The organism is Amycolatopsis sp. cmx-11-32 (genome assembly GCF_047608695.1).
GTDB lineage: Bacteria > Actinomycetota > Actinomycetes > Mycobacteriales > Pseudonocardiaceae > Amycolatopsis.
The window spans coordinates 1-56,499 of record NZ_JADNQN010000006.1 but is presented as its reverse complement, the minus strand read 5'-3'; the positions used below and the strand labels follow the sequence as shown (position 1 = coordinate 56,499).

Here is a 56,499-nt window from a genome sequence, read left to right as displayed (position 1 = left end):
CCTGTTTTTCGCCTGACACTTACATACAGACAGCATGTATGTTGTTGGTATGACAACCAGTGAACTCCTCGGCGAGGTGCACGAGGTGGACCTCGCCGGCGCCCGTATCCGCTACCGGGACCGCGGCGAAGGCCCTCCCGTGGTCTTCGTGCACGGGCTGCTGACCAACGGGCTGCTATGGCGCAAGGTGGTCCCTTCCGTCGCCGAAGCGGGCTTCCGCTGCCTGACCCCGGACTGGCCGCTGGGCTCGCACGAGATCCCGGTCCCCGGGGCCGACCTGAGCCCGCCCGGGGTCGCCGCGCTGATCGCGCGATTCCTCGACGAACTCGACCTGACCGACGTCACCGTGGTCGCGAACGACACCGGCGGCGCGCTGACCCAGCTGCTCATGACCACCTCCCCCGAGCGGGTCGGCCGGGTCGTGCTGACGCCGTCGGACTGCTTCGAGCGGTTCCTGCCGCCGATGTTCGCGGCGCTGAGCCCGCTGGCGCGGATCCCCGGCGGCACCTGGACGGCGATCCAGGCCCTGCGCTGGCGCTGGCCGCTGAAGGCGACGGACTTCCTCTGGCTGGCCAAACGTCCGGTGCCGGACCACATCCTGGACGCCTACCTGCTGCCCAGCAGGCGGAGCACGGAAATCCGCGACGACCTGCGCCGGTTCATGGCGGGGATCAGCAACCGGTACACGCTGACGGCGGCCGGGCGGCTGCCCGCGTTCGGGAAACCGGTGCTGCTGGTGTGGGCGCCCGAGGACCGGCATTTCCCGCTGTGGCTGGGCCGCAAGCTCGCCGGGATCCTGCCGAACGCCGAGCTGAAGACGATCGAGGACTCCTTCACCTTCGTGCCGGAGGACCAGCCGGAGCGGCTGAGCGGCCTGGTGGTGGAATTCCTGCGTGCCCACGCCACGACGTAGCCAGACCGAGCGATCGCGGTCGACGCGGACCGCCCTGATCACGGCGGCCCGGACACTGTTCGCCGACCAGGGTTACGCCGCCGTGCCCGCCGACGAGATCGTCCGGGCGGCAGGCGTCACCCGCGGCGCGCTGTATCACCACTTCGGGGACAAACAGGGATTGTTCCGCGCCGTGGTCGAGCAGATCGAAACGGAGATCACCGACGAGCTCAAGGCCGTCCTCCGGGCCGAGGAAGACCCCTGGACGGCCGCGTTCGCCGCGCTGGCCCGCTTCCTGGACGTCTGTGTGCGGCCCGAGGTGGTGCGGATCTCGTTCACCGACGCGGTCGGCGTCCTCGGCTGGCAGGAGTGGCGCGAACTCGAGTACCGCTACGGGCTCGGGATGATCACCGAGATCCTGGAGGCCACCGCCGCGGACGGGCGGCTGGTCGAGGCGCCGGTCCCGGAACTGGCGCAACTGGTGCTGAGCGCCTGCACCGAAGCCGCGCTGATGATCGCGCACGCGGAAGACCCCGAGGCGGCCAAGGCGAAGGCGATGCAGGCCCTGGCGGCGCTCCTGTCCGGTCTCGTTCGCGCTTAGGTACCTACGGGATCGCGGTCCGTGAAGGACTCCTTGAGGGACCCAGAGTCCCTCAAGGAGTCCTTCACGGACTCAGAACACTCGGCAGGTCGCCCCAGTGGCCCCACAGTCACCACGGGTGGGCCCGCCCCGGCGTACCTGAAGAACCGTCCCTGCCACTCACGAGTCCTAGACCGTATCCAAGATCATCTCGAACGCCGCTTCGGCCGCGCCCAGCAGCTTCACGTCGGCACCCAGCGCGGAGCTCACGATCTGCGTCCCGCCGACCGCCCGGCTCACCAGGCTCCGCCGCCGGACCTCGGCCGCCACCGACCGCACGACCGAATCGGGCAGCACGGTGAGCAGATCGCCCAGCACGACCAGCTGCGGGCCGAGCAGGTTGACCACGTTCACCAGGCCCAGCGTCAGCCATTCCGCGAACTCCGAGAGCCGTTCCTCGGCCGCGTGCGGATCGCGGCCCAGTTCGCGTAGTTCGAACAGGATCGCCCCACGCGGGGTGTCCTCGGGCAGGTCGAGCGCGCGGCACAGGGCCGCCTCGCCGACCTCGGTCTCCCAGCAGCCGCTGGACCCGCAGTAGCAGGGACGGCCGCCGGGCCGGATCGCCATGTGCCCGATCTCGCCGACGTAGCCGGCGCCGCCGCGCAGCGACGAGCCGTCCGCGATGATCCCTCCCCCGACACCGACGTCGGCGGAGACGTATACGGCGTCGGACGAGCCCCGCGCGGCGCCGCGCAGGTGTTCGGCGATGGCGCCGAGTTCGGCGTCGTTGCCGACGAGGATGGGGATGCGCAGCACACCGCCGAGCCGTTCCCCGAGCGCCACGTCGGTCCAGCGCAGGTTGGGCGCTTCGTGGACGTGCCCGTCCATCCGGCGGACGACGCCGGGCACGGACACCCCCGCGGCGATCGGCTGCACGCCGAGGTCGCCCGCCAGCATGGTGGTCGACTCGATCACGTGCGTGATCACCTCGTCGGCCTCCCGCGTCCGGCCGTGGAGGTTCCAGCTGTTGCGCCCGAGGATCTGGCCGCCGAACCCGACCAGCGCGATCGCGACGTGTTCGACCTGGAGGTCGACCGCGAGCACCACCGCCGCGTGCGGCTGCGGCAGGACCAGGAGCGAGGGGCGGCCCGCCCCTCGTCCCGGCCTGGGGACCCTCTCCTCGACGACGCCCGCTTCCGCGAGCCCGTCGACGAGGGTCTTGATGGTGCTGCGGTTGAGCCCCAGCTCGGTGGCCAAGGTCGCCCTGGTGCTCGGGCCGCTGACGTGCAGCAACCGGAGCAAGGTCGTGCGGTTGTGCCTGCGCACCTCGTCTGGTCGTGCAACGGGTGTGCTGGTCACGGGCTTCATCATTCCATGCGGACTCAGCGCGGCGACGCAGCCGCGCGGCGCCGGGACAGCGCGTCCACCGTCGCCGCGAGCAGCAGCACGAGACCGGTGACGATGTTGACCACCGCCGCCGACTGCTTGAGCAGGCCGAGCGCGTTTTCGACGACCGCGAGCACGAGACCACCGATGACCGCGTCGACGACCCGGCCCTTGCCGCCGAACAGCGACGTGCCACCGATGACCGCGGCACCGACCGCGAACAGCAGCGTGTTGAGGCCACCGGCCTGCGGGTCGACCGAACCGACTTTCGACGAGTAGACGATCGCGCCGATCGCCGCCACCGCCGAGCAGATGACGAACACCGACGCCCGGATCTTCTCGACGTTGATACCGGCACGGCGGGCCGCTTCACGGTTGCCGCCGACGGCGTAGATGTGGCGCCCGTACTGCGTGCGGTTGAGCACGTAGGTACCGAGCACCAGCAGCGCGAGCACGATCGGCACGACGTACGGGACACCGGAGATCACGATGTTCGGGTTGGGCGCGCGGTTGATCGTGAGCAGGTAGGTCGCGATGGCCGCGACGACCGCGATCGCGCCGACCTTGAACAGCACCATCGGCGTCGGCTGGGTGACCAGGCCCCGTTTGAGCCGGGAGAAGTGCTGTCCCAAGGACACCGCGGCGAACCCACCGGCGGCGACCACGAACAGGATCCAACTGCCCACTGTGGACAGATTGCCGTTGGCGACCTTGAACAGCACGTCCGAGGTGCTGATGCCGAGCGTGCCGCCTTCACCGATGAACTGGAGGATGACACCTTGCCAGGCAAGGAAAAGCGCCAGCGTCACGACGAACGAGGGCATCCCGATCTTCGAGACCAGGAACCCGGTGAGGACACCGATCGCGCCGCCGACACTGATCGCGAGCACGATCTCGATCCACGGGTTGGCGGCCGCTCCGGACAGCACCAGCGCGATGGCGAGCACGGCGAAACCGACACCGGCCCAGATCCGCAGAATCACCCCGAGCAGACCGGCGATCGCGAGCACGACGAGGAACGTGATGAACACGCCGTTCCCCATACCGCCCAACAGGTTTCCGTTACGCACGTAGTGCATCGCCAGCACGGCGGCGGTGACGCCGGACGCGGTACCCGCGGACAGGTCGATCTCGCCGAGCAGCAGCACGAACACGATGCCCATCGCGATGATCGCCTTGCCGGCGCCTTGGGCCATCAGGTTCGCGATGTTGTTCATCGTCAGGAAGGTGTCCGACAGCAAGGCGAACACGATCACCAGCACGAGCAGGCCGAGCAGCGCCGGGAGCGAACCCAGCTGCCCCGCCTTGAGCCGGGAGAAGTAGTCGCCGAGCGCCTCGCCCGTTGACATCGATGTCGTGTCGATGCCGAAGTCCGTGATGGCCGCCGACGGGTTGAGCGCGGCGGCCACCGGCTTGCCCCCCTCCGGCGAGGCGGGCTTTGCAGTCTCAGTCATTTCCGGTTCTTTCTCGCCATTGTGTCTTTGGAGGGCCCGCTATCGCTCGGCCGCTCAGAGGATGGCGGCTTCGGGGCGGGCAAGGCCGAGATCGCCGGAACGGCCGGCGGTGATCAGTTCCACGACCTGGCCGTGGGTCACGTCCTTGGTGTGCACCTCGGCGACGAGACGGCCAAGGTAGAGCACCGCGATGCGGTCGGCGACCTCGAAGACGTCGGCCATGTTGTGGCTGATCAGCACCACTCCGAGGCCCTGTTCCGCGAGGCGGCGGACGAGGTCGAGCACCTGGCGGGTCTGCGCGACACCGAGCGCGGCGGTCGGCTCGTCGAGCAGCACCACCTTCGAGTCCCACAGCACGGACTTGGCGATCGCGACGGTCTGCCGCTGCCCACCCGAGAGGGCCGAAACCGGCGTGCGGACGGACTTCACGGTGCGGACCGAGAGCGACGCGAGTGTCTCGCGGGCCGCCTTCTCCATGCTGGCCTCGTCGAGCAGCCATCTACTGCCGCGTTCCCGGCCGAGGAACATGTTCTGCACGATGTCGAGGTTCTCCGCCAGCGCGAGGTCCTGGTAGACGACCTCGATGCCCAGATCCGCGGCGTCGCGCGGGCCCTGGATGTGCACCGGCTCGCCCTGGAACTTCACCGTGCCCGAGTCGTAGCCGTGGATCCCGGCGATCGACTTGACCAGCGTGGACTTGCCGGCACCGTTGTCGCCGACCAGCGCGGTGACCTCACCGGCGCGCACGTTGAAGTCCACGTCGTGGAGGACGTGGACCGGTCCGAAGCTCTTGTTCAGCTGCTTCAGTTCGAGGATGGGTTCACTCATGGGGGTTCTCGAATTCTCCCGGCTGGGAACCGGGCCGGGGCGCTGTCTGGCGAGCACGCCCCGGCCCGGTCGTCTGGATTAACGGGTCAGGAGATACCGAGCTGCGTACAGGCCGAGGCCAGGTCGCCGCCGCAGATCTCGGCCGCCTTGACGTAGCCCTGCGTCACGACCTCCTTGACACCGTCCTTGGTGGTCAGCTTCGGCTCGAGGAGCACGGACTTGACCTCGCGGTTGCCCTTCGGGTCCTTCGCCTTGCTGGTGGCCAGCGCGTCGGCGCCCGCCTTGTCGCCCTTGGCCAGCAGGACGGCGAGCTTCGCCGCGGCCTCGGCCTCTTCCTTGATCGGCTTGAAGACGGTCATGTACTGGTCGCCGCGCAGGATGGCCATGAGGCCGTCCGCGGTGGCGTCCTGGCCGGTGACCGGGACCTTGCCGTTGAGACCGTTCTTCTTCAGCACGGTGATGACCGCGCCCGCGAGACCGTCGTTCGCGGCGACGACGCCGTCGACCTTGCCCTTGTTGTCGGTCAGGATCTGCTCGAAGGTCTGGCCACCCTTCTGGTTGTCCCAGTTGTCGATGGCCTGTTCACGGACGAGCTTCAGCTCGTTGCTGGCGAATTTCGGCTGCAGCACGGACTTCTGCCCGTTGGCGAACAGCGTCGCGTTGTTGTCGGTCGGGGCGCCCTCGATCATGACGACCTCGGCGCCCTTCTTGTCCTTCAGCGCGTCGGCGAGGCCCTGGCCCTGCAGCTGGCCGACCTTCTCGTTGTCGAACGAGACGTAGTAATCGGAGCTGCCGCCGAGGTTCAGGCGGTCGTAGTCGATCGTCGGGATGCCCGCGGCCTGCGCCTTCTTGGCGACCGCCGAGCCGACCTCGCCGTTGATGGCGGCGATGATCAGGACCTTGACGTTCTGCGCGATCATGCCGTCGGCCAGCGTGGTGAACTTCTGGACGTCGCCCTGCGCGTTCTGGACGTCGGCGTCGAAGCCCGCGTCCTTGAGCGCCTTGGTCAGGAACGGCTTGTCGAAGGACTCCCAGCGCGCGGAGGTCGCGGTCTCCGGGAGGATGACGCCGACCTTGCCGCCGGCGGCGGCACCACCCGGGGCGGGGGCGGACTGCGAGGAGTTGCCGCTGCCCGAGTCGGCGGAGTTGGCGCCACAGGCGGAGAGCACCAGGCCGGCGCCCACCGTCGCGGCGAGGAGGGTAAGGGTTCTGCTGCGCATCCTCGAACCTTTCCGAATCTTGCTCGCGGGCGGCGATCCTGGCGGACCGGTCGCACCATCGCGCATATGTTGTGGCCGACAACATATGCCGCCGAACGGGTTCGCGGAAGACGGCTGGATCGATTAAGCCTCGTCGAATGGACACGGTTTGGCAACGTGCCCGTAGCAAGACGTACGCAGTCTAGGTCCGCTTACAGTGTGACCGCCACCACTTACACAGCGTGCTCTCCGCCGCTCCGCGCCTCCACTCCCGAACGCTATGAACGGTCCGTTCCTTGCAAAATTTGCAAGGAACGGACCGTTCATAGCGTTCGGTACGGGGCGCTACCAAGTGCGCAGGGTGACGATCCGCTCTTCGAGCTGTTCGACCGTCGCCATCGCGGTCGGCGGTCCGCCGCAGATCCGGCGGAGTTCGTTGTGGATCGCGCCGTGCGGCTTCCTCGTCCGGTGGTGGTGCACGCCGACCAGGGCGTTCAGCTCCTTGCGCAGGGCGCCGAGCCGCTCGCTGACCGACTGCGGCCGCGCCACCGGGGCCTGCTGCTCGGCCTTGGGCTTGCGCCGCTTCTCGTCCGAAAGCTGCTCTTCCTGCCGCTTCCGCAGCAGGGCGCGGACCTGGTCCGGTTCCAGCAAACCCGGCAGGCCGAGGTACTCCTGCTCCTCGTCGGAACCGGAGAACACCGCGGTGCCGAAGGAGTTGCCGTCGTAGATGACCTGGTCGAGCTCGGCGGAGGCGCCCAGCGAAGTGAACGCCTTCTCCTCTTCGCCCGGCTCGTCCTCGGTGCGGTTGGCCTGGGCGAGGAGTTCGTCCTCCCAGCCTTCCTTCTCGCGGTGCGGCTTGCCGAGGACGTGGTCGCGCTGGGCCTCCAGCTCACTGGCCAGTTCCAGCAGCACCGGCACGCTCGGCAGGAACACCGACGCCGTCTCACCGGGTTTGCGCGAACGCACATACCGGCCGATGGCCTGCGCGAAGAACAGCGGGGTCGACGCGCTCGTGGCGTAGACGCCGACCGCGAGACGCGGCACGTCGACGCCCTCGGACACCATCCGGACCGCGACCAGCCACCGGTCGGTCGAATCGGAGAACTCCTTGATCCGCCCGGACGCCTTGGGGTCGTCGGAAAGGACGACCGTCGGGGTCTGACCGGAGAGACGTGCCAGGATCTTTGCGTAGGCACGTGCGGAGTCCTGGTCGGTGGCGATCACCAGGCCGCCGGCGTCCGGGATGCCGTTGGCGCGCAGCTGCGCGAGACGCGTGTCCGCGGCCTGCAGTACCGCCGGGACCCACTCGCCCGCCGGGTCGAGCGCGGTGCGCCAGGCCCGTGCGTTCTGCTCGGCGGTCAGCGGCTCGCCTAGCCGCGCGGTGAACTCCTCCCCCGCGCTCGTGCGCCAGGAAGCCTCACCGGAGTAGGCGAGGAAGACGACAGGCCGGACGACGCCGTCGGCGAGCGCGTCGGCGTAGCCGTAGGAGTGATCGGATTTGCTGCGTTGGAAGCCCGAGCCGTCGGGCTCGTAGGTGACGAACGGGATCTGCGAGTCGTCACTGCGGAACGGGGTCCCGGTCAGCGCGAGACGGCGGACGGCGGGTGTGAACGCCTCACGGATCGCGTCGCCCCAGGACTTCGCGTCACCGCCGTGGTGGATCTCGTCGAGGATGACCAGCGTCTTGCGGTTCTCGGTGCGCACGCGGTGCAGCGTCGGATGCGCCGCGACCTGCGCGTAGGTCAGCGCGACACCTTGGTAGTCGCGCGACGTGGCACCGGCGCCGTTACGGAAGTTCGAGTCGATCGCGATCCCCGCCGCCGCCGCCGAGGCGGCCCACTGGTGCTTCAGGTGCTCGGTCGGCGCGACGATGGTGATCGCCTCGATGGTCCGGTCACTCAGCAGCTCGGCGGCGATCCGGAGACCGAACACCGTCTTCCCCGCGCCAGGCGTCGCGACCGCGAGGAAGTCCTTCGGCCCGGTCGTCAGGTACTTCGTCAGCGCGCGGCGCTGCCAGGCACGCAGCGGGCGGGCGGTGCTGTCCTTCGCCGCCGGAGGCGCGCCCAGCCCGCCCCGATTTCGCTCAACCGTTTCCGACATGCCGGTCACCTCCTCTTTACCGCTCACGTGACGAGCCACTCATCTGCAAAGCGCCTGTTCACCGCTGTCTGACAAGCGAAAACCCCCACTTTGGTATCCGGCCGCGACGCCGGCGCCTGAGGTGAGGGCACTCCAGTGAGCCTACCTGCCGGGCCCGTGGAACGCCGGAAGCGCCACCCCCGTTGTCGGGTTACTCACCCGAAAACCCAGGGGTGGCGAGCCGAACACCCGGACATGGACCATGCTGGACCCCGTCAAGGGCGCTCGGCGCTGGCGGAGGAGCTGCATGAGCGAGGAGAACGGCCGGAACGAGACGGCCGCCGAGGTCGCGAAGGTCCGTAGGGGCCCGTTGCGTCTGCTCAGCCGCACGCTCAACAAGGCGTGGGAAGGCAACATCTTCTCCGAGGCCGCCGAAGCCGCGTTCTGGCAGACGCTGTCGCTGCCGCCGCTCCTGCTCGGCCTCCTCGGTTGCCTCGGGTTCGTCGGCGACTGGTTCGGCCAGGAGGTCGTGACCGCGGTCCACGACCGGATCATCACCTTCAGCAAGACGATCTTCAGCGACAACGCCGTCCACGACATCATCGAACCGACGGTCAACAGCATCCTGTTCGTCGGCAAGGGTGAGATCGTCTCGATCGGCTTCCTGATCTCCCTGTGGGCGGGTTCGTCGGCGATGTCGTCGTTCGTCGACGCGATCACCGTGGCGCACGACCAGTACGGCGTCCGCAACGACGTCTGGCAGCGGATCTTCGCGCTGCTGCTCTACCTGGCCGGGCTGGTCATCCTGGTGGTCGGGCTGCCGCTGCTGGCGATCGGGCCGGACCTGCTCCCGCAGTTCTTCCCGAACGAGTGGCGCGACACGGTGTCGTACTGGGTCGGCACGCTGTACTACCCGGTGCTGGCCGTGATGATCGTGCTGGCGCTGACGACGCTGTACAAGCTGTCCCTGCCGCGCAGGCTGCCGTGGCACCGCGGGCTGCCGGGCGCGATGCTCGCCATGGTCTTCTTCCTGCTCTCCAGCATCGGCCTGCGGATCTACCTGAACTGGATCACCAAGACCGGCTACACCTACGGCGCGCTCGCCGCGCCGATCGCGTTCCTGCTGCTGATGTTCTTCATCGGGCTCGCGGTCGTCTTCGGCGCGTACTTCAACAGCGCGATCCAGGAACTGTGGCCCGCCAAGGCGACCAAACGCCAGCGCCGGAAATGGCGGCGGCTGGAGATGGAACGCGCCAGCGAACGGCTCCGCGCCGAGGAGGGCCGCAAACTGTGGGAACGGACGACCGTTCCGCTGCGGCGTCCCCGCCCGGACGGCGAGGAACCCGACAGTGAGCCCGAACACGATGCGGAACAACTAGTGAACGAAGAGTCGCCCAGCGAAGCCGATCAGGTGACAGAACGGCGAACTTGACGCCGGGTGGCGGATAACCTCCTCCCGAAGTCGTAGCCCAATTCCACCCGTGGTGTGAATCCACTCCACCCCCCGCCATGAAAAGCTCGCGGTAATCCACACGTTCCCGAGCACTACCTGGGGGATCCCGCCATGTCCACGCTGGCCAGACTGAGCCTGCGCAACCGAAGTCTCATCGGGCTGCTCGCCTTGGTGGTCGTCGGCTTCGGTGCCTTCGCACTGCCGCAGCTCAAGCAGCAGCTGTTCCCCTCACTGCAGTTCCCGCAGGCGCAGATCATCACGCCGTACACGGGCGCGTCGCCGGACGCGGTCGACCGCCAGGTCACCGAGCCACTCGAAGGTGGCTTGCAGGGCCTGAAAGGGCTCGAAGAACTGAACTCGACGTCGTCGGAGGGCTTGTCGCAGATCACCGCGCAGTTCGAATTCGGCACGGACATCGACGCCGCCGTCGGGCAGATCCAGCGCGTCATCGACGGGGTCAAGGCGCGACTGCCGCAGAACACCGAACCGACGGTGTCCGCGGGATCCACCGACGACCTCCCGGTCGTGCTGCTCGCCGCCGGGACCACCGGTGACCCACAGGCGCTCGCACCCGCGCTGACCGGGGAGGTCGCGCCGGAACTGCGCAAGATCGACGGTGTGCGCGAGGTCGAGGTGACCGGCGCGCGGCAGCCGCGGGTCACGATCGCGCTGGACTACGCGAAGCTGGCCGCGGCGGGCGTCGACCCGTCGTCGATCGCCACCACCCTGCAGACCGCCGGTGCCGCCGTCCCGGCCGGGACGCTGACCGAAGGCGACAAAACGCTCACCGTCCAGGTCGGCGGCGGACCGACCACAGTGGACACGATCAAGGACCTCTACCTGACACCGTCGGCCACGCCGTCGTCGCGTCCCGGTGCACAGGCGCCGAAGCCGGTACCGGTCAAACTCGGTGACGTCGCGGACGTCCAGGCCGGGTTCGCCCCGGCGACGTCGATCACGCGCACCAACGGCAAGCCGAGCCTCGGGCTCTCGGTCACCATGGTGGAGAACGGGAACGCGGTCGCGATCTCGGAATCGGTGCGGGACAAGCTGCCCGGGCTGTCGAAGAAGATCGGCGCCGAGATGAGCGTCGTGTTCGACCAGGGCACCCCGGTCAAGGACGCGATCAGCGGCCTGACCACCGAGGGCCTGCTGGGACTGGCGTTCGCGGTCATCGTGATCCTGTTGTTCCTGATGTCACTGCGGTCCACGCTCGTGACGGCGGTGTCGATCCCGCTCTCGGTCGTCGTGGCGCTACTGGCGTTGTGGACCGGTGAGCTGTCGCTGAACCTGCTCACCCTCGGCGCGCTCACCATCGCGATCGGCCGGGTGGTCGACGACTCGATCGTGGTGCTGGAGAACATCAAACGACATCTGGCGTACGGCGAGGCGAAGGATCGCGCGGTCCTCGACGGCGTGCGCGAGGTGGCGGGTGCCGTGACCTCGTCCACCCTCACCACCGTCGCGGTGTTCCTGCCGATCGCCTTCGTCGGCGGGTTCGTCGGCGAGCTGTTCTCGCCGTTCGCGATCACGGTCACCGTGGCGCTGCTGGCTTCGCTGCTGGTGTCGCTGACGATCGTGCCGGTGCTCGCGTACTGGTTCCTCAAGCCGGCCGAGACTCCCGCGAACGAGCACGAGGCCGAGCTCACGCGGCAGGCCGCGGAAGACAAGGAACGCCGCGGGCTGCTGCAGCGCGGGTACGTGCCGGTGATCCGGTTCGCCACCCAGCGCCGCGTCATCGTTGTCCTGCTGGCGCTGATCATCTTCGGCGGCACGGTCGGGCTCGCGTCGCAGCTGAACACGAACTTCCTCGACCAGTCCGGCTCGACGACGCTGAGCCTTTCGCAGAAACTGCCGCCCGGCACCAGTCCCGAAGCCAAGGAGAAGGCCGCCGGCGCGGTGGAGCGGGCACTCGCCGCCGAACCGGCTGTCGAGACCTACCAGGTGAGCATCGGCGGAGGCGGTTTCTTCGGCGGTGGCGGGACGGCGACCAACATCCAGGTCACCGTCGCCAAGGACACCGACGTCAACGCGCTCTCGGATCGCTTGCGGGGCAAGCTGAGCGGGCCGGAACTCGGTGAGGTCAAGATCGGCGCCGAAGCCGGCGGCTTCAACTCCGATGAGGTCTCGATCACCGTCACCGCACCCGACGAAGCCTCGCTGAAGCCCGCCGCCGAGCAGGTCCGCCAGGCCCTGTCCGGAGTGCCGGAGCTGACCGAGGTGACCAGTGACCTCGCGCAGGGCTCGCCGCGCGTGCAGGTCGAGGTCGACGCCGCCAAGGCCGCCGCGAGCGGGCTTTCGGCGACGACGATCGGCCAGATCGCGAACCAGGCCATCGCCGGCCGCACGGTGACCCAGTTGCCGGTGGACGGGCAACGCACCGACATCGTGCTGCGCGCGGGCACGGCCCCGGTGTCGGTGGACGCGATCAAGGCGCTGCCGATCCCGGGCGCCACCGGCGTCGTCCGGCTGGACACCGTCGCGACGGTGTCCACTGTGGACGGACCGGCCGCGGTGCACCGCACCTCGGGTGAGCTGAGCACCACGGTCACCGCCAAGAACACCGGCGCGGACCTCGCCGCCACCACCAAGGCCATCCAGGCCAAACTGGACGGTCTGACGTTCGGCGGTGGCGCGGCGTACAAGCTCGGCGGGGTCAGCGAGGACCAGCAGGAGGCGTTCGGGAACCTGTTCCTCGCGCTGCTGGCCGCGATCGCGATCGTGTACCTGATCATGGTGGCGACGTTCCGCAGCCTGCTCCAGCCGCTGATCCTGCTGGTGTCGATCCCGTTCGCCGCGACCGGCGCGATCGGGCTGCTGCTGGCCACCGGGACCGCGCTGGGCCTGCCCGCGCTGATCGGCATGCTGATGCTCGTCGGCATCGTGGTGACCAACGCGATCGTGCTGATCGACCTGATCAACCAGTACCGGGCTTCGGGGATGAGCGTCGCCGAAGCGGTGGTCGAAGGCGGCAGGCGACGGCTGCGGCCGATTCTGATGACCGCGGCGGCGACCATCTTCGCGCTGGTCCCGATGGCGCTCGGCCTGACCGGCCAGGGCGGGTTCATCGGGCAGCCGCTGGCGATCGTGGTGATCGGCGGACTCGTCAGCTCGACGCTGCTGACGCTGATCCTGGTGCCGACGCTGTACACGATGGTCGAGACACGGAAAGAGAAGCGCCGCGCGAAGAAGGACACTCGACGGTCTTCGACGACTCCGGCCACCGAGACACTGACACCCGAGCCGACTTCGTAACGGCGAACTCGCGTGATTGAACGGCGATCTCGCGTGATCGGCGGGGCAACTCGTGTGTTGCCCGTCTAGTCACGCGAGTTCGCCGTCTGGTCACGCGAGTTCGCCGTCTGGTCAGGACTTTCGGAACCGCCAGGTCTTGCTGTCGAAGGCCACGCACCACGAAGGTGACAGCACGACGACCCGCAGGGTCCCATCGGCGGCGACGTCGATGCCTTCGGTTTCGAAATTCCCGCTACAGGTGCTCTTCAGCGGCAGCTGCCCCAGCGAAGTCACCCGGCCGGTGACGTCCGAACCGGAAAGCGCACCGGAGAGATCCACCTGCAGCAGCGGCTTCGTGGTCCCGAACAGTGAGCCTTCGGGGTCGTCGGAGGAGCACAGCAGCCGTGTCGCGGTGACGAAGTCGCAGCCCTGGATGTCCCGCACCGGCCGGTCGAGCCGGATCGCGGCCGAGTACGGCAGGTTCGCTGACGGGTTCGTATGCGCGACGCCGGGCATCGGGTGCACGAGCAGCCGGTCCATCGTGCCCCACTCGCCCGCCACCATCCAGCGCGCGTCGGGTGTCACGGCGGCGAACGAGTTGTTGTTCGCTTCCCAGGATTCCAGCGTGTGCGTGTAGTTCGCCCAGGTCCCGTCGGGCGACTCGACGCGGAAGAGCTTCGCGCCCCGGTCGTCGCGCTGGTACGGCTCGACGTACCAGCCTCGCGCCGAACCCGGGTCGCCGACGTGGTTCCAGCCCTGCGACGACAGGTTCACCGGAACGGTCGTGATCCCGGTGTAGCGGTAGACGGTCCCGGACGGCCGTTCGATGGTGGCCAGGCCCTGCCCCTCGTCGAGCGGGCGGGCGTTGTCCGAACCGACCGTGGTCCAGCCGGTCACGGCCTGGGCGGCGGCGGCGGGTGAGAACACCGCGACCAACGCGGCGATGGCGAGCACGATCCCGGTTCTACGCATGAAGACTCCGTCCCGGTGGGGTTTCGCTGGCGGGTACTGATTACCAGCGATCACCGGGACGGACAGCCGCCATGTGAAGGATTTTCAGATCTTGTCCGGTTTCGGACACCGGACGGCCAGGTGTCAGTCGCCCGGCTTGAGACCGTCGTAGATCTTCTTGCAGTCCGGGCAAACCGGCGAACCGGGCTTCGCCGACTTCGTCACCGGGAAGACCTCGCCGCACAGCGCCACCACGTGCGTGCCCATGACCGCGCTTTCGGCGATCTTGTTCTTGCGCACGTAGTGGAACATCTTCGGCGCGTCGTCATCGGTGCCGTCGGTGCCCTCGGGGCGGGTATCCGGCTTCGGAAGGGTCTGTGTACTCACCCCTCCATAATGCCCCAAAACCTCCTGCGCACACCGGGGACCTGGCAGGATCTCGCCCATGTTCCAGAAGGTGCTCGCGACATTCGGTTCGGGCGGGGCGAAGATCGACGCCCGGCTGCTCGACCGTTCGGTCTCCCCCGGCCGCCCCCTGCGGGGCGAGGTCCTGCTGCTCGGCGGCGAAGTCGATCAAGAGATCAACGGTCTCTCGGTGAAGCTGCTCGCTCGTGTCCAGACCCCGGACGAGCAGAGCCCCAAGGTCGAGGACCTCGAATTCGGCACCCAGCAGCTGGCAGGCCGCGAGCGCGTCACGCCCGGCCAGCAGGTCCGGATCCCGTTCGAGGTCGCCCTGCCATGGGAGACGCCGATCTCCAGCGTCTTCGGCAAACCACTGCCCGGTATGGCCATCGGCCTGCAGACCAGCCTCGACATCGCGAACTCCGTCACCGACCCGGCCGACGTCGACGGCGTCGCGATCGAGCCGCTGCCCGCGCAGAAACGGATACTGGACGCCTTCAGCCGGATCGGCTTCGTCTTCCGCGAAGCCGTGCTGGAACGCGGCCGGGTCAACGGCGCGACCCAGCAGCTCCCGTTCTTTCAGGAGATCCGCTTCACCCCCTCGCCGCGGTTCGCGAACGTCTTCACCTCGGTGGCGGTGACGTTCCTGTCCTCGGCGGCGGAGACGCAGGTCGTGCTGGAGGTGACCAAGCGGGTCCGGGTGTCCAAGAGCGGCGGGTTCGGTGGTCGCGGGCAGGAGTTCCTCGGCTTGTTCAAGGTCGACCACGCCGCGCTGGAGCGGGTCAAGTGGGAGCCGCAGCTCGAGGGCTGGCTGCACGAAGTGGCCAAGTCACGCGGAATCTTCGACTGATGGACTGGCTGCCCGCGGTCACCCGGCTCGGCGGCGATCACCAGGTCGCCGCGGTCGCGTGGAACGACCTCGAGACCCGCTACGCCGAGCCTCACCGCCACTATCACGATCTCCGGCACGTCACCGCCGTCGCCCACGACAGCGGTGACCTGGCCGTCGCGTTCGGCCTGGGTGCCCGGCACCGGGCGATCGTCGCCGTGGCCGCCTGGACTCACGACGTCGTCTACGACGCCCGTCCCGGCGACGACGAACGGGCCAGCGCGGCCTGGACCCGCGACGAACTCACCAACGCCGGGGTCCCCGCGGCCGACATCACCCGCGCGGAGGAACTGGTCCTCGCCACGATCGAGCACTCGGCGCCCCCGGAAGACCTCCTCGCCACGGCACTGCTCGATGCCGACCTCGCGATTCTCGGCGCCACGCCCGAGGTGTACGAGGGATACGCGAGCGGTGTCCGGGCCGAGTACTCGATCTACCCCGACGAAGACTGGCGGGCGGGACGCGCGGCCGTGCTGGAGAACCTGCTGGCCCGGCCGCGGCTGTACCGCAGCGAGATCGCGCGGGCACGCTGGGAGAGCAAGGCTCGGGAGAACCTCACGAACGAACTGACCCGATGGCGTGACGCGGACCCACATCACCGATGATGTTCGTTCGTGACTCCGCAACTGTCCCTTCACGAAGAGGTCGCCTCCGCCCTCGCCGCCGGTGATCCCGTCGTCGCACTGGAGAGCACCATCCTTTCCCACGGTCTCCCGCCCGGCCGCAACCTCGACGTCGCCCGGCGGCTGGAGAAGGTCGTCCGGGACGGCGGCGCCGTCCCCGCGACGATCGCCGTGCTCGACGGCGTCCCCCTGGTCGGGCTCACCGGCGAGCAACTGGAGCGCGTCTGCGCGCCCGGCGCGGACCTGGACAAACTCTCCCTGCGCGACCTCGGCCCGGCCGTCGGGCTCGGCCGCTCCGGGGCGACGACGGTCGCGAGCACCGCGGCACTCGCCGCCGCGGCCGGGATCGGCGTGTTCGCCACCGGCGGGCTCGGCGGAGTGCACCAGGGCTCGGCACAGAGCTGGGACGTCTCGGCGGATCTGGGCGTGCTCGCGAAGGTGCCGACCACGGTCGTCTGCTCCGGCGTGAAGTCGGTACTCGACATCGCGGCGACCCTCGAAGTGCTGGAGACCAATTCGGTGCCCGTGCTGGGTTACCGCACCAGCGAGTTCCCCGCTTTTTACCTCCGCTCGTCCGGTTTCGAGGTGCCGTGGCGGGTCGACGACGCCGCGCGGGCCGCCGCGGTCATCGCCGCGCATCGCGCGCACGCCGAATCCGGTGTGCTGCTGGCGAACCCGATTCCGGAATCGTCCGAAATGGACAAAGAGCTGCACGACCGCTTGCTCGCCGAGGGGCTGGAACTCCTGCGCTCGCGAGGAGTGCACGGCAAGGACGTGACGCCCGTGCTGCTGGAGCACTTCCACACCGCCAGCGGCGGCGTGAGCCTCGACGCGAACGAGGCACTGGTGCTGTCCAACGCGGAACTGGCCACCGAGGTCGCCGTCGAGCTCGCCGGGAACGCGGCATGAGCGGGATCGTGGTCGTCGGCGATGTCGGCCTCGACGTGGTCGCGCGGCACGAGGGCCCCATCCCGCACGGCGGTGACATCCGCGCGAAGGTCCACTTCACCAGTGGCGGCGCGGGCGCGAACACCGCGCTCTGGCTGCGCGCCGAGGACGCGGAGACCACGCTGATCGCGCGGATCGGCGACGATTCCGGCGGCCGCATGGTGAAGAGCGAACTGGAAGCGGCGGGCGTCCGCTGCGAGTTCGCGGTGGACCCCGAAGAGCCGACGTTCTGTGTAGTGGTGCTCGTCGACGGCACCGGTGAGCGGAGCATGCTCGCCGACCGCGGCGCGAACTCCCAGTTCAGTCCCGAGGACATCACCCAGGAGGCGCTGACCGGGGCGAGCCACCTGCACCTGTCGGGCTACGTCCTGTTGCAGCCGTCGTCACGGCCCGCGGCGCTCGCCTCGCTGGCGGCGGCGAAGAAGGCCGGGCTGACGACGTCGGTCGATCCGCAGGCGGCGACGCTGATCACCGATCCGGCGGCCTTCCTCGACGACGTGCGCGGCGTCGACCTGCTGATGCCGAATACGAGCGAACTGGTCGCGCTGACCGGGTCGAGCGACCCGGAGGCGGCGAAGGAACTGCTGGACTACGTGGGTGAGGTCGTGGTCACCGCCGGTCTCGACGGCGCCAGCTGGATCGACGCGGGCGGCACCATCACTTCGGTGCCCTCGCAGCCGGTCGACTGCATCGACTCCACCGGGGCCGGGGACGCCTTCGACGCCGGTGTGCTGGCGGCGTGGCTGCGCGGCGAGTCCACCGTTGAGGTCCTTCGCGCCGGTACGCGCCTTGGTGCTCGTGCGGTCGCGAAGGTCGGGCCGCAGCCCTAGCGTCACGTGATCAGACGGCGATTACACGTGATCAGACGGACAACACGCGTGATCAGACGGACAACACGCCGCGGGATCCGGCTACGGGCACGTCTCCTACGTGCAATCACGTGATTGCACGTAGGAGACGTGTCAGCCGCCGTCGATGACCTGGTGGCCGCCGCCCTCGATGCGGGTCGGTTCGGCCTGGAAACGGTTGACCGACTCGCTCTTGCGCGGCGGCCGGTCGTTGGCCACCAGGACGGCGATCCAGGGCAGCGGGATCGAGATCGCGATCAGCGCCAGCGCGAGCCACCAGGTCTCGTAGAAGATCCCGGCGAGGATGAGGCACGGGATGCGGAACGACATCATGATGATGTACTTCCGCTTCCGTTTGGCGAGTTGCTCTTCGTAGGACGGGGCGGCTTCGGTGATCAGCACCGGAGCGGGTTCCCTCGGTTCGGGACCGTGGGCAGGCGCGTTCACAGCACCACCTCCGGCTTCCATGCTCCCACTCGCCGGGCTCATCCGACACCCGGGTGGGTGAGCCGGTGCAAGGCCGCCACCACGAGCGTCTCGACGCCGGTCGAAAGCGTGGGATGCGGGATCGGCGCGAAGAGCGGCGAATGGTTCGACGGGATGTCCTGTTCGAACCGGCCCGCGGTCATCGCGGAGATCACCTGGTCCGCGTCCAGCCCGCCGACCAGCCAGAACACCGACGGCACCCCGGCGGCGCGGCCGAACTCGCTGAAGTCCTCGCTGCCGGTGACCAGCGGCGCGGGCATGACGCGGCCCTCGCCGAAGTGGTCGAGGAAGGCGGCGGCGAGGCCTTCGGTGGCTTTCTCGTCGTTCTCGGTGACCGGGAAAGCACCGATGCGCTCGATTTCCGGTGGCTTCGGCGCGCCCGCGGTGGCCGCCTCGCCGTTGACGATCCGCTCGACCGCGGCGACGACCTTCTCCCGCACAGCCTGGTCGAACGAGCGGATGTCGACCTCGAGGACGGCGTGATCGGCGATGATGTTGTGCGTGGTGCCGACGTGCAGCGACCCGACGGTCACCACGGCCGACTCGGTCGCCGGGATCTCCCGCGAAACGATGGTCTGCAGCTTGAGCACCACGGACGCGGCGAGCACCGCGGGATCCACCGTGGTCTCGGGGCGCGAGCCGTGCCCGCCCCGGCCGTGCAGCGTGACACGGAGCACGTCGGTGGCGGCCATGAGCACGCCGGGCCTGGTCAGCACCCAGCCCGCCGGACCGGGCACGACGTGCTGGCCGAGTACGACGTCGGGTTTGCCGGCGGGCTCGAAGACCCCGTCGCGGACCATGCCGACGGCGCCGTCCCCTGCCTCCTCCCCCGGCTGGAAGACGACCATCAGCGTGCCGGACCAGTGCTCGCGCCCGGACGCCAGCAGTGAGGCGGCGCCGGAGAGCCAGGTGGCGTGCATGTCGTGGCCGCAGGCGTGCATCACCGGCACGTCGCGGCCTTCGGCGTCCACGCCACGCGCGGTGCTCGCGTAAGGCAGGCCGGTCTTCTCCTCGACCGGCAGCGCGTCGATGTCGGCGCGCAGCATCACCTTCGGGCCGGGCCCGTTGCGCAAGACGCCGAGGACGCCGGTGCGGCCGATCCCGGTGTGCACCTCGTAGCCGTCGGCCTCCAGGCGCCTCGCCAGTTCGGCGGCGGTGCGGGTTTCGGCGAACGACAGCTCCGGATGACGGTGGAGGTCGATGTACAGGTCTTCCAATCCGGGCAACGCCGCCTGCAGCGGTGCCAGGACACTTTCAAGGCTCACGACCTCATCCTGGCAGTATTACCCACCGTGAGCAGAAGCCCCGACACACCTTTCCCATCGCAATCACCCACCGTGAGCAGAAACCCCGACACACGAGCGGCCCTCCCCGACCTGTCCGACGACGTCTGCGCGAGGCTGCGGGACGCCTTCCTCCGGACGGGGTACGACGCCGACGGCGTGGTCGACGTCCTCGGCTCCGCGCACGCCGCCCTCGGCCGCGGCGAACCCGAACTCGCCTATCGCGCGACCCGCGACTCCGGCGAACTCGGCACACTGATCCGGCTGTTCCTGCTGGGCTCGACCGAACCGGAGAAGGACGTCGAGGCCGCTTTCGCGCCGCTCCCCCTCGATGCCGCAATCGCCGCCACGCTGCTCGTACCCGCCGCTGACGGCTACCGAGCCGGTCTCGACGTCCGTCCGCACGGCGACGACGAAGGCTCGTGGTGGGTGGTCTCGGACCTCGACGCGGACATCCTCGGCGAGACCGTGCCCGAGGACCATGTCCTCGGCGTCGGGCAGGCGTCGCTCAGCCTGGTCCGCGCCACCGGCCGCCGCGAGGTCGGCAGCCTGCTCGACCTCGGCACCGGCAACGGCGTCCAGGCGCTGTACGCCACCCGCCACGCGAAGAAGGTCACCGCCACCGATCTCTCGGCCCGCGCGCTGGCGCTCGCCTCGGCCACCTTCCGGCTCAACGAACTGGACGTCGAACTCCTGCGGGGTGAGTGGTTCGCGCCGGTCGCGCGGCGCCGGTTCGACCAGATCGTCTGCAATCCGCCGTTCGTGGTCGGCCCGCCCCGGGTGGATTACACCTACCGCGACTCCGGCCTGGCCGGCGACGACGCCAACGCGCTCGTGGTGCGGCAGCTGCCCGGGTTCCTCAACGACGGTGGCACCGGCCACCTCCTCGCGTCCTGGCTGCACGTCGAAGGCGAGGACTGGGGCGATCGGGTGACCCGCTGGCTGCCCGCCGAGACCGACGCGTGGTTCGTGCAGCGGGACATCGCGGATCCGGGCCTGTACGTCGGCACGTGGCTGCGCGACGCGGGTATCGACCCCCGCTCCCCCGAAGGACGGGCGAAATCCGGTGCCTGGCTCGATTGGTTCGCCGAGAACGACGTCCAGGGCATCGGTTTCGGCTTCGTCACCGTCCGGAGGACTTCCCACCAGACGCCGACGATCGTGTGCGAGGACCTGCGCCAGGCCTACGACGACCCGCTGGGCGCCGAGGCGGCCAACTGGCTGGACCGGGTGGAATGGCTGCGCGCCAACGGGGATTCGTTACCGGATGTCCGTTTCCGCGTCCCGGAGAGCGTCCTTCTGGAGAGCGTCGCCGAGCCGGGCGAGGAGGGCTGGGCCACGACCGTCCAGCGACTGCACCGCACCGACGGCCCGGGGTGGTCGCATGAGGTCGATGAACTGGCGACCCGGCTGCTCGCCGGCTGCCAGGGCGCTCTGCCGCTGGAAGACCTGATCGTGCTCCTGGCGGCCGCGCGGGGTCTCGAACCGGAGGAACTGGCCGCCGCCGCGCTGCCCGTCGTCCGCGAACTGGTCCGGCACGGCATGCTCCTCCCGGCCGACTGATGCGGGCGGTGGTGACGAGGGTCACGGAAGCGAGTGTGACCGTCGGCGACGAGGTGACGGGCGCCATCGACGAACCGGGTTTGCTGGTACTGCTGGGAATCCACGTCGACGATGAGGTGACGAAGGCGGCCACGATGGCACGCAAACTGCACGAAGCTCGCATACTTCGCGACGAGGAGTCGTGCGCCGGCACCGGCGCTCCCCTGCTTGTCGTAAGCCAGTTCACCCTTTATGGCGATACGCGCAAAGGCCGCCGTCCGTCGTGGACGGCGGCTGCCCGACCCGAAATCGCCGAACCGCTCGTGACGGCCGTCGTCGACGCCTTGCGCGAACGCGGCGCGCGGGTCGAAACCGGCCGGTTCGGGGCCATGATGGCGGTCCGGAGCGTGAACGACGGTCCCTTCACGCTCCTCGTAGAGGTCTAGACCACACCGTTTCTCCCCGGTACGGGCATTCTCAGGAAAAGTTCAGGGTTGGTCGAGCAACGCCCCAGGTCAGCCGCCCGTCTCCTCTGTAGCGGCCGGGAACGTTTTCAGACCTCCCGGCGTTGAGGAAAGTGTCCAGCCAAGCTGGGCCGACGAGGAGTAGCGGGTTTTCCACAGGGCTTGCTACGCCGAGGCGGATCCGGCGGACACATCGCAGCACGTTCAGCCCGTGACCGGGGAGGCAGAATGTCAGTCCAGACTCTCGAACGCGAAGCGCGCGGGATTCGCGAGCGCCGTATCCCGGCGCAATCCACCCAGGAGCCGTTCAGCGCGGGGGCGCTCACCGACGCCGATCTCGACGCCCAGAGCCCGGCCGCGGACCTCGTTCGCGTGTACCTCAACGGAATCGGCAAGACGGCGCTGCTGTCCGCCGCCGACGAGGTCGAGCTGGCGAAGCGTATCGAAGCCGGAGTGTTCGCCCAGCACATGCTGGACACGGCCGAGAGCATCACGCCGAAGCGGCGCTCCGAGATGTCCGCACTCGTGCGTGACGGCCACGTCGCGAAGAACCACCTGCTGGAGGCCAACCTCCGTCTCGTGGTCTCGCTCGCGAAGCGGTACACCGGCCGGGGGATGCCACTGCTCGATCTGATCCAGGAGGGGAACCTGGGCCTGATCCGCGCGGTGGAGAAGTTCGACTACTCCAAGGGGTTCAAGTTCTCGACGTACGCCACTTGGTGGATCCGCCAGGCCATCACCAGGGGGATGGCCGACCAGGGACGCACCATCCGGCTGCCGGTCCACCTGGTGGAACAGGTGAACAAGCTGGCCCGCATCAAACGCGACCTGCACCAGCAGCTCGGGCGCGACGCGACGCACGAGGAACTGGCCACGGAATCGGGCATTCCGGCGCACAAGATCTCCGACCTGCTCGACCACTCGCGTGACCCGGTGAGCCTCGACATGCCGGTCGGCACCGAGGAAGACGCCCCGCTCGGTGACTTCATCGAGGACTCCGAGGCGACCGACGCCGAGAGCGCCGTGATCTCCGGTCTGCTCCAGGACGACCTGCGCCGCGTGCTCGCGACGCTGGACGACCGGGAGTCCCAGGTGATCCGCTTGCGCTACGGCCTCGACGACGGTCAGCCGCGGACGCTCGACCAGATCGGCAAGTTCTTCGGGCTCTCCCGTGAGCGCGTTCGCCAGATCGAGCGAGAGGTCATGTCGAAGCTGCGTCAGGGTGAGCGGGCCGATCGCCTGCGCGCCTACGCTTCGTAGTCCTCATTGGGCCTTTCGGCGCGGAAAAATCAACACCCGTTCGGCAGCGTTGACTTATGACCTGCGTCACGAGACCGTCGAGCAGGTAATAAGTCTTCGCGGTCGGGTGTTCATGCCCGGATCGCTTTCCCCGGGAGGTCGGGTCCGTCGGGGTGGGCCCGGCCTCCCGAACTAATTTGTGGTGTTTGACCACAAATTGCGGCGTGCGAATTGCATTCCCGCTTCCGCACGCGGAGGTGGCGCGGGTCACCCCGGGTCGGCCTTGTACCGTGGACAGGTTCCCGATGCCGGCAAAGGAGCCCGCGCAGTGGCGCCCACCACGTTCCAGCACACTGAAGTCCTTCCGCTCGCCAAGGACACCCGCACCGAGTACCGGCTCATCGGCACCGAAGGTGTCGAGGTCGTCGAAGCCGCGGGCCGTAAGTTCCTGAAGGTCGAGCCCGAGGCACTGACCAAGCTCGCCAAGACCGCGATCACCGACATTCAGCACCTGTTGCGCTCGTCACACCTGGCACAGCTGCGCGCGATCGTCGACGATCCCGAGGCGAGCGGCAACGACCGGTTCGTCGCGATGGACCTGCTGCGCAACGCGGCGATCTCCGCCGGCGGCGTCCTCCCGATGTGCCAGGACACCGGCACCGCGATCGTGATCGGCAAACGCGGCGAAGGCGTGCTCACCGGCGCCGACGACGAACGCGCGTTGTCGCGGGGCATTTTCGACGCCTATCAGGAGTTGAATCTGCGCTATTCACAGATGGCGCCGGTGAATTTCTGGGATGAGCGCAATACGGGCACCAACTTGCCCGCGCAGATCGAGCTCTATCATAAAGACGGTCAAGACGACCCGAGCTATGAATTCCTGTTCATGGCCAAAGGCGGCGGCAGTGCGAACAAGACGTTCCTCTATCAGGAGACCAAAGCGGTCCTGAACCCGAAGCGCCTCGCGAAGTTCCTCGACGAGAAACTCCGCAGCCTCGGCACCGCGGCCTGCCCGCCGTACCACCTCGCGATCGTCGTCGGCGGCACATCGGCGGAGTTCAACCTGAAGGTCGCGAAGCTGGCCTCCGCCCGCTACCTCGACGACCTCCCCACCGAGGGTTCCGAGCTGGGACACGGTTTCCGCGACGTCGACCTCGAGCAGCAGGTGCTGGAGATGACGCGTCAGTTCGGCATCGGCGCGCAGTTCGGCGGCAAGTACTTCTGCCACGACGTCCGCGTGATCCGGCTGCCGCGCCACGGCGCGTCCTGCCCGGTCGGTGTCGCCGTCTCGTGCTCCGCCGACCGTCAGGCCAAGGCGAAGATCACCGCGGACGGTGTCTTCCTGGAGCAGCTGGAGCGCGACCCGGCGCGGTTCCTGCCGGACGTCACCGAGGACGACCTGTCCGACGAGGTGGTGACCGTCGACCTGAATCGCCCGATGGCCGAGATCCGCGCCCAGCTCTCGCAGCTGCCGGTGAAGACACGCCTGTCGCTGACCGGTCCGCTCGTCGTCGCCCGCGACATCGCGCACGCGAAGATCGCTGAGCGGCTCGACGCGGGCGAAGAGATGCCTCAGTACCTTCGCGACCACCCCGTGTACTACGCGGGCCCCGCGAAGACGCCGGAGGGCTACGCGTCGGGCTCCTTCGGGCCGACCACGGCGGGCCGCATGGACTCCTACGTCGAGCAGTTCCAGGCCGCGGGCGGCTCGCTGGTGATGCTGGCGAAGGGCAACCGGTCCAAGAAGGTGACCGCGGCGTGCGCCGAGTACGGCGGGTTCTACCTCGGCTCGATCGGCGGCCCGGCCGCGCGGCTCGCGCAGGACTGCATCAAGAAGGTAGACGTCCTCGAGTACGCGGAGCTGGGGATGGAGGCGGTCTGGAAGATCGAGGTCGAGGACTTCCCCGCGTTCATCGTCATCGACGACAAGGGGAACGACTTCTTCGAGGCCACCTCGGAACCGGTGCTGCAGATCAGTTTCCGCTGACCACTGATGCTGTGATGGACGGGACTTTCATCGCAAAATTCTCGATGAAAGTCCCGTCCATCACACGCTCGCGCGTTACCGCATCTGCTTCAGCACGACGGTCCGCTCTCCCAGCGGCGCCGAAAGCGACACCGAGATCACCGGGTGCCGGATGTCCATCGTGCACATCTGGCCGGTCTGGCCCTTCAGTTCGGTCAGGTTGATGGTGACCCGGTTCCCGTCCTGCTGCGCGGCCTCCGCCGTCGCGTGCCCGCAGCCGCCTTCCTGGCCGCGGATGTTCAGGATCGTCCCGCCGTTGCTCGTGTACACCTCACGCGGGTAGTCCGCGGGGAGGGCCGCCGCGTCGAGCTGTTTGTCCGGCAGCTTGGTGCTGCCTTCCGGGACCTCCTGACGCGGCGCGCCAGGAATCCCCGGCTGGCTCCCCGGCGCAGGCGACGAGGAAGGCGGAGCGGTCGATGACGGCGGCACGGTACTCAGGGTGCCGCTCCCGGGTCCGGCCGCGGGTTCCGCCGCCTGGTTCTGCGCCCCGCAGGCGGATACCGCAACGACGATCAGGCCGAGGCCGATGACATTCGTTAAGTACCTCATGCGGCTAGGACGGAACGAGACCGCTGTGGGGTTGCACCTGGTCTCAACCCGCTTCCAGAACCACGGCGCGCGGCCCGATCGGCTCCGCGAGCTTCACCGGCAGGACGGCGTAGCGGATGACCTGCGGGCACATCCGCCCCGGCTCGCCGTGGTCGATCCTCACCTTGATCACGACCCGCTGGGGGTTTTGCTCGGCCAGGTTCGCCGTCGCCTCGGCACAGCCGCTCAGCTCGATGTGCACCTTCACGAGCGCGCCCTCTTCGGCGCTGACCTGCGCGGGCACCTTGGCGTCGAGCTGCGATGGCGGCAGCATCTTGTCCGAGGGCGGCGGGCCGACGGTCGGTCGCGACATCGGCGGTTTCGCGACCGGCGGGCTCGCCGGGAGCGAGGTGGGCAGATCCGACGGTGTGGTGACGACCGGAGAGGTGCTCGTGCTCGCCGAACCGCCCGCGCCACAGGCGGCCGTCGCGGCGAGCACGAGCCCCACGCCCAGCGTCTTCGCTGCGTTCTTCATGACGGCTGGACGGTACGGAGCAGACAACCGGTTGCATCACCGTTGCGCGGCGCGGCCGCGGGCAAATCCGAGGATCACCACCCCGGCGAGCGTGACGGCCAGCAGCAGCACGGTGCTCGCCGACGCCAGGAACACCTGTCCCCGGTCGGTGAGCGCGAAAATGCTCGCGGGCAGCGTGCGCCAGTCCGGCGGGTACAGCATCATCGTCGCGCCCAGTTCACCCATCGACATCGCCAGCGCGAGACTCGCCGACGCCGAGATCGACGGGAGCAGCACCGGCAGGCGCACCCGCAGCAGCACGCGGACCGGCCCCGCGCCGAGGCTCGCCGCCGCCTGCGCCAGCAACGGGTCCATCCGCGTGATCGCGGCGGAGACCGTGCTGTAGGAGAACGGCAGCAGGATCATCACGTGCCCCAGCAGCACGATCCAGCGCGTGCCGTTGAAGGCCAGCGGCGGACGGCTGAACGCGACCAGCAGCGCCAGCCCCAGCACCACCGACGGCACCGCGATCGGCAGGTGGAACAGGGTGTCGACGGCCTTCCGGACCTTCGACGGGGCGGATTGCGCCGCGAGCGCGGCCCATGTGCCCAGCAGTACCGAGGCCACCGAGGCGATGACGCCGGTCTGGACGCTCACCGAGAGACTCGAGAACGTCTCCCCGGACAACGCCTGCGCGAAATGCGAACCGGTGAGCGCGCCCGGCAGCACTCCGGTCCAGTTCCCGGCGACCGAGGCCAGCACGATCATCAGCAGCGGTGCCAGCACGATCGCGACGAACAGCACCGCGAACACCGCCCACAGCAGGATCCGGCTACGCCTTGTCCACAGCAGCACGACGGCCTCCCTTCGTCAGTCGCCGGTAGGTTCCGTACAGGGCAAGGGAGAACACGACGTTGACCACCGCGATGACACACGCCTGCGGGAAGTCGAAGGTGACGATCCCCTTGCCGTACACCAGCATCGGCAGGGTCGTGACGTCCTTGGCACCGAGGAACAGCACGATGCCGAACTCGTTCATCGCCAGCAGCATGGTCAGGCACGCGCCGGAGGCCAGTGACGCCCACGCTTCCGGCAAGATGACCTGGCGCAGCACGCGTCCGGGTTTCGCGCCGAGGCTCGCCGCCACCTCCATCTGCGCCGACGACACCTGGCCGAACGCGGCGAGCGCGGGCCGCATCACGAACGGCGTGTAGAAGGTGATCTCCGCCAAGAGGATCCCGAACGGCGAGTACAGGAACCCGCCAACGCCGAGGATTCCGGCGCTGCCGTAGATGAAGGTGAACGCGAGCGCGATCAGGAACGACGGGAACGCGAGGACGGTGTCCACCAGCCGCGAGAGCGTCCGCGCGCCAGGGAACGGCACGAACGCGATCACCAGTGCGAGGAACGTCCCGAGCACGACGCAGCCCGCGGTCGCGCCCAGTGCGAGCGCGACCGTCTTCCAGGCGGCGTCCCGGAATTCCGCCGAACCCAGGACGTCCAGCCACACCGAAAGGCCGAACTCGCCGGTCTTCGATTCCAGGGACTGGAGGACGACCAGCACGAGCGGGTAGCCGAAGAAGCCGAGCAAGATGAGCACCGGCGGCAGCAGGAGCCAGCCGCGTCCCGGCCGCTTCTCCTGTCGCCGCGCCGGTGCCGCCGTAGCGGTCAGCGCGATGCCGGTCATCCGACGCCCACCAGCGGGCAACCGTCCGGAATGGACACTCCGACCTTCTCCCCCACGTTCGGCAGCCCTTCGACGTCCGGGACCTCGGCCCGGACTTCGTCGCCGTCGTGCGCGAGTTCGAGGTCGAGCCGGAAGCCCGTGCCACGCCACTGGACGCCGCGCAGGACCGCGGGCAGCGCGCCAGGGGCGTCCGCCGCCGTGATCCCGACCCGGTGGGGCCGGACACCGAGCGCGACGGGCTGCCCCGCCCGGAGCACGCCGGACGGGTCGGCGGTCAGTTCGCGACCGCCGAGCCGGACCCGGGTGCCGTCGGGCTGGATCAGTTCCACCGGGATGAGGTTGGACGCGCCGAGGAAACTCGCGGTGAACTCGGTCGACGGACGCTGGTAGAGCTCGCGGCTGGGGCCGAGTTCGACCAGCTTCGAGTCGCGCATGACGGCGATCCGGTCGGCCAGCGCCAGCGCCTCACCCTGGTCGTGGGTGACGTAGATCAGCGTGGTGTCGGGCAGTTCGGCGCGCAGCCGCAGCAGTTCCGCGACCATGTCCTCGCGCAGGGCGGCGTCCAAAGCGGACAGTGGCTCGTCCAGCAGCAGCACGCGGGGACGGATGGCCAAAGCCCTGGCGAGCGCGACCCGCTGCTGCTGCCCGCCCGAGAGCTCACGCGGGTAGCGGCGGGCGTACTTGCTCATGCCGACCAGTTCGAGCGCCTCGGTGACCCGGCTCGCCGTCTCGGCGCGAGGTGTTTTCCGTGCCCTGAGCCCGAAGGCGACGTTGGCCTCGACGCGCATGTGCGGGAACAGCGCGTAGCTCTGGACGACGACGCCGAGCCCACGCCGGTGCGGCGACAGGTCGGTGACGTCCTCGCCGTCGAGCAGGACCCGGCCGGTGCTCGGCACCACGAAACCCGCGAGTGCCTTCAAGGCCGTCGACTTGCCGGAGCCGGACGGCCCGAGCATCGCCAGGGTCTCCCCCCTCGCCACGGTGAGGTCCAGTGGCGAGAGGGCGGTCGTCTGTCCGAAGCGGACGGACACCCCGCGGAACTCGACCGCCGGGGTCATCGGCCCACGGCCTTCTTGTACGCGGCGAGGTCGGCGTCGAGCTTCGCGAGGACGGCGTTCCAGTCCGGCTGCCAGATGTCGACGCCGTCGAGCGCCGCCTTCACCTTGTCCGCTCGCGGGCCCGACGGAGTGACGTCGGCCCGCGACGGTGCGCCGAAGGCGTCCACGGCCTTGCTCTGCACCTCGGGTGAGAGCAAGAAGTCCAGGAACTTCTTGGCGTTCTCCGCGTGCGGCGCGTTGTTCACGAGACCGGCGTAGTACGGGAGCGCGAACGTGGATCGCTTGCCGTGGGAGTCGGCGGGGAAGAAGATCTCGAAGCCGCCGCTCTTTTCGATCGAGGCGAGGTTCATCTGGACGTCGCCGTTGGCCACCAGGATCTCGGCCTTGGCCACCTTGGGCTGCAACTTGCCGGTGGAGGACGACGGGCCGATGTTGTTGGCTTCGAGCTTCGCGAGGTATTCGAGCGCGCCCTGTTCACCCAGGACGTGCTGGAGCTGCAGCAGGACCGCCGTGCCGTCGCCCGCCTCGCCGGGAGTCGAGTACTGGAGTTTGCCCTTGAGCGCGGGGGCGAGCAGGTCGTCCCAGGTCTTGGGTGAGGCCTGCGGGTTTCGGATGAAGCTGAGGTAGTTGTTCATGATGGCGAAGTAGCGGCCCTGGCCGTCCTTCTGCCCGGCGGGGACCTGGTCGAGCCCGGACGGCGCCGTGGCGACGAGCAGACCCTGCGACGCGGCCCGCTGGATGAACGGCGGGAGGGTGACCAGGATGTCGGCCTGGTTATTAGCCTTCTCCTTCTCCACCCGCGAGGCGACCTCGCCCGAGCCGGCGGTCACCGCCTGGACGGTGATGCCGGTCTTGGCCTTGAACTCCTCGACACGCTGGGCGTACCAGTCTTCGAGACCGTCCATCGTGACGGTCTGGTCGCCGGACGCGCCGCCGGCGGTGCCACCACAGGCGGCCAAGGTGATCGTGAGCAGCCCGGCGAGGGCGGTGGCCGCGAGTTTCTTCATTTCGTCAAAGCTCCTTTTAGGACAGCAGGGCGGGGAGGTCGCGGACGGATTCGAGGACGTGGGTGGCACCGGCGGCTTCCAGTTCCGGCTTCTTCGCCGATCCGGTGAGCACACCGGCGACGAGTGAGGCGCCGGAGGAAAGGCCGGTCTGGACGTCCGACGGGGTGTCGCCCGCGACGGCGATCCGGCGGACGTCACTGATTTCGAGCCGCAGCGCGGCGGCGAGGACGAGGTCGGGGAACGGGCGGCCGCGGACGCCCACGCCCGGCGCCAGGACGGCGTCGGCGAGGCCGTGCCAGCCCAGCGCGTCCAGGATCGCGTTCTGGGTGGCGGAGGCGAACCCGGTGGTGAGGGCGACCTTGACGCCCTGAGCGCGCAGCTCCTGGATCGTTTCCTCGGCACCGGGGATCGGCTCGCAGTGGCCGTCGGTGACGAGTTTCCCGTAGGCCGCCTGGAATTCGGTGTTCGCGCGCTGGGCGAGGCCCTCGTTCCCGTCGAGCAGGGCGCGGAAGACGACGATCTTGAACTGGCCCATGGTCTCGACGACGTAGTCGAGCATGCCAGGATAGCGACTGTCCTCTTCGGACACCCCGGCGGCGGCGATCGCGGCGGTGAAGGCGCGGATCACCAAGCCGTCGTCGGCGACGGTGGTCCCGGCCATGTCCAGGACGACGAGTTCGGTGTTCACCACGACAGCTCCTCGGCGGTGTCTTCGGCGATGGCGGGCGAGCAGGTCATACCCCGGCCACCCGGTCCGGTGACGAGCCAGGCGTTGTCCGCGACGCGGGCGCGGTGGACGATCCGGGAGGTGTCGGTGGTCTGGGCGTAGACCCCGGCCCAGCGTCGGGCGATGCGCGGGAGCGGCCGTCCGAGCAGCGCTCCGGCGACCTCGGCCAAGTGGTCGTACGGGTCTTCGGTGGTGTCGAAGGAGAACGGCTCGTCGTACTCGTGGGTGTCACCGATGGTCAGCGAGCCGTCGAAACGCTGGACCATGAGCAACTGCATGGCGTTGGCCGCGGCGATCTCGCCCTGCGGCTGCCCGGCGTTGAGACCGTCGAGCGCTTCGCCGCGGTACGCCGGGTAGTAGCGGAAGCTGTCGGCGTCGGCGACGGTGGTGGTGAGGCTCTCACCCAACGGGTCGGTCTGGGCCATCTGCAACCGCACCCGGCGGACCGGGGTCTGCCTGGCGAGTTCTTTGACCAGGCCGCCGGTCCAGGCACCGGTGCAGAGCACGACGACGTCACCCTCGTGCGCCTCGCCGGTGTCGTCGACGACGCCACGGGTGGTCAGGTCGCGGATCTCACGACCGGGCACCCAGGCGTAACGGCCGGACTTCGCCAATTCGGCCCGCAGGGCGGGCTGGGCGACGCGCGGTTCGACGGCGGCGTCGCGATCGCACCAGAGCGCGCCGAGGAAGTCGCCGCGCAGGGCCGGGTTCAGCTCGCGGGTCTCGGCGGGGTCGAGCAGCTTGAAGCCACGATCCTCCGTGCTGGTCGCGGCGGCTCGGGCGACGGCGAGTTCGGCCTCCGTGCGGACGACGGTGAGGGAACCGTTCGGCCGGAAGCCGATTCCGGGCACTCGTTCGCCGATGCGCTCCCACAGCACCCGCGCCCTGGCCGCCGTCTCCAGTTCGGGACCGGTGGCGCGGCCGCCGACCCAGACCAGCCCGAAGTTGCGCACGGAGGCGCCCCGGGCCTCGGGTTCGCGTTCGATCTGGACGACGTCGTGGCCGCGTTCGACGGCCTGCCAGGCGTGCTGAGTGCCGAGCACTCCGCCGCCGATGATGAGGATTCGCACACCGCAGACGCTCGCTGGCGTGCACCAACGCTCCGTGACGGCGGCCATAACCCCAGGTGAAGTACCGCCGAAGTTTGGACCAGACCTGTTATCTACGCGTTATGTTTCACCGCGAGTAGTCCTCTGCTTGCGGTCGTTGAAAGTGCAAGTACCGCAACTAGAGGACTAAACGCGTGGGCGGGCTACTCCACGCGGCCGAGCCTGGTCTCGAAGGAGAGCCTGTCACCCCGGAACAGTGACCGGACGCGTTCGAACGGGACGCCGTCGGTACCCCACGAGGTCCGGTGCATCAGCAGCATCGGCAGCGCCGGGTTCGTCCCGATCAGCAGAGCCTCCCGGGGCGTGGCGAGTACGGTCTCGACTCGCTCCTCGGCGCCGTCGAAGACCACGCCGAGCCTTTCCCGCAAACACGCGTAGAGCGACTGTGTGGGATCGAACACATCCATCAGCGTCGGGAATCGCTCGGCGGTGAGATAGGTCGATTCCAGCCCGACCCGCTCGTCGTCGGCGAGCAGCACCCGTTCGATGTGGATGACGTCGTCGTCGGGATCGATTTCCAGTTCCGAAGCCAGCGACGGACCTGCCTCCCGGCGTTCCAGCGAGATCAGATTCCGGCCAGGCCGAATGCCCTGCCTCCTGAGTCCTTCGGTGTAACTCACCAACGCGAGCGGCTGGACGAGCTTGGGGCCCGCGACGTACGTGCCGCTCCCCTGCCGCCTGCTGAGACGTCCTTCGAGCACGAGTTCACCGACGGCCTGGCGGACCGTCGCGCGAGAAACCTCGAATCTTTCGGAGAGTTCCCTTTCCGTGGGAAGTACCGATCCTTGCCCTAATTCGGAGATCACGTCGAGCAGATCGACTTTGACCGCGTAATAGCGTGGAATGCGGCCGTGTTCGGGAATTCCGTCCCGGACCGGGCCGTCGGCGGGTGGATGACGTCTGGGCGAACGCGTTTTCACAATCGGAGATCTTAGGCCGAATTCACCTGCCCTGTACTGACCCGAACGAAGTGTTCATGCCACGCTCACACTCGTGGACGAAACGGGCACACTCATTCGGCGCATCGGCACCCGCGACGCCGTCTTCATCGGACTCGGCTCGATGATCGGGGCGGGGGTCTTCGTCGCTTTCGCCCCGGCCGCACGCGCCGCCGGAGCGTGGCTCCCCGCCGGGCTCGCCATCGCCGCCGTGATCGCCTACTGCAACGCGACGTCGTCGGCCCGGCTGGCGGCGCTGTATCCGGCGTCCGGCGGAACCTACGTCTACGGACGCGAGCGGCTGGGCGAATTCTGGGGCTATCTGGCGGGCTGGGGCTTCGTGGTCGGCAAGACGGCCAGCTGCGCGGCGATGACGCTGACCGTCGTCACCTACGCCGCGCCGGGACTCGGGCAGCCGTGGCGGAGCCTGTTCGCGGTGGCCGTCGTGGCGGCGCTGACCGGGCTGAACTACCGCGGTGTCCAGCGCTCGGCGTTCGCGACCAGGCTGATCGTGGCCATCACGCTGACGATCCTGGCGCTGGCCGTCACGGCGATGATCTTCGGCGGCACCCTGCGCGCCGGCACCCCGGGGCCGGTGGTGACACCCGGTGTCGGAGGTGTTCTCGAAGCCGCCGGGCTGCTGTTCTTCGCGTTCGCCGGCTACGCGCGGATAGCGACGCTCGGCGAGGAGGTCCGCGATCCGGCGCGCACCATCCCGCGCGCGGTGCCGATCGCGCTCGGGCTGGCGCTAGTCGTCTACACCGTGCTCGCCTTCGTCCTGCTGTATCAGCTCGGGCCGGAGCTGCTGGGCCGGAGCGCGGACCCGATCGCGGAGGGTGTCGAGGTCTCGTCGTGGTCCTGGGTCACGCCTCTGGTGCGGGTGGGTGCCGTCCTCGCCGCGCTGGGTTCGCTGCTCGCGCTCGTCCTCGGTGTGTCGAGGACCACGCTGGCCATGGCGCGCGACGGCCACTTCCCCCGCTATCTGACCGCCGTCCACCCTCGCTTCGGAGTCCCGCACCGGGCCGAAGTGACCGTCGGTGTCGTCGTCGCCCTGCTCGCGAGCACCCTCGATCTCCGCGGCGCGATCGGTTTCTCGTCGTTCGCGGTGCTCGCCTACTACGCCGTGACGAACGCCGCCGCGCTGACCTTGCGGCCCGCGCCGCGCGTGGTCGCCGTTCTCGGACTGCTCGGTTGTGCCGTGCTCGCTGTCAGCCTTCCGGCGGTTTCGGTGCTCACCGGTTCCGGAGTACTGGCGTTAGGCGCTCTGGGCTACGCCATTCGTCGGCGGTTCGGCGCGAACGTCCGTTAATCACCGTCATCCGCCCAAAGATCCGAAGAAAGTCGGTTGTCCCGAAGTCCGTCCACCTGCTGTAGTCAGTTGGCCGCAGTCAGTCTCCCTGCCTCCACTGTGGACAGCCGGAAGGAATGAACCCTTGGACATCAAGCGTCGGTTCAGCCTGCTCAAAAAGACCCTGATCGCCGTCGCGGCGGCCGGAACCCTGGCGGGTCTCGCCACGGCTCCGCCTGCCGCGGCAGCTCAGCCGCCGTCCACCGATGTGGTCGGTGGAACCCGAGCCGCCCAGGGTGAATTCCCTTGGATGGTAAGGCTTTCGATGGGCTGCGGCGGTGCGCTTTACACCTCGCAGATCGTGCTGACCGCCGCGCACTGCGTGTCGCGGACCGGCGCCAACACGAGCATCACCGCCACCCTCGGTGTCGTGGACCTGCAGAGCGGCTCGGCCAAGAAGGTCAGGTCGACCTACGTGCACCGGTCGCCGACTTACCCCACCTCCACCGGTGGTGACTGGGCCCTGATCAAGCTCGCGAGCCCGGTCACCGGGATCCCGACGCTGCCGATCGCCACCACCACGGCCTACAACAGCGGCACGTTCACCGTCGCAGGCTGGGGTGCGGCGTCCGAAGGCGGGGCGCAGCAGCGTTACCTGCTCAAGGCCACCGTTCCGTTCGTCTCCGACGCGACCTGCAGGGCTCAGGGCGGCAGCTACGCCGGCCTGATCGCCAGCGCCGAGATCTGTGCGGGCAACATCAACTCCGGCGGCGTCGACACCTGCCAGGGTGACTCGGGCGGCCCGATGTTCCGTCGCGACAGCGCCGGCGCCTGGATCCAGGTCGGCATCGTCAGCTGGGGCGAAGGCTGCGCGCGGGCGCACGCTCCCGGCGTCTACGCCGAGGTGAGCACCTTCGCGACCGCGATCAAGAACGCGGCCGCCGGTCTCTAGTTTCATCGCACGGCACGGCATGCTATGAACGGTCCGTTACTTGCAAATTTTGCAAGTAACGGACCGTTCATAGCGTTCGGGGGAACTTCAGCGGGTCTTGTCCAAACGCGACAGTGCTTCGCCGTAACCCGAGACCAGCTCCGCGATCACTTCCGCGACCGGGCGCACCCGGTCCATCCGCCCGACGATCTGCCCGACCGGCATCGAGACGACACTCGGATCCGACGCGTGGTGAATCCTGTCGTGCGCGTGGGAAACCAGCAGGTTCTGCAACGGCATCGGCAGCGGTTCGGGCGCGTCCGGCGAAGCCCACGCCTCGGTCCACCGCGTCTTGAGCAGCCGCGCCGGCTTCCCGGTGTAGATCCGCGTCCGGACGGTGTCGGACGAACCCGCCGCGACCAGCGCGCGTTGCATCGCCTCGGAATCCCCCATGGTCTGGAGGTATTCCTCGGTGGCGAGCCAGAAAGAGCCCATCCACACGCCGGAAGCGCCCAGTGCGAGCGCCGCCGCGACCTGCCGTCCCGAGCCGATCCCGCCCGCGGCGAGCACCGGAACGCGATCGCCGACGGCGTCGGCCACTTCGGGCAGCAGGACCATCGACGCGATCTCGCCGGTGTGCCCGCCCGCCTCGTAACCTTGCGCCACAACGATGTCGACGCCGTTGTCGACATGACGGACGGCGTGCTCGGCCTTACCCGCCAGCGCCGCGACCGGCACACCCTTCGCGTGACACTGTTCGATGACGTCCACCGGCGGTGATCCCAAGGCGTTGGCGATCAACCGGATGGGGTGTTTCAGCGCGACCTCGACATGCGCCCGGGCGACCGAATGCAGCCAGCCCAGCACCCCGGCGCGTTCGGCGGTGTCGTCCGGCAGGGGCGGCACCGCGAGGTCACGCAGCGTCCGCTCCACGAAGTCGCGATGCTCCCTCGGGATGAGTTTCGCGAGATCGACCGACGTCCCTTCGGCCGGGATCTTGGCAGGCATCACGATGTCCACGCCGTACGGTTTGCCATCGGTGTTCTCGTCCATCCAGGAGAGAACGGAGTCGAGTTCGGCGGTGTCGTTGAACCGTACGCAGCCCAGCACGCCCAGCCCGCCCGCCCGGCTGATCGCCGCGGCGACGTGTTCGGACGGGGTGAACCCGACGATCGGCAGGCCGATCCCGAGCCGGTCGCACAGTGGTGTCCAAATCCGCGACGTCCGCATGAAACTCCTTCACGCCGGTTGGATGATGGGCTCGTGTTCGGAGGCGTAGCGCTGCGCCCACGGGTAGTCCGGTTTCCCGCTGGGCGACCGACCGATCTCCTCGGCGAGCCAGAGGGTGCGTGGCACCTTGTACCCGGCGATCTCGGTCCGCACATGCGCTTCGAGCGCGGCGAAGTCCAGTTCCCTGCCCGTCCTCGGCTGGATCACCGCGGCCACCCGCTGGCCGAGCCGGTCGTCGGGGATGCCGATGACGAGCGCGTCGAAGACGTCCGGATGCGACTTCAGCGCACCCTCGACTTCTTCCGGGTAGACCTTCTCACCGCCGGTGTTCACGCACTGCGATCCCCGGCCGAGCAGGGTCACCGTGAGGTCTTCTTCGTAGCGCGCGTAATCACCCGGGACGACGTAGCGCGTGCCGTCGACCTCGACGAAAATCTTCTCCGTCTTCGCGGGATCCTTGTAGTACCCGAGAGGGACGTGCCCGCGTCGCGCGATCAGCCCGATCGCTCCCGGTTCCGGCTCGACGAGCGCGCCGTCGTCGTCCACCAGGATGGCGTCCTTGCCGAAGTTGACCCGCGGGCCGGCGGAATGGTCGCTGTCCTTGCTGACCATGCCGATGCCGGTGAACCCGCTTTCGGACGATCCGATCGCGTCGGTGATCACCACGTGCGGGGCCATCGCGACGAATTCCTGCTTCACCGACTGGGAGAACAGAGCCGCGTGGCTCGACACCGCGACGAGCGACGACGCGTCGTAGTCGCCCTCGCAGAAAGCGTCGATCAAAGGCCGCGCCATCGCGTCGCCGACAATCGTGAGCACCTGGACCTTGTTGTCCTGTACGGCTTTCCAGACCTCGTGCGGGTCGAACCGCGACACGAACACGACCGGGCTGCCGGTGAACAGCGCGCCGAACGCGGCCCACTGCGCGGCGCCGTGGATCAGCGGCGCGGCCGGGAGCCGGACCAGGCTGCCCGACTTGCCCTGTTCGGCGAGCGTCCATTCGTCCGGGACGTACTCCCCGGTGACGAAGTTGATGCCGCCACCGAGAGCGCGCCAGATGTCTTCGTGACGCCACAGGACGCCCTTGGGATACCCGGTGGTCCCGCCGGTGTAGAGGATGTAGAGGTCGTCGGCGCTGCGCTCGGCGAAGTCGCGCTCGGGTGAGCCTTCGGCGAGCGCGGCTTCATAGTCCACGCCGCCGTAGGACGAGTAGTCGACGTCGCTTCCGTCGTCGACAACGACAACGTGTTTCAGTTTCGGCGTCTCCGGCAGGACGGCGGTGACCTTGTCCGAGTAGCCGCGCTCGTGGACCAGCGCCACGAGGTCGGCGTTGTCGAACAGGTACCGCAGTTCGCCGTGGACGTAGCGGTAGTTGACGTTGACCGCGATCGCACGCAGCTTGTACGCGGCGATCATCGATTCCAGTGCCTCGATCGAGTTCCGGGAATAGACACCGATGTGGGATCCAGGTCCCACGCCGTGTGCCGCGAGGTGATGCGCCAGCCGGTTGGCGCGCTCTTCCAGTTCGGCGAAGGTGACCCGCCGATCGCCGCAGACGACCGCGATGCGCTCCGGCACGGCGTCGACGGCGTGCTCGAGTAGATCCGCGATGTTGAGTGCCACCAGCCCAAAGTAGAACATGTTATTGTTCCGGGCAATGGCCGCTATTTCGGTGGAGGACCGGTGAGCGAACCGCACGCGCTGGTGGAAAAGATCGAACACACCCTCGTGGTCACGATGAACCGGCCCGAGGCCCGCAACGCGCTCAGCGGCGAGATGCTCGGGATCATGGTCGAGGCGTGGAACCGGGTCGACGCGGACGACGACGTCCGGTGCTGCGTGCTCACCGGCGCGGGTGGCGCGTTCTGCGCGGGCGCGGATCTGAAGTCGCTGTCGAAGAACTCGCCGAGCGACTCGTTCGCGAAGGGCACGTTCGATCCCAGCCGCATCGAGGGCCTGCTCAAGGGGCGACGGCTGACGAAGCCGTTGATCGCGGCCGTCGAGGGCCCGGCGATCGCGGGCGGGACGGAGATCCTGCAGGGCACGGACCTCCGCGTCGCGGGCGAGAGCGCGAGATTCGGCGTATCCGAGGCACGGTGGAGCCTGTTCCCGATGGGCGGTTCGGCCGTGCGGCTCCCCCGCCAGATCCCGTACACCGTCGCGGCCGACCTGCTGCTGACCGGACGGCATATCAAGGCGAGTGAGGCGCGAGAGATCGGCCTCGTCGGGCACGTCGTCCCGGACGGCAAGGCCCTGGACAAGGCGTTGGAACTCGCCGGCCTGATCGCCGCGAACGGGCCACTCGCGGTCCGCGCGATCCTCAAGACGATGCGCGACACCGAGGGCATGCACGAGGAGGCGGCCTTCAAACTCGACGCCCGATACGGCATCGAGGTCTTCGCCAGCGAAGACGCGAAGGAAGGACCCCGCGCCTTCGCCGAGAAGCGCAAGCCCGTCTTCCGCGGCCACTGACGCAATTAGTCCTCTAGTTGCGGTAGTTCACCGGTGAACTACCGCAACTAGAGGACTAATTGCGGGGTGTCAGGGAGCGCGGTGGCCCTCCCAGTAGGGGTCGCGGAGCTTGCGCTTGTAGAGCTTTCCGTTGGGGTCGCGCGGGAGTTCGGGCAAGTAGTCGACTGAACGCGGGAGTTTGAACTTCGCCAGTCGGGCCGCGGCGTACTCGAGGATCTCCGTGGTGAGGTCTTCGGAGGGCTCCACGCCGTCGGCGGGCTGCACGACGGCCTTGATCGCCTCGCCCCAGTCCTCGTGCGGGACGCCGAAGACCGCGACGTCGGCGATCTTCGGGTGCATCACCAGTTCGCCCTCGATCTCCGCCGGGTAGATGTTGACCCCGCCCGAGATGATCAGATCAGCCTTGCGGTCGTGCAGGAAGAGATAGCCGTCCTCGTCGAGATGACCGACGTCGCCGAGGGTGAACAGGTCCCCGACCCGCGCTTCGTCCGTCTTGGCCCGGTCCTTGTGGTACTCGAACTTCGAGTCGCCCATCTTCATGTAGACCGTGCCGGTCTCGCCGGCGGGCAGTTCCGCGCCCTCGTCGTCGAGGATCTTGATCGTCGAACCCGGCCACGCCAGCCCCACCGAACCCGGCTTCTTCAACCACTCCGCCCCCGAGATCGCCGTCCCGCCGCCCTCGGTGGCCGCGTAGTACTCGGTGACGACCGGGCCCCACCAGTCGAGCATCCGCCGTTTGACTTCCAGGGGGCACGGCGCGGCGCCGTGGATCATCACCCGCAGGGAACTCAGGTCGTAAGCCGAGCGGACGTCGTCCGGCAGCCCGAGCAGGCGGCGGAACTGCGTCGGGACCATATGGCTGTGCGTGACGCGATGCCGGTCGATCAGCCGCAGCATGTCCTCGGCGTCCCACCGGTCCATCAGCACCGCGGTATGCCCCAGTTGCAGGGAAATCGCGACGAAGTTGAGCACCGCCGTGTGATAGAGCGGCGACCCGCACAGGTGTACGTGCTCGTCGTGTGGCGCCAGCCCGAAGATCCCGAAGAACCACGTCGAGGCGCCGGGGACGTCGTCGGGATCCGCGCCGCTCAGCGGTCGCCGGACGCCCTTGGGACGCCCAGTGGTCCCGGATGTGTAGAGCATCGGCGAGCCGGCCGTACGGCTCTCCGGGCGTCTGTCGCCCTCGCCCGAGCCGAGTTCCCCGATCCGGCGGAAGCCAGGGACGTCGCCGACGGCGAACCGCCCGCGTTCCGGGATTCCGGCCTCGTCGGCGGCGGCGATCGCGACGTCGGCGAACCGCTCGTGCGCGAGGAACGCCTTGGCGCCACTGTCGGCGAGGATGTAGGCGACCTCGGGGCCGACCAGGTGCCAGTTGACCACCACGATGTACAGACCGGACTGGATGGCGGCGAAGTAGGCCGCCACGAGTTCGTCCCCGTTGGGTTGCAGGACGACGACCACGTCCCCGGCCTCGAGCCCGAGGGCCTGCAAGCCCCGGGCGTACGCGTTCGCTTTCGCGGCCAGGTCGCCGTAGCCGATCGAACGGCCGTCCGGATCGACCAGTGCGATCCGCTCCGGCTGGCTGGCGGCGATGTTCCAGACCCCAAGGGTCCCCGTAGCAGTCGACATACGCGCAAATCTAGAACGCGTTTCACCCAAGGGCAACCGCCAGCAAGGCCGAGACGGCCAATCTTGCCGGAATTTCGAGAACGTGTTTCACTCAGGACGTGAGCGCATCCGAACTTCCGCTGTCGGCCCCGCTCGACGTGGGCTTCGACTACACCCGTTCGGTCGGCCCCGTGCTCGGCCGGTTCGTCAACGCCCTGCGCGAACGCCGCGTCGAAGGCGTCCGCGGCAGCGACGGCCGTGTCCACGTGCCGCCACTGGAATACGACCCCGTGACCGCCGAGGCGCTGTCCGAGTTCGTGCCGGTCGCCGCCGAGGGCGAGATCGTGTCCTGGTCCTGGATCGCCGAACCGCTCGACGGCCAGCCGCTGTCCCGGCCGTTCGCCTGGGCGCTGATCCGGCTCGACGGCGCCGACACCTCGCTCCTGCACGCCGTCGACGCGGGCACGCCGTCGAATGTCCACACCGGACAGCGCGTGCGGATCCGCTGGGCGGACGAGACGGTCGGCCACATCCGGGACATCGCCTACTTCGTCCCCGCCGACGGACCCGACACCGAACCCACCGAGGCACCTCCCCCGATCGCGAAACGCGAGGAAGGCTCGCCTGTCAGCGTGGTGATCACGCCGATCCACCTGCGCTACGAGCATTCCGCGTCACCGGAGGAGAGCCGGTACCTGCGCGGGCTCGCCGAGGGGAAGCTGATCGGCCAGCGCTGCCCGTCCTGCGACAAGGTCTACATCCCGCCGCGCGGCGCCTGCCCGACCGACGGCGTCCCGACCACCGACGAGGTCGAACTGCCCGACACCGGCATCGTCACCACGTTCTGCATCGTGAACGTGCCGTTCCTCGGGCAGAAGATCGAACCGCCTTATGTCGCGGCGTACATCCTGCTCGACAGCGCGGACATCGCGTTCCTGCACCTGGTGCTCGGCTGCGACGCCGCCGACGTCCGGATGGGCATGCGGGTGCGCGCCGCCTGGAAACCCCGGGAGGAATGGTGGACGTCACTGGAGAACATCGGCCATTTCGAACCGACCGGCGAGCCCGACGCGCCATACGAATCCTTCGCCCACCATCTGTGAGGACACCGTGCCAGATGTAGCAGTAGTGGGCTTCGCGCAGGCCCCCAACGTCCGCAGCACCACGGGTACCACCAATGGCGTGGAAATGCTGGTGCCGATCTTCTCCGAGGTCCTCGCGAAGACCGGTCTGTCCAAAAAGGACATCGAGTTCTGGTGCTCGGGCTCGTCGGACTACCTCGCCGGCCGCGCCTTCTCGTTCATCGCGGCCGTCGACGCCATCGGAGCGTTCCCGCCGATCCACGAGTCGCACGTCGAGATGGACGCCGCCTGGGCGTTGTACGAGGCGTGGCTCAAGATCCGGATGGGCGAGGCCGAAACGGCGCTCGTCTACGGCTTCGGCAAATCGTCGGCCGGGCAGTTGCGGCGTGTGCTGGCACTGCAGATGGACCCGTACGTCGTCGCGCCGCTGTGGCCGGACTCGGTGAGTGTCGCCGGGATCCAGGCGAGGCTGGGGCTCGAAGCGGGACTGTGGTCCGAGAAGGACCTGGCCGAAGTCGCCGCGCGCAGCCGCGCCGACGCCGCGTCGAATCCCGCCGCGCAGGTCTCCGGAACGGTCGAGGTCGCCGACCTCCTAAACGCCCCGTACTTCGCGGATCCCCTGCGGGCCCACGACATCGCCCCGATCACCGACGGCGCCGCCGTGCTGGTGCTCGCCTCCGCCGAGCGGGCGGCCGACCTCGTCGACAGCCCCGCGGTGATCTCCGGGATCCAGCACCGGGTCGACTCCCCCGCGCTCGGCGTGCGGGACCTCACCCGGTCACCGTCCACAATGGCCGCCGGGCGGGCACTCGACCTCGACGGCGTCGAACTCGCCGAACTGCACGCGCCGTTCACCCACCAGGAATTGATCCTGCGTGACGCACTGGGCCTCGGTGACCAAGTGCGGATCAACCCCTCGGGCGGCGTGCTGACCGGCAATCCGATGTTCTCCGCGGGACTGGCGCGGATCGGCGAGGCCGCGAACCGCGTCCTCGACGGCAGCGCGCGCAAGACCCTCGCCCACGCGACCAGCGGCCCCGTCCTGCAGCAGAACCTGGTCGCAACCTTGGAGGTCCTCTCGTGAAGCACCTCGCGGCCGTACTGGGAACCGGCCAGACCCACCACAAGGCCAAGCGCACCGACGTGTCCATGCCCGGATTGCTCCGCGAGGCCATCGACCGGGCGATGCTCGACGCTCAGACCGGCTGGGACGACGTCGACGCCGTCGTCCTCGGCAAGGCGCCGGACCTGTTCGAGGGCGTCATGATGCCCGAACTGTTCCTCGCCGACTCGCTCGGCGCGACCGGGAAACCCTTGCTGCGCGTGCACACCGCGGGTTCTGTCGGCGGGTCGACCGCGCTCGTGGCGGCGTCGCTGGTGCAGGCGGGCGTGCACAGACGAGTGCTCACCGTGGCTTTCGAGAAGCAGTCCGAGTCGAACGCGATGTGGGGCCTGTCGATCCTGCCGCCGTTCCAGATGCCGGTGGGCGCCGGCGCGGGCGGCTATTTCGCGCCACACGTGCGCTCGTACATCCGGCGGTCCGGCGCGCCCGACCACATCGGTGCGATCGTGGCGGCCAAGGACCGGCGCAACGGTGCCCTGAATCCCTTTGCGCATTTGCGACAGGCGGACATCACCGTGGAGTCGGTGCAGGCTTCGCAGATGCTGTGGGACCCGATCCGCTATGACGAGACCTGCCCCTCCTCGGACGGCGCGTGTGCGATGGTGATCGGTGACGAGGCCGCGGGCGACGCCGTTCCCGGTGGCGCGGCGTGGATCCACGCGACCGCGATGCGCACCGAACCGACGACGTTCGCCGGCCGCGACCAGGTCAACCCGCGGGCGGGCCGCGACGCCGCCGCCGCGTTGTGGCGGGACGCCGGCATCACCGACCCGCTGTCCGAAGTGGACGCCGCCGAGATCTACGTGCCGTTCTCGTGGTTCGAGCCGATGTGGCTGGAGAACCTGGGGTTCACTGACGAAGGCCAGGGCTGGAAGCTCACCGAGGCGGGCGAGACCGCGCTCGGCGGGCGACTGCCGGTCAACCCGTCGGGCGGCGTGCTTTCGTCGAACCCGATCGGCGCTTCCGGGATGCTCCGGTTCTCCGAAGCGGCCAAGCAGGTGATGGGCCGGGCCGGGGACTACCAGGTCGACGGCGCGCGGGTCGCGCTCGGGCACGCGTACGGCGGCGGTTCGCAGTTCTTCTCGATGTGGGTGGTGGGCTCGGCCAAGCCGAGCTAAGAGCGGCGGCGCGGTGGAGCCCTTTCATTCTCGCTGAGGGCCGAAGGACGCTTTCCCCGCATGCGATGCGGGGAAAGCGTCCTTCAGGTGTGCTCCGCTCCCACGCCTGGTCGGCGACGTGTCAGGAGCGGCGGCGCGGCCGGAGACGTTGCGCGGCGAGGGTCGCGACCACTCCGGTCACCGCCCCCACCAGCATCGGTTTGAGACCGTGCCGATCGGGTTGCGCCACCACGGGCCGGACCACCACGGGAGGCGGCGGCCGGACCGGGTCCGGCGGCGCGTCCCGCGCGGTCGCCGTCCAGGCGGTGACGAACACCAGCATCCTGGCCACCAGTGAGATGAAGAAGATCAGGCCGATGATGGAGCCGAACGCGACGCCGGTCGGCGAGTCGCCGATCAACCGCAAATAGATCCCACCGGCCTGCTTCAGCAGTTCGAAGCCCAGTGCCAGCGCGACCGCGCCGCGCATCGCGCTGCGGACGCCGACCGGTTTCCGCGGCAGCCGGGTGAGCACCCAGAGGAACACGAGCCAGTTCGCCAGCAGTGCCAAGGGAATCGAGATCACCGACAGCACGTTGTGCCCCCCGGCGGTGTCGTCCACCCCGGCCAGTCCCAGCAGGTACCGGCCGAGCGCGGACCCGGAAATGGTGATGGCGAAGGAGACCAGCAGCGCGCTCGCGAGGCCGAGCAACGCCAGCAGGTCGGCGGCGATCGTGCGCAGCAGCGGGAGATCCGACCGGTTCTGGCCCCACAGCGCGGTGAGCGCGTCCCGGAGCGCATTCATCCAGTTCCAGCCGGAGTACAACCCGATCACCAGACCGATGAGCCCCACGCTGGTGCGCTGCGCCACGAACCCGGTGAGCAGGTCCCCCGCCTTGTCACCGAGACCGCCGGGCAGCGTGCCGGTGATCGCGTTCAGCATCGATTCGATCAACTGCGGTTGGCTCGCCAGCACGAAGCCCGCCACCGACACCGCGACCATGAGAATGGGCACCAGCGAAAACAGGCTGAAGTAGGTGATCGACGCGACGTAGTGGTAACCGCCGTCCTCGACATAGCGGTTCACCGCCCGCGCCAAATGGTCCAGCCAACGGTAGCGGGCACGCAGCCGCTTCCATTTCGTCGGTGCTTGTTTCTCCCTCACACGCCAATGTCTACACGGCTCGTGGGCAACACGCGATCAGGCGAGTGCGATCAGGTCCGAACCGTCGTCCTCCGGCAGCGACGGGCCCACGGTCGCCAGCACGGTGTTGCCGAGAAAGTCCAGCTCACAGCCGAGGGTGGAGAGGAAAGCGGTGTCGGTGGCGTCGCGTCCGGTCGCGATCCGGCTCAAGCTCTGCCTCGGCGCGAGGCCGGTGGCGTCGAACACGTACCAGCGGCCGTCGATCGCGGCCTCGAACACGGCGTGGAAGTCCATGGGGGACAGCCCTGGCGCGTAGACCGCGGCGAACCGGGCGGGGATGTCGATCACGCGGCACAGTGAGATGCAGACGTGCGCGTAGTCGCGGCACACGCCTTCCCCGGCGAGATAGGTGTCGACGGCGTCGTCGGTCGGCGAACCGGAACCGACCACATAGGACAGGTGTTCCCCCACGTGCCGGACGATCGCCTCGACCTGGGTCCGTGCGTCGGGCAGGTGGCCGAACCGGGACAGCGCGAGCCCGCCCATCCGGTCCGAGGGGCAGTACCGGCTCGGGCGGGTGTACCGGACGAGATCGTCCATGGTGACGGGCTCGGCCTCGGCCTCACCCAGGGCGCGCCCGGCCCGGTATCGCACGACGTGCTCGCCGCGCGGCAGGTCGAGGACCTGCGCCCGGGTCCCGTGTTCGAACGCGACCTGGCGCGGTGGCGCGGGGTAGGCGAACTCCTCCTGGCCCGCCCCGCCGGCGAGCGCGACCACGAACGCGGCGGGGCCGGGTTTCGTGACCCGGAAGGACATTTCGACGTCGACCTGCACGTGGGGACCCATGGCCTCATGGTGCCCTACGACGCTCGCGATGAATCAGCCGTAGCGCACCTGGTAGTGCTTGACGCCGTTGAGCCAGCTCGACCGCAAGCGGTCCGGCCCGGAGACCTCGCTGATGTCCGGCATGACGTCGGCGATGGCGTTGAAGATCAGGTCGATCTCCAGCCGCGCGAGGTTGGCGCCGATGCAGTAGTGCGAACCGGTGCCGCCGAAGCCGACGTGCGGGTTCTCCTCGCGGAGGATGTCGAACTTCTCCGGCTCGTCGAAGTGGTCCGGGTCGAAGTTCGCGGAGCTGTAGAACATCCCGACCCGGTCGCCCTTGCGGATCAGCTGCCCGCCGAGTTCGGTGTCACGGGTCGCGGTGCGCTGGAAGGCGACCACCGGGGTGGCCCAGCGGACGATCTCGTCCGGCGCGGTCTTCGGCCGTTCCCTCTTGTAGAGCTCCCACTGGTCCGGGTGGTCGAGGAACGCCTTCATACCGTGGGTGATCGCGTTGCGCGTCGTCTCGTTGCCCGCTACGGCGAGCAGGATGACGAAGAAACCGAATTCGTCCGAGGCCAGTGATTCGCCGTCGACGTCGGCCTGGACCAGCTTCGTGACGATGTCGTCCATCGGGCACTTACGCCGTTCTTCGGCCATGTTCCAGGCGTAGCCGACGATCTCCGCGGACGCGGCGAGCGGCTCGACCTCGTACTCGGGGTCGTCGTAGGAGACCATCTGGTTGGACCAGTCGAAGAGCTTCAGGCGGTCTTTCTGCGGGATGCCGATCAGTTCGGCGATGGCCTGCAACGGAAGTTCGCACGCGACGTCGACGACGAAGTCACCGGAGCCCTTTTTCTTGGCCTCGCTGACGATCTTCTCCGCCCGGTCGCGCAGGGTGTCTTCGAGTTTCGCGATCGACCTCGGTGTGAAGCCCTTCGACACGATCCGGCGCAGCTTGGTGTGCTGCGGGGCGTCCATGTTGAGCAGGACCAGGCGGTTGGCTTCGAGGCTGTCGTCGGTCATGTTCTCGTCGAAGCGGATGATCGCGGTCTTCTCCCGCGAGGAGAACAGCTCGCTGTCCCTCGACACCACCTTGACGTCCTCGAGCCGGCTGACGACCCAGTAGCCGTCATCGCGGAAGCCCGCGGTGTTGTGCGGCTGCGGGTTCCACCAGACCGGTGCCGTGCGGCGGAGTTCCGCGAACTCCGCCAGAGGCAGTCTGGTGGCGTACAGATCCGGATCGGTGAAATCGAAACCGGCGGGGATCAGCGGAGCGGCCACGGGCTACCTCCTACGCGGTTCGCTAATGAAACACGTTCTAGAGACGATTGAAGCATACGGCTTTTATCCAGTGAAGAGTTTTTAGTGAAACCCGTTAACTCAACCCGGAAGATCATGAGAGCCCGGCGAGGAGCGAGAGCGGCGACCCGTGATCAAAATCGAGTCGACCCTGGGGCGGCTTGCTCAAATCAAGAACGTGTTCTACTTTCCGGTAGTGAACAGTGTTTCCCCAGGAGGCGAACGTGGGTAGTCCGGTGATCGTCGAGGCGGTCCGCACCCCTGTCGGCAAGCGCAGAGGTCACCTGGCGGGGCTGCATGCCGCCGAGATCCTCGGCGCGGCGCAACGCGCCCTGCTCGAACGCGCGGGGCTGGATCCCGCACTGGTCGAGCAGGCGATCGGCGGCGCCGTGACCCAGGCGGGCGAGCAGGCGGGCAACGTCACGCGGACGGCGTGGCTGCACGCCGGACTCCCCGAGACCACCGGCGCGACCACCATCGACGCCCAATGCGGCTCGGCGCAGCAGGCGACCCACTTGATCGCCGGGCTCATCGCGGCCGGGGCGATCGACGCCGGCGTCTCGTGCGGCGTCGAGGCGATGAGCCGGGTACCGCTGGGCGCGAACCGCGGCGAAGGCATCGGCACACCGCGGCCGGAGTCCTGGTCGATCGACATGCCGAACCAGTACGGCGCGGCCGAGCGGATCGCGGAACGCCGCGGGATCACCCGCCAGGACGTCGACCGGTTCGGAACGGCCTCGCAGGCCAAGGCCGCCGCCGCGTGGGCGGCCGGGTACTTCGACCGTGAGACCGTCGCGGTGAAGGCACCCGTGCTCGGCGAGGACGGCACGCCGACCGGCGAGACGCGGCTGGTGACCCGCGACCAGGGCCTGCGCGAGACGACCGTCGATGGTCTCGCCAAGCTCAAGCCCGTTCTCGAAGGCGGCGTGCACACGGCAGGGACGTCGTCGCAGATCTCCGACGGTGCGGCCGCACTGCTCCTGATGGACTCGGACCGGGCCAAGGCACTGGGCCTCAAGCCGCGGGCACGGATCGTCTCGCAGGCACTGGTCGGCGCGGAGCCGTACTACCACCTCGACGGTCCCGTGCGGGCGACCGAACGGGTACTGGCCAAAGCGGGGATGACGATCGGCGACCTCGACCTCTTCGAGGTCAACGAGGCGTTCGCTTCGGTTGTGTTGTCGTGGCAACGGGTGCATCGGGCGGACGAGGACAAGGTCAACGTGAACGGTGGCGCGATCGCGCTCGGGCATCCCGTCGGCAGCACCGGCGCGCGGCTGCTGACCACGGCACTGCACGAACTGGAACGCCGCGACGGCGGTACCGCTCTCGTGACGATGTGCGCCGGCGGCGCGCTTTCCACCGGCACCATCATCGAACGGGTTTAACGCCGTGTTCTAGTCCAGCGCGACCTCGACCACCGGACCGTTGTCCGGCCTCGCGAGCCGTTTGCTCCCCTGGCCCTCCTTCCAGACCTCGACCATCAGGGAATTGCCTTCGACCCAGGTCAGCGCCACCTCGGACAGGTCGAGGCGGAACACATGGGCCGGTTCGTCGTCGCCCTGCAGGCGGGCGACCTCGGCCGGATCGGTGATCTCGACGGCCCTGCCCGCCACCTTCGCGTCCGCGCCCCCCTCGTCGATCGCCGAGGCGGCGTGGATCGCGAACCTGCCGTCACATCGCAGGTCTTTCGCCTTCACCGCGTTGATCAGCGATCCGATCAGCAGATCCTCTTCACGGAAATCGACCTCACTGCCACTGACCCTTGGCGAGCCGTCCCGCCGGAGCGTCGCCAGCACATGCGACTTCTTCGCGGTGAACCGCTCTTTGATCTTCTCCGCCAGCGCGGGTGCCTCTTCACTGAATTGCTGCCACGTCGCCATGAGGAACAGCCTCCCACCGGGGTACGACAGTTTCGAGCGGTCAGGGCCGCGGTGCCCCCATCGGGTTCGGCAGCGGGATCGCGCCGACGTCGAAGATCCGGCGGCTCAACGGGACGGCGATCCGCACGACCTCGGCGGCGCCGTCGGCACCGAGCGCTTCGAGAGGACCGGTGGCGAGGCGGTCCGTCTCGTCCTCGATCCGTTGGCGCAGAACGATTCCCGCTTCGGTGAGCTTCAGCTCGCCATCGAGGACGCCCCTTTCGGACAACCGCGCGACACTCTCCTCCCAGTCGTCATCGGACCAGCCTCGGTTGATCTGGATGACTTCACGATCGACCGCGCCGGTGCCGATGTGGGTCAGCGTGGTGTCGAGCCCGCGCAGCCCGGCGGCGACGGCGGAGAGCACGTGACCGTCCCCGCGATGCTCGCGCAACACTGTCGCCGCGAGCCAGACCCGGCCTGCCGCACTCGCGGGACGGGCGACCGAAGACCACGCGGCGGCGAGTGGCCTGGCCGCGAAATCGCAGCCGGTGACGGCTTGTTCGAGCAGACCGGCCAGCTCTTCGAACGGCGCGTCAGCGGGCAGGACCCGGCCCAGCGCCGCCTCGACGGCGTCCATCCGGCTCTGGAGCACGACCGCCGGTTCGGCGTATCTCCAGGCATCGGGCAGGGATCGCGCGACCATCCTCGGGGCGAACCCGAAGAGCATCGCGGTCACCGGCGGTTCCGTCACCGGCCCGAGCGGCGAGACCCGCCCGGCGAAATAGCCCATCCACCAGCCCGGCAAGCCCACCGCCTTGGCCGCGGCCGCCGTTTCCGGAGCGAAGTAGACGACGGCGTGCAGCGGCTCGACCGCTTCCCAGAGACAACGCTGAAGTGACGTCACACCCCCATCTTGGCCGCACCGAAAACCGGATGCGAACGTCTTCCGTGGTGGTGTGTGATCACGGGTATGGCGATCACCGTGGAGAAGCCGGAAATCGACGGGCTCGGCGAGGCCGTGGACGCGGTGCGGGAGTGGCAGCACGAGGGCTCGCCGTGGCAGCTGCATCCCGGTGACCTGGGCTGGTTCTGGCGGTTCGGTGCGGAAGCGACGGCCGCGGCGGTCCGGACCTGGCGCCGGGACGGCCGGATCCTCGCCGTCGGGCTGCTGGACGGCGCCGACCTGCTGCGCCTGACGACCGCTCCGGACTCGCGGCGGGACGAAGAGCTGGCGCGGCGGTTGGTCGAGGACGTCATCGAGCCGGAGCGCGGGGTACTGCCGCCGGGGAAGGTGTTCATCGAGGCACCGCAGGACGCGCTGATCCAAGACCTGCTGCCCGAACGAGGCTGGCGCACCGGCGAACCGTGGACACCGCTGCACCGCGACCTCACCGAACCGGTGAAGGCCCCGGACCCGCGGATCGAAGTGATCGGGCCGGAGCGGGCGCAGGTGTGGGCCGGCGTGACACGGGCGGCGTTCGACGGATCGAAGTTCTCGGAAGAGCGCTGGCAGGCGATGGCGTCGGGCGTGCCGTACGCCGACGCCCGATGTCTGGTCGCTTATGACGGCCATGGCAACGCCGTGGCGATGGTGACGGTGTGGTCGGCCGGTCCGGGGAAGCCCGGGGTACTCGAACCGATGGGCGTGCACCGGGACCATCGCGGACACGGCCACGGCCGGGCGATCACCGCCGCGGCGGCGGCCGCCCTCCAGGAGCTCGGCTCGTCGAGCGCGGCCGTGAGCACGCCGAGCTCCAACGTCGCCGCCGTCGCGACCTACGAATCGGGCGGGTTCCAGCGGCTTCCCGAGGTCCGTGACCTGACCCGGGACGCTTGAGCGGTGGGGGCTGAAGGGGACTTTCCCCGCGTCTCATGCGGTGAAGGACGCTTTCCCCCCATGGGATGCGGGGAAAGCGTCCTTCAGCCCCTCGGCCCAACGTTTAAGTGCCGTACACAGGTTCGGGAAGGGGAGCATCGGCCAGCAGTTCGGCCACGACAGGGCCGAGTTCGGCCGGTGCCCATCGGGAGCCCTTGTCCCGCACCGTGCCGTGCCGCCAGCCCTGCGCGATCGAGACGCGTCCGCCGTCGACCTCGAACACCCGCCCGGTCACCCCGGACGACTCCTCGCTGCCGAGCCACACCACCAGCGGTGACACGTTTTCCGGTGCCATGGCGTCGAAACCGCGCTCCGGCGCGGCCATGTCGGCGGCGAACGCCTCTACGGTCATCCGGGTGCGGGCGGCCGGGGCGATCGCGTTCACGGTGACGCCGTAGCGCGCGAACTCGGTGGCCGCGACCAGCGTGAGTCCCAGGATCCCGGACTTCGCGGCGGCGTAGTTCCCCTGTCCGACGCTGCCGAGCAAGCCGGCCCCGGAACTGGTGTTGATCACCCGCGCTGCCCGCGTCCGGCCGGCTTTCGCCTCCGTGCGCCAGTACCCGGCGGCCTGCCGCGCCGGCGCGAAATGCCCCTTGAGGTGGACCCGGATGACGGCGTCCCATTCGTCCTCGCCGAGGTTGACCAGCATCCGGTCGCGCAGGAACCCCGCGTTGTTGACCAGGACGTCCAGCCCGCCGAAGGTTTCGACGGCGGTCCGCACCAGTGCGGCGGCACCGTCCCAGGACGCGATGTCGTCGGTGTTCGCGACCGCCTCGCCACCGAGCGCCTCGATCTCGTCGACGACGTCCTGCGCGGGCCCGGCCGATCCGCCGCTGCCGTCGATCCCGGCGCCGAGGTCGTTCACCACCACCCGCGCGCCCTCGGCGGCGAACGCGAGCGCGTGCGCCCGTCCGATGCCACGACCGGCTCCGGTCACCACCACGATCCGGCCGTCGGCGATCCCGCTCACACCGGCTCCTCTCGTTCTTTTGCCACGGAATTGGCGGCGGCGAGGAAGGCGGGCACCTCTCCCCCGCCGTGCACGGTCAAGCAGGCTCCGCTGACATAGGAGGCCAGCGGAGAAGCCAGGAATACCGCGCAGGAACCGATTTCGTCGGGTTCGGCCAACCGTCCTAACGGGACTGTCGCGCCCACCGCGGCGATCCCGGCCTCGTCGCCGTAATGCAGATGCGTGTGCTCTGTCTTGACCATGCCGACGTCGAGCGCGTTGACCCGCACTTTCGGCGCCCACTCCACGGCCAGCGTCGCGGTCAGATTGTCCAAACCCGCTTTCGCCGCACCATAGGACGCCGTACCCGGCGATGGTCTCGTCGCGCTGACGCTGCTGATGTTCACGATGGCGCCACCGTGCGGCTGGCGCTGCATGATCCCGTTCGCCGCGCGGGCGACGGTCAGCGGCGCCAGCAGGTTCAGCCCGATCACCTTCTCGTGGAACCGCGGCGAACTGTTCGCCACCTCGGCGAACGGCGCGCCGCCCGCGTTGTTGACCACGACGTCGAGCCTGCCGTGCCGCCGGAGGATCTCCCCGAAGAGCGCGTCGACCTCTCCTGCGTCGCGGACGTCGCAGGAGGTGAACGTGGATGCCCTGTCTTCGACGTAGACCGGCCGCTCGGGTTCGGTGCGGGCACAGGTCACGACCTCGGCACCGGCACGCAGAAAAGTCCTGGTGACACCGGCGCCGACACCGCGTACCCCGCCGGTCACCAGCACCACGGCGCCGTCGAGCCGGAGTTCGAGTGCCATACCTGGCCTCCTTCAAGCTCGCTGTACCTGGACCGGACGCACTGCTAACGTACCAAGCAAGTGCTAGGTTTGGTAGCGAGAAGGGGGCACGATGAGCGTTTCCACCCACTCACCGGAGCCGGGCATCGCCGTGGTCACGGTCGACGCGCCCCCGGTGAACGCGCTGAGCGTGAAGGGATGGTTCGTTCTCGCCTCCGCCGTCACCGACGCCGGGCGCGATCCCGCGACCCACGTCGTGGTGCTGCGCGCGGAGGGCCGCGGGTTCAACGCGGGTGTCGATATCAAGGAGATCCAGCGCGATCCGGGGTACGGGGCGCTGATCGGCGCGAACGAGGGCTGCGCGGCGGCGTTTTCCGCCGTGTACGACTGCGCGGTCCCGGTGATCACCGCGGTACAGGGTTTCTGTCTCGGCGGCGGGGTCGGCCTGGTCGGCAACGCGGACGTCGTGGTCGCCAGCGAGGACGCGACCTTCGGGCTCCCCGAGGTCGATCGCGGCGCGCTGGGCGCGGCGACCCATCTCGCCCGGCTGGTCCCCCAGCACCTGATGCGCGCGTTGTACTACACGGCTTCGACGATCACCGCTGACCAGTTGCACCACCACGGTTCGGTCTATGCCGTGGTCTCGCGGGAAGAACTCGACGAGACCGCCCTCGGCTTGGCTCGGCAGATCGCGGCGAAGGACACCCGCGTGATCCGCGCGGCGAAACAGGCCATCAACGGAATCGACGTCCAGCCCGTGCATCGCAGCTATCGCTTCGAGCAAGGATTCACCTTCGAACTCAACCTGGCGGGTGTCTCCGACGGCGCGCGCCAGGAGTTCTTGGAAGGTAAGGGGAAGTGATGGCCGACAAGCGGATGACGCCGGACGAGATCGTCGGCGAACTCGAGGACGGCATGACGATCGGGATCGGCGGCTGGGGGTCCCGGCGCAAGCCCATGGCGCTGGTGCGCGCGATCTTGCGGTCGCCGGTCAAAGACCTCACCGTGGTCTCCTACGGTGGCCCGGACGTCGGGCTGCTGGCCTCGGCGGGCAAGCTCGAGCACCTCGTCTTCGGCTTCGTCACGCTGGACACGGTCCCCTACGACCCGTGGTTCTCCCGTGCCAGGGAATCCGGGACGATCACCGTCACCGAGTACGACGAGGGCGTTTTCGGTACCGGTCTTTCCGCCGCGGCGCGACGACTTCCGTTCCTGCCGACGCGGGCGGGCCTCGGCTCGGGCGTCATGGACCTGAACCCGTCGTTGCGCACCGTCCGCTCCCCCTACGACGACGCCGAGGAACTGCTGGCCGTGCCCGCGCTCAAGCTCGACGTCGCCTTCGTCCACCTCAACCGCGCCGACGCCTGGGGAAACGCGCAGTACCTCGGACCGGATCCGTACTTCGACGAACTGTTCGCACTCGCCGCCGACAGGTGTTACGTGTCCACGGAAAGGATCGTGGAGACGGCCGAACTCACCGAAGCGGGACCGGTACAGAGCCTGCTGCTGAGCCGGATGCTCGTCACCGGGGTCGCCGAAACACCCAACGGCGCGCACTTCACCACCGCCGCCCCGGACTACGGACGCGACGAACGCTTTCAGCGCCACTACGCCGAGGCCGCCAAGGATCTCGACGCGTGGCCCGGGTTCGTGGACCGGTTCCTGTCCGGGGACGAAACGCGGTACCAGAAAGCCGTCGCCGAATTCGGGGAGTCCGCATGAGCGACGTAACGCGTGCCGAAATCGTCGTCGTGGCCTGCGCCGAACTGTTCCGCGGCGACGGGGAGATCGTGGTGAGCCCCATGGGTTTCATCCCGTCGCTGGGTGCCCGGCTCGCCAGGCTCACCTTCGAGCCGGACATCCTGCTGTCCGACGGCGAGGCGTACCTGATGACCCCCGAAGCCGTCGTCGAAGGCTGGCAACCGTTCCGCAAGGTCCTCGACACCGTGGTACCGCGCGGAAAGCGCCATGTCGTGATGGGCGCCAACCAGATCGACGGCGAGGGCAACCAGAACATCTCGGCGATCGGCGAGCATTCCCAGCCGAAGAAGCAACTCCTCGGGGTGCGCGGCGGCCCGGGCAACACGGCCAACCACCGAACGAGCTACTGGGTTCCGAGGCACAGCAAGCGGGTCTTCGTCGACCAGGTCGACGTCGTGTCCGGCGTCGGCTATGCCAGGGCACGCGAAGCCGGCTTGCGATACCACGATGTCCACCGCGTCGTCACGAATCTCGGCGTCCTCGATTTCGGCGGCGAGGACCACGCGCCGAGGCTGGTTTCGGTGCATCCGGGGGTTTCCGTGGCCGAGGTCGTCGAGGCGACATCGTTCCCGCTGATCACCGGCGACGTCGCGGAGTCCCGGCTGCCGACCGAGTCCGAACTGCTGCTGATCCGGACCAGTCTCGACCCGAAAGCCAAACGGGACAAGGAAGTCCCGTCGTGAAGACCGCGCTGACCGAACTGGCCGGGATCCGGCACCCGGTGGTGCAGACCGGCATGGGCTGGGTCGCCGGGCCGCGACTGGTGTCCGCGACGGCGGAAGCGGGCGGTCTCGGCATCCTCGCTTCCGCGACGATGAGCTACGACGAACTGGCGGCGGCGATCAAGGAGGTCAAGAGCCGCACGTCGCGGCCGTTCGGCGTCAACCTCCGCGCGGACGCCGAAGACGCCACGCGCCGGGTCGAGCTGCTCGTCGGCGAGGAGGTCAGGGTCGCTTCCTTCGCGCTCGCGCCGAAGAAGGACATGATCGCGCGACTGAAGGACAGCGGCGTCCTCGTCGTCCCGTCGGTCGGCGCCGCGAGGCACGCGGAGAAGGTCGCGAGCTGGGGCGCGGACGCCGTCATCGTGCAGGGCGGCGAGGGCGGCGGGCACACCGGTGGGGTCGCGACGACCTTGCTGCTGCCCTCGGTGCTGGACGCCGTCGACATCCCGGTGGTCGCGGCAGGCGGATTCTTCGACGGCCGAGGGCTGGCCGCGGCCCTCTCCTACGGTGCCGCCGGGGTCGCCATGGGCACCCGGTTCCTGCTCACGCGGGAGAGCACCGTCCCCGGCGAGATCAAGCAGGCGTACCTCGCCCGTGACCTCAACGGCACTGTCGTCACCCGCAAGGTGGACGGGATGCCGCACCGCGTCCTCCGGACGGAACTGGTCGACGCGCTCGAATCCGCCGGTCCGGTGAGCGGGTTCGCCCGGGCCGCCCGCAACGCCGCGAAGTTCCGGAAGCTGACCGGGTTGTCGTGGCGCTCGCTGGCCACCGAAGGACTGCGGATGAAACGCGGGGGTCACCGAACGTGGTCACAGGTCCTGATGGCCGCCAACACGCCGATGTTGCTGCGCGCCGGGCTGGTCGAGGGCGACCGGAGCGCCGGGGTGCTGGCGTCCGGGCAGGTCGTCGGCCTGCTGGACGACCTGCCGGGAGTCGGTGAGCTGATCGAGACGATCGTGGCCGACGCCACCGGCATTCTGCGGCGGCTGGCCTCCGGATGAGGAGGCGGACACGCTGTGCTTGACTTCGGCCATGATCTCGGAGAGTCGTTGTCCGGTCGAGGACGGTGAGCTGTACGTCCGCAGCACCGGCGAAGGGCCGCTTCTGCTCCTGATCGCCGGCGGGCTGGGTTCGGCCGACAGCTTCCGGACGATGACGAAGCTGCTCGCCGACGACCACACCGTCGTCACCTACGACCGGCGCGGCCACTTCCGCAGCACCGACACCAGCACCGGCCCGGTCAGCGTGCCGAAGCAGGCCGACGACGCCTACGCCGTCCTCCGACACGTCGACGGCGGGCCCGCGAGCGTGTTCGGAACCAGCGCGGGCGCGCTGATCGGCCTCGACCTCGTCGCCCGCTACCCGGACGCGGCGAACGTCCTGGTCGCCCACGAACCGCCCGCCGTCCAGCTGCTCCCGGACGCGCTCGGCTGGCTCGACGAGGCCAACGCACAGGTCCGGCTCGCGCAGGCGGGCGACCTCATGGGGGCGTTCAAACGGTTCACCGACGGGATCGCCGGTGCCGCGCTGCCCGAACTGCGCGCGATCCGGCTGCCGAACGAGGAGGACTGGAAGCGGCTGTTCGGCCGCGAGCTGGCCGAAATCCTCGACTACCTTCCCGATCTGCGGGCGCTGCGGAAAGCGAGGACCGAGATCCTCCCGGTCGCGGGCGTCGGCAGCCGGGGGCACTACCACTACCAGCCCGCGAAGATCCTCGCGCTCGAACTGGGCCTGCCGTTCACCGAGATGCCCGGGGCACATCTGGCGCCGCAACGGAATCCGGCCCAGTTCACCGAAGCACTGCGGGACCTCCTCGAGCCGTGAGGACCGGTCCCGTGGGTCTCGTGAATTAGGGCCGAGGGTGTCTTAGGTACCTACTGCGATGCGCGGGTGGCGGTTTCGTGTTCTCTGCGGGACGACTCGCTGCGTAGCCTGTCGTCCATTCTGGCACGCGTGTCGTCCGAATCCCGGGTGTCGCGAAAGCCACTTTCGCGACGTCTGACGTCCCGAAAGTGGCTTTCGCGACACGGCACCCGGAACCCGGCAGGGTCTTAGG

At 68.8% G+C, this 56,499-nt stretch carries 53 protein-coding genes; 25 read left to right on the top strand and 28 right to left on the bottom strand.

The features are described from left to right. Positions 1-49 precede the first annotated feature (49 nt). Both ACM6LR_RS19920 and ACM6LR_RS19915 read left to right on the top strand, forming a co-directional pair. Complete coding sequence (locus ACM6LR_RS19920) at positions 50-913, top strand: alpha/beta fold hydrolase (RefSeq protein ID WP_414937516.1); 864 nt, start codon at positions 50-52, stop codon at positions 911-913. Then, positions 894-1,493, top strand: a complete 600-nt coding sequence (locus ACM6LR_RS19915) for a TetR/AcrR family transcriptional regulator (RefSeq protein ID WP_414937515.1) — start codon at positions 894-896, stop codon at positions 1,491-1,493. Before ACM6LR_RS19920 ends, ACM6LR_RS19915 begins: the two co-directional genes overlap by 20 nt. A 168-nt stretch (positions 1,494-1,661) precedes the next feature. Here ACM6LR_RS19915 and ACM6LR_RS19910 read toward each other — a convergent pair whose 3' ends face one another. The 5 genes from ACM6LR_RS19910 to ACM6LR_RS19890 form a co-directional block, all read right to left on the bottom strand. Then, positions 1,662-2,843 carry an ROK family protein gene (locus tag ACM6LR_RS19910; RefSeq protein ID WP_414937514.1) on the bottom strand — a complete coding sequence of 394 codons (1,182 nt, stop codon included), beginning with the start codon at positions 2,841-2,843 and terminating at the stop codon, positions 1,662-1,664. Positions 2,844-2,854: 11 nt separating this feature from the next. After that, positions 2,855-4,312, bottom strand: coding sequence for a sugar ABC transporter permease (locus ACM6LR_RS19905; protein WP_414937513.1), 1,458 nt, complete (start codon positions 4,310-4,312; stop codon positions 2,855-2,857). Positions 4,313-4,366: 54 nt separating this feature from the next. Further along, complete coding sequence (locus tag ACM6LR_RS19900) at positions 4,367-5,140, bottom strand: ATP-binding cassette domain-containing protein (protein ID WP_414937512.1); 774 nt, start codon at positions 5,138-5,140, stop codon at positions 4,367-4,369. An 86-nt stretch (positions 5,141-5,226) separates the two neighbouring features. Then, positions 5,227-6,360: a sugar ABC transporter substrate-binding protein gene (locus ACM6LR_RS19895; RefSeq protein WP_414937511.1), complete on the bottom strand. Its 1,134-nt coding sequence runs from the start codon at positions 6,358-6,360 to the stop codon at positions 5,227-5,229. A gap of 324 nt (positions 6,361-6,684) precedes the next feature. Next, entirely contained in the window at positions 6,685-8,439 is a 1,755-nt protein-coding gene (locus ACM6LR_RS19890) for a DEAD/DEAH box helicase (RefSeq protein WP_414937510.1), read from the bottom strand. A gap of 286 nt (positions 8,440-8,725) precedes the next feature. Between ACM6LR_RS19890 and ACM6LR_RS19885 the strand changes: the two genes are divergently transcribed. Together ACM6LR_RS19885 and ACM6LR_RS19880 are read left to right on the top strand one after the other, a co-directional pair. Next, positions 8,726-9,850, top strand: a complete 1,125-nt coding sequence (locus tag ACM6LR_RS19885) for a YihY/virulence factor BrkB family protein (protein ID WP_414937509.1) — start codon at positions 8,726-8,728, stop codon at positions 9,848-9,850. Between the two features lie 132 nt (positions 9,851-9,982). After that, the gene (locus ACM6LR_RS19880; RefSeq protein WP_414944281.1) at positions 9,983-13,126 is read left to right on the top strand and encodes an efflux RND transporter permease subunit; all 3,144 of its coding nucleotides are present in this window, start codon (positions 9,983-9,985) and stop codon (positions 13,124-13,126) included. A 111-nt stretch (positions 13,127-13,237) separates the two neighbouring features. Here the strand turns inward: ACM6LR_RS19880 and ACM6LR_RS19875 are convergent, their stop codons facing one another. Beyond that, positions 13,238-14,077, bottom strand: coding sequence for a hypothetical protein (locus tag ACM6LR_RS19875; RefSeq protein WP_414944280.1), 840 nt, complete (start codon positions 14,075-14,077; stop codon positions 13,238-13,240). Positions 14,078-14,200: 123 nt separating this feature from the next. After that, positions 14,201-14,443: a DUF3039 domain-containing protein gene (locus ACM6LR_RS19870; protein ID WP_005164469.1), complete on the bottom strand. Its 243-nt coding sequence runs from the start codon at positions 14,441-14,443 to the stop codon at positions 14,201-14,203. Positions 14,444-14,501: 58 nt separating this feature from the next. Here ACM6LR_RS19870 and ACM6LR_RS19865 point away from each other — a divergent pair, with 58 nt between their 5' ends. From ACM6LR_RS19865 to ACM6LR_RS19850, 4 genes are read left to right on the top strand one after another with little or no spacing between them, the layout of a single operon-like run. Next, positions 14,502-15,308: a sporulation protein gene (locus ACM6LR_RS19865; RefSeq protein WP_414937506.1), complete on the top strand. Its 807-nt coding sequence runs from the start codon at positions 14,502-14,504 to the stop codon at positions 15,306-15,308. Then, a complete protein-coding gene (locus ACM6LR_RS19860) occupies positions 15,308-15,952 on the top strand; it encodes a hypothetical protein (protein WP_414937504.1) in 645 nt (214 codons plus the stop codon). The genes ACM6LR_RS19865 and ACM6LR_RS19860 overlap by 1 nt, the downstream gene beginning before the upstream one ends. 9 nt (positions 15,953-15,961) lie before the next feature. After that, positions 15,962-16,879 (top strand): pseudouridine-5'-phosphate glycosidase, encoded by a 918-nt coding sequence (locus tag ACM6LR_RS19855; protein WP_414937503.1) that lies wholly within the window; start codon positions 15,962-15,964, stop codon positions 16,877-16,879. After that, positions 16,876-17,748: a carbohydrate kinase family protein gene (locus ACM6LR_RS19850; RefSeq protein WP_414937502.1), complete on the top strand. Its 873-nt coding sequence runs from the start codon at positions 16,876-16,878 to the stop codon at positions 17,746-17,748. The genes ACM6LR_RS19855 and ACM6LR_RS19850 overlap by 4 nt, the downstream gene beginning before the upstream one ends. Positions 17,749-17,880: 132 nt before the next feature. Here ACM6LR_RS19850 and ACM6LR_RS19845 read toward each other — a convergent pair whose 3' ends face one another. Both ACM6LR_RS19845 and ACM6LR_RS19840 read right to left on the bottom strand, forming a co-directional pair. Next, entirely contained in the window at positions 17,881-18,234 is a 354-nt protein-coding gene (locus tag ACM6LR_RS19845; protein WP_409493218.1) for a DUF3099 domain-containing protein, read from the bottom strand. 17 nt (positions 18,235-18,251) lie between these two features. Further along, positions 18,252-19,517 (bottom strand): amidohydrolase, encoded by a 1,266-nt coding sequence (locus ACM6LR_RS19840; protein WP_414944279.1) that lies wholly within the window; start codon positions 19,515-19,517, stop codon positions 18,252-18,254. A gap of 72 nt (positions 19,518-19,589) precedes the next feature. Between ACM6LR_RS19840 and ACM6LR_RS19835 the strand changes: the two genes are divergently transcribed. The 4 genes from ACM6LR_RS19835 to ACM6LR_RS19820 all read left to right on the top strand — a co-directional run bounded on the left by ACM6LR_RS19835 (position 19,590) and on the right by ACM6LR_RS19820 (position 24,767). Continuing rightward, positions 19,590-21,098: a methyltransferase gene (locus ACM6LR_RS19835; protein ID WP_414944278.1), complete on the top strand. Its 1,509-nt coding sequence runs from the start codon at positions 19,590-19,592 to the stop codon at positions 21,096-21,098. Beyond that, entirely contained in the window at positions 21,098-21,523 is a 426-nt protein-coding gene (gene dtd, locus ACM6LR_RS19830; protein WP_414937499.1) for a D-aminoacyl-tRNA deacylase, read from the top strand. Before ACM6LR_RS19835 ends, dtd begins: the two co-directional genes overlap by 1 nt. A 246-nt stretch (positions 21,524-21,769) precedes the next feature. Further along, positions 21,770-22,801: a sigma-70 family RNA polymerase sigma factor gene (locus tag ACM6LR_RS19825; RefSeq protein ID WP_414937498.1), complete on the top strand. Its 1,032-nt coding sequence runs from the start codon at positions 21,770-21,772 to the stop codon at positions 22,799-22,801. 307 nt (positions 22,802-23,108) lie between these two features. Then, the gene (locus tag ACM6LR_RS19820) at positions 23,109-24,767 is read left to right on the top strand and encodes a fumarate hydratase (protein WP_414944277.1); all 1,659 of its coding nucleotides are present in this window, start codon (positions 23,109-23,111) and stop codon (positions 24,765-24,767) included. Between the two features lie 75 nt (positions 24,768-24,842). Here the strand turns inward: ACM6LR_RS19820 and ACM6LR_RS19815 are convergent, their stop codons facing one another. The 9 genes from ACM6LR_RS19815 to ACM6LR_RS19775 form a co-directional block, all read right to left on the bottom strand. Beyond that, positions 24,843-25,355 (bottom strand): hypothetical protein, encoded by a 513-nt coding sequence (locus tag ACM6LR_RS19815; RefSeq protein ID WP_414937496.1) that lies wholly within the window; start codon positions 25,353-25,355, stop codon positions 24,843-24,845. Between the two features lie 43 nt (positions 25,356-25,398). Continuing rightward, complete coding sequence (locus ACM6LR_RS19810; RefSeq protein ID WP_414937495.1) at positions 25,399-25,869, bottom strand: hypothetical protein; 471 nt, start codon at positions 25,867-25,869, stop codon at positions 25,399-25,401. A gap of 36 nt (positions 25,870-25,905) precedes the next feature. Next, entirely contained in the window at positions 25,906-26,703 is a 798-nt protein-coding gene (locus ACM6LR_RS19805) for an ABC transporter permease (RefSeq protein ID WP_414937494.1), read from the bottom strand. Further along, positions 26,681-27,535: a 2-aminoethylphosphonate ABC transporter permease subunit gene (locus ACM6LR_RS19800; protein WP_414937493.1), complete on the bottom strand. Its 855-nt coding sequence runs from the start codon at positions 27,533-27,535 to the stop codon at positions 26,681-26,683. The genes ACM6LR_RS19805 and ACM6LR_RS19800 overlap by 23 nt, the downstream gene beginning before the upstream one ends. Beyond that, positions 27,532-28,593 (bottom strand): ABC transporter ATP-binding protein, encoded by a 1,062-nt coding sequence (locus tag ACM6LR_RS19795; RefSeq protein WP_414944276.1) that lies wholly within the window; start codon positions 28,591-28,593, stop codon positions 27,532-27,534. The genes ACM6LR_RS19800 and ACM6LR_RS19795 overlap by 4 nt, the downstream gene beginning before the upstream one ends. Then, on the bottom strand, positions 28,590-29,600 hold the full coding sequence (locus ACM6LR_RS19790) for a 2-aminoethylphosphonate ABC transporter substrate-binding protein (protein ID WP_414944275.1): 1,011 nt from the start codon (positions 29,598-29,600) through the stop codon (positions 28,590-28,592). The genes ACM6LR_RS19795 and ACM6LR_RS19790 overlap by 4 nt, the downstream gene beginning before the upstream one ends. Positions 29,601-29,616: 16 nt before the next feature. Then, the gene (locus tag ACM6LR_RS19785; RefSeq protein WP_414944274.1) at positions 29,617-30,291 is read right to left on the bottom strand and encodes a phosphonatase-like hydrolase; all 675 of its coding nucleotides are present in this window, start codon (positions 30,289-30,291) and stop codon (positions 29,617-29,619) included. Further along, complete coding sequence (locus ACM6LR_RS19780) at positions 30,285-31,397, bottom strand: TIGR03364 family FAD-dependent oxidoreductase (protein WP_414944273.1); 1,113 nt, start codon at positions 31,395-31,397, stop codon at positions 30,285-30,287. The genes ACM6LR_RS19785 and ACM6LR_RS19780 overlap by 7 nt, the downstream gene beginning before the upstream one ends. A 182-nt stretch (positions 31,398-31,579) precedes the next feature. Next, the gene (locus tag ACM6LR_RS19775) at positions 31,580-32,356 is read right to left on the bottom strand and encodes a GntR family transcriptional regulator (protein WP_414937488.1); all 777 of its coding nucleotides are present in this window, start codon (positions 32,354-32,356) and stop codon (positions 31,580-31,582) included. A gap of 73 nt (positions 32,357-32,429) precedes the next feature. Between ACM6LR_RS19775 and ACM6LR_RS19770 the strand changes: the two genes are divergently transcribed. Together ACM6LR_RS19770 and ACM6LR_RS19765 are read left to right on the top strand one after the other, a co-directional pair. Next, positions 32,430-33,683, top strand: coding sequence for an APC family permease (locus ACM6LR_RS19770; protein ID WP_414937487.1), 1,254 nt, complete (start codon positions 32,430-32,432; stop codon positions 33,681-33,683). A 124-nt stretch (positions 33,684-33,807) separates the two neighbouring features. Next, on the top strand, positions 33,808-34,614 hold the full coding sequence (locus ACM6LR_RS19765) for a S1 family peptidase (protein ID WP_414937486.1): 807 nt from the start codon (positions 33,808-33,810) through the stop codon (positions 34,612-34,614). A gap of 87 nt (positions 34,615-34,701) precedes the next feature. On the opposite strand, the gene ACM6LR_RS19760 is transcribed toward ACM6LR_RS19765, so the two are convergent. Together ACM6LR_RS19760 and ACM6LR_RS19755 are read right to left on the bottom strand one after the other, a co-directional pair. Beyond that, positions 34,702-35,808, bottom strand: a complete 1,107-nt coding sequence (locus ACM6LR_RS19760) for an NAD(P)H-dependent flavin oxidoreductase (RefSeq protein WP_414937945.1) — start codon at positions 35,806-35,808, stop codon at positions 34,702-34,704. A gap of 24 nt (positions 35,809-35,832) precedes the next feature. Then, positions 35,833-37,446, bottom strand: a complete 1,614-nt coding sequence (locus ACM6LR_RS19755) for an acyl-CoA synthetase (protein ID WP_414937485.1) — start codon at positions 37,444-37,446, stop codon at positions 35,833-35,835. 60 nt (positions 37,447-37,506) lie between these two features. Between ACM6LR_RS19755 and ACM6LR_RS19750 the strand changes: the two genes are divergently transcribed. After that, positions 37,507-38,295, top strand: coding sequence for a crotonase/enoyl-CoA hydratase family protein (locus ACM6LR_RS19750; protein ID WP_414944272.1), 789 nt, complete (start codon positions 37,507-37,509; stop codon positions 38,293-38,295). Between the two features lie 69 nt (positions 38,296-38,364). Here ACM6LR_RS19750 and ACM6LR_RS19745 read toward each other — a convergent pair whose 3' ends face one another. Next, on the bottom strand, positions 38,365-39,924 hold the full coding sequence (locus ACM6LR_RS19745; protein ID WP_414937483.1) for an acyl-CoA synthetase: 1,560 nt from the start codon (positions 39,922-39,924) through the stop codon (positions 38,365-38,367). Between the two features lie 98 nt (positions 39,925-40,022). Here ACM6LR_RS19745 and ACM6LR_RS19740 point away from each other — a divergent pair, with 98 nt between their 5' ends. The 3 genes from ACM6LR_RS19740 to ACM6LR_RS19730 are packed head-to-tail and all read left to right on the top strand — an operon-like array spanning position 40,023 to position 43,226. Then, complete coding sequence (locus ACM6LR_RS19740; protein ID WP_414937482.1) at positions 40,023-41,006, top strand: Zn-ribbon domain-containing OB-fold protein; 984 nt, start codon at positions 40,023-40,025, stop codon at positions 41,004-41,006. 7 nt (positions 41,007-41,013) lie between these two features. Then, a complete protein-coding gene (locus ACM6LR_RS19735) occupies positions 41,014-42,069 on the top strand; it encodes a thiolase domain-containing protein (protein WP_414937481.1) in 1,056 nt (351 codons plus the stop codon). After that, the gene (locus ACM6LR_RS19730) at positions 42,066-43,226 is read left to right on the top strand and encodes a thiolase domain-containing protein (RefSeq protein ID WP_414937480.1); all 1,161 of its coding nucleotides are present in this window, start codon (positions 42,066-42,068) and stop codon (positions 43,224-43,226) included. Before ACM6LR_RS19735 ends, ACM6LR_RS19730 begins: the two co-directional genes overlap by 4 nt. A gap of 121 nt (positions 43,227-43,347) precedes the next feature. Here the strand turns inward: ACM6LR_RS19730 and ACM6LR_RS19725 are convergent, their stop codons facing one another. The 3 genes from ACM6LR_RS19725 to ACM6LR_RS19715 are packed head-to-tail and all read right to left on the bottom strand — an operon-like array spanning position 43,348 to position 46,455. Continuing rightward, positions 43,348-44,370 (bottom strand): YhjD/YihY/BrkB family envelope integrity protein, encoded by a 1,023-nt coding sequence (locus ACM6LR_RS19725; protein WP_414937479.1) that lies wholly within the window; start codon positions 44,368-44,370, stop codon positions 43,348-43,350. 36 nt (positions 44,371-44,406) lie between these two features. Continuing rightward, complete coding sequence (locus ACM6LR_RS19720; protein ID WP_414937478.1) at positions 44,407-45,195, bottom strand: transglutaminase-like domain-containing protein; 789 nt, start codon at positions 45,193-45,195, stop codon at positions 44,407-44,409. A gap of 33 nt (positions 45,196-45,228) precedes the next feature. After that, positions 45,229-46,455 carry a cytochrome P450 gene (locus ACM6LR_RS19715; RefSeq protein ID WP_414944271.1) on the bottom strand — a complete coding sequence of 409 codons (1,227 nt, stop codon included), beginning with the start codon at positions 46,453-46,455 and terminating at the stop codon, positions 45,229-45,231. 242 nt (positions 46,456-46,697) lie between these two features. Between ACM6LR_RS19715 and ACM6LR_RS19710 the strand changes: the two genes are divergently transcribed. After that, positions 46,698-47,861, top strand: a complete 1,164-nt coding sequence (locus ACM6LR_RS19710) for a steroid 3-ketoacyl-CoA thiolase (protein ID WP_414944270.1) — start codon at positions 46,698-46,700, stop codon at positions 47,859-47,861. A gap of 9 nt (positions 47,862-47,870) precedes the next feature. On the opposite strand, the gene ACM6LR_RS19705 is transcribed toward ACM6LR_RS19710, so the two are convergent. After that, positions 47,871-48,356 carry a pyridoxamine 5'-phosphate oxidase family protein gene (locus ACM6LR_RS19705; RefSeq protein ID WP_414937475.1) on the bottom strand — a complete coding sequence of 162 codons (486 nt, stop codon included), beginning with the start codon at positions 48,354-48,356 and terminating at the stop codon, positions 47,871-47,873. 40 nt (positions 48,357-48,396) lie between these two features. Then, on the bottom strand, positions 48,397-49,242 hold the full coding sequence (locus ACM6LR_RS19700) for an SCO6745 family protein (protein ID WP_414937474.1): 846 nt from the start codon (positions 49,240-49,242) through the stop codon (positions 48,397-48,399). Between the two features lie 66 nt (positions 49,243-49,308). Between ACM6LR_RS19700 and ACM6LR_RS19695 the strand changes: the two genes are divergently transcribed. Further along, positions 49,309-50,175 (top strand): GNAT family N-acetyltransferase, encoded by an 867-nt coding sequence (locus ACM6LR_RS19695; protein ID WP_414944269.1) that lies wholly within the window; start codon positions 49,309-49,311, stop codon positions 50,173-50,175. A gap of 103 nt (positions 50,176-50,278) precedes the next feature. Here the strand turns inward: ACM6LR_RS19695 and ACM6LR_RS19690 are convergent, their stop codons facing one another. Beyond that, positions 50,279-51,184, bottom strand: a complete 906-nt coding sequence (locus tag ACM6LR_RS19690) for an SDR family oxidoreductase (protein WP_414937472.1) — start codon at positions 51,182-51,184, stop codon at positions 50,279-50,281. Continuing rightward, positions 51,181-51,978, bottom strand: coding sequence for an SDR family oxidoreductase (locus ACM6LR_RS19685; protein ID WP_414937471.1), 798 nt, complete (start codon positions 51,976-51,978; stop codon positions 51,181-51,183). The genes ACM6LR_RS19690 and ACM6LR_RS19685 overlap by 4 nt, the downstream gene beginning before the upstream one ends. A gap of 91 nt (positions 51,979-52,069) precedes the next feature. Between ACM6LR_RS19685 and ACM6LR_RS19680 the strand changes: the two genes are divergently transcribed. The 5 genes from ACM6LR_RS19680 to ACM6LR_RS19660 are packed head-to-tail and all read left to right on the top strand — an operon-like array spanning position 52,070 to position 56,267. Further along, complete coding sequence (locus ACM6LR_RS19680; protein WP_414937470.1) at positions 52,070-52,819, top strand: enoyl-CoA hydratase family protein; 750 nt, start codon at positions 52,070-52,072, stop codon at positions 52,817-52,819. Further along, positions 52,819-53,679 carry a CoA transferase subunit A gene (locus tag ACM6LR_RS19675; protein WP_414937469.1) on the top strand — a complete coding sequence of 287 codons (861 nt, stop codon included), beginning with the start codon at positions 52,819-52,821 and terminating at the stop codon, positions 53,677-53,679. Before ACM6LR_RS19680 ends, ACM6LR_RS19675 begins: the two co-directional genes overlap by 1 nt. Next, positions 53,676-54,401 (top strand): CoA-transferase subunit beta, encoded by a 726-nt coding sequence (locus tag ACM6LR_RS19670; RefSeq protein WP_414944268.1) that lies wholly within the window; start codon positions 53,676-53,678, stop codon positions 54,399-54,401. Before ACM6LR_RS19675 ends, ACM6LR_RS19670 begins: the two co-directional genes overlap by 4 nt. Further along, positions 54,398-55,444 (top strand): NAD(P)H-dependent flavin oxidoreductase, encoded by a 1,047-nt coding sequence (locus ACM6LR_RS19665; protein ID WP_414937467.1) that lies wholly within the window; start codon positions 54,398-54,400, stop codon positions 55,442-55,444. The genes ACM6LR_RS19670 and ACM6LR_RS19665 overlap by 4 nt, the downstream gene beginning before the upstream one ends. A gap of 31 nt (positions 55,445-55,475) precedes the next feature. Next, positions 55,476-56,267, top strand: a complete 792-nt coding sequence (locus ACM6LR_RS19660; RefSeq protein WP_414944267.1) for an alpha/beta fold hydrolase — start codon at positions 55,476-55,478, stop codon at positions 56,265-56,267. Positions 56,268-56,499 lie beyond the last annotated feature (232 nt).

Excerpts from the sequence above, each read along its gene's own strand:
- ACM6LR_RS19660 (WP_414944267.1), top strand. The coding sequence starts at position 55,476 with ATGATCTCGGAGAGTCGTTGTCCGGTCGAGGACGGTGAGCTGTACGTC.
- ACM6LR_RS19875 (WP_414944280.1), bottom strand. The coding sequence starts at position 14,077 with ATGCGTAGAACCGGGATCGTGCTCGCCATCGCCGCGTTGGTCGCGGTG.
- ACM6LR_RS19890 (WP_414937510.1), bottom strand. The coding sequence starts at position 8,439 with ATGTCGGAAACGGTTGAGCGAAATCGGGGCGGGCTGGGCGCGCCTCCG.
- ACM6LR_RS19905 (WP_414937513.1), bottom strand. The coding sequence starts at position 4,312 with ATGACTGAGACTGCAAAGCCCGCCTCGCCGGAGGGGGGCAAGCCGGTG.
- ACM6LR_RS19825 (WP_414937498.1), top strand. The coding sequence starts at position 21,770 with ATGTCAGTCCAGACTCTCGAACGCGAAGCGCGCGGGATTCGCGAGCGC.
- ACM6LR_RS19860 (WP_414937504.1), top strand. The coding sequence starts at position 15,308 with ATGGACTGGCTGCCCGCGGTCACCCGGCTCGGCGGCGATCACCAGGTC.
- ACM6LR_RS19675 (WP_414937469.1), top strand. The coding sequence starts at position 52,819 with ATGGCCGACAAGCGGATGACGCCGGACGAGATCGTCGGCGAACTCGAG.
- ACM6LR_RS19720 (WP_414937478.1), bottom strand. The coding sequence starts at position 45,195 with ATGGGTCCCCACGTGCAGGTCGACGTCGAAATGTCCTTCCGGGTCACG.
- ACM6LR_RS19800 (WP_414937493.1), bottom strand. The coding sequence starts at position 27,535 with ATGACCGGCATCGCGCTGACCGCTACGGCGGCACCGGCGCGGCGACAG.
- ACM6LR_RS19745 (WP_414937483.1), bottom strand. The coding sequence starts at position 39,924 with ATGTCGACTGCTACGGGGACCCTTGGGGTCTGGAACATCGCCGCCAGC.
- ACM6LR_RS19790 (WP_414944275.1), bottom strand. The coding sequence starts at position 29,600 with ATGAAGAAACTCGCGGCCACCGCCCTCGCCGGGCTGCTCACGATCACC.
- ACM6LR_RS19865 (WP_414937506.1), top strand. The coding sequence starts at position 14,502 with ATGTTCCAGAAGGTGCTCGCGACATTCGGTTCGGGCGGGGCGAAGATC.
- ACM6LR_RS19815 (WP_414937496.1), bottom strand. The coding sequence starts at position 25,355 with ATGAGGTACTTAACGAATGTCATCGGCCTCGGCCTGATCGTCGTTGCG.
- ACM6LR_RS19895 (WP_414937511.1), bottom strand. The coding sequence starts at position 6,360 with ATGCGCAGCAGAACCCTTACCCTCCTCGCCGCGACGGTGGGCGCCGGC.
- ACM6LR_RS19850 (WP_414937502.1), top strand. The coding sequence starts at position 16,876 with ATGAGCGGGATCGTGGTCGTCGGCGATGTCGGCCTCGACGTGGTCGCG.
- ACM6LR_RS19910 (WP_414937514.1), bottom strand. The coding sequence starts at position 2,843 with ATGATGAAGCCCGTGACCAGCACACCCGTTGCACGACCAGACGAGGTG.
- ACM6LR_RS19810 (WP_414937495.1), bottom strand. The coding sequence starts at position 25,869 with ATGAAGAACGCAGCGAAGACGCTGGGCGTGGGGCTCGTGCTCGCCGCG.
- ACM6LR_RS19920 (WP_414937516.1), top strand. The coding sequence starts at position 50 with ATGACAACCAGTGAACTCCTCGGCGAGGTGCACGAGGTGGACCTCGCC.
- ACM6LR_RS19680 (WP_414937470.1), top strand. The coding sequence starts at position 52,070 with ATGAGCGTTTCCACCCACTCACCGGAGCCGGGCATCGCCGTGGTCACG.
- ACM6LR_RS19885 (WP_414937509.1), top strand. The coding sequence starts at position 8,726 with ATGAGCGAGGAGAACGGCCGGAACGAGACGGCCGCCGAGGTCGCGAAG.
- ACM6LR_RS19845 (WP_409493218.1), bottom strand. The coding sequence starts at position 18,234 with ATGGAAGCCGGAGGTGGTGCTGTGAACGCGCCTGCCCACGGTCCCGAA.
- ACM6LR_RS19880 (WP_414944281.1), top strand. The coding sequence starts at position 9,983 with ATGTCCACGCTGGCCAGACTGAGCCTGCGCAACCGAAGTCTCATCGGG.
- dtd (WP_414937499.1), top strand. The coding sequence starts at position 21,098 with ATGCGGGCGGTGGTGACGAGGGTCACGGAAGCGAGTGTGACCGTCGGC.
- ACM6LR_RS19795 (WP_414944276.1), bottom strand. The coding sequence starts at position 28,593 with ATGACCCCGGCGGTCGAGTTCCGCGGGGTGTCCGTCCGCTTCGGACAG.
- ACM6LR_RS19900 (WP_414937512.1), bottom strand. The coding sequence starts at position 5,140 with ATGAGTGAACCCATCCTCGAACTGAAGCAGCTGAACAAGAGCTTCGGA.
- ACM6LR_RS19695 (WP_414944269.1), top strand. The coding sequence starts at position 49,309 with ATGGCGATCACCGTGGAGAAGCCGGAAATCGACGGGCTCGGCGAGGCC.
- ACM6LR_RS19685 (WP_414937471.1), bottom strand. The coding sequence starts at position 51,978 with ATGGCACTCGAACTCCGGCTCGACGGCGCCGTGGTGCTGGTGACCGGC.
- ACM6LR_RS19705 (WP_414937475.1), bottom strand. The coding sequence starts at position 48,356 with ATGGCGACGTGGCAGCAATTCAGTGAAGAGGCACCCGCGCTGGCGGAG.
- ACM6LR_RS19670 (WP_414944268.1), top strand. The coding sequence starts at position 53,676 with ATGAGCGACGTAACGCGTGCCGAAATCGTCGTCGTGGCCTGCGCCGAA.